At 39.9% G+C, this 49,286-nt stretch carries 45 protein-coding genes and 1 pseudogene (1 of these 46 cut by a window edge); 13 read left to right on the top strand and 33 right to left on the bottom strand.

Annotated elements, in window-relative coordinates; genetic code table 11:
- Positions 1-299: 299 nt before the first annotated feature.
- The 9 genes from AC6HVZ_RS07425 to AC6HVZ_RS07385 all read right to left on the bottom strand — a co-directional run bounded on the left by AC6HVZ_RS07425 (position 300) and on the right by AC6HVZ_RS07385 (position 10,396).
- Positions 300-1,631: a Na+/H+ antiporter NhaC family protein gene (locus tag AC6HVZ_RS07425; protein WP_497557514.1), complete on the bottom strand. Its 1,332-nt coding sequence runs from the start codon at positions 1,629-1,631 to the stop codon at positions 300-302.
- A 153-nt stretch (positions 1,632-1,784) separates the two neighbouring features.
- Complete coding sequence (locus tag AC6HVZ_RS07420) at positions 1,785-2,030, bottom strand: hypothetical protein (RefSeq protein WP_497557513.1); 246 nt, start codon at positions 2,028-2,030, stop codon at positions 1,785-1,787.
- A gap of 48 nt (positions 2,031-2,078) precedes the next feature.
- Entirely contained in the window at positions 2,079-3,206 is a 1,128-nt protein-coding gene (alr, locus tag AC6HVZ_RS07415) for an alanine racemase (RefSeq protein ID WP_497557519.1), read from the bottom strand.
- Positions 3,207-3,371: 165 nt separating this feature from the next.
- Positions 3,372-4,226: a D-amino-acid transaminase gene (gene dat, locus AC6HVZ_RS07410; protein ID WP_497557512.1), complete on the bottom strand. Its 855-nt coding sequence runs from the start codon at positions 4,224-4,226 to the stop codon at positions 3,372-3,374.
- 13 nt (positions 4,227-4,239) lie between these two features.
- The gene (eutB, locus tag AC6HVZ_RS07405) at positions 4,240-5,235 is read right to left on the bottom strand and encodes a hydroxyectoine utilization dehydratase EutB (RefSeq protein ID WP_497557511.1); all 996 of its coding nucleotides are present in this window, start codon (positions 5,233-5,235) and stop codon (positions 4,240-4,242) included.
- A 189-nt stretch (positions 5,236-5,424) separates the two neighbouring features.
- The gene (locus AC6HVZ_RS07400; protein ID WP_497557510.1) at positions 5,425-6,624 is read right to left on the bottom strand and encodes a M20 metallopeptidase family protein; all 1,200 of its coding nucleotides are present in this window, start codon (positions 6,622-6,624) and stop codon (positions 5,425-5,427) included.
- Positions 6,625-6,862: 238 nt separating this feature from the next.
- Positions 6,863-8,308, bottom strand: coding sequence for an NAD-dependent succinate-semialdehyde dehydrogenase (locus tag AC6HVZ_RS07395; RefSeq protein ID WP_497557509.1), 1,446 nt, complete (start codon positions 8,306-8,308; stop codon positions 6,863-6,865).
- Between the two features lie 45 nt (positions 8,309-8,353).
- Positions 8,354-9,706 (bottom strand): 4-aminobutyrate--2-oxoglutarate transaminase, encoded by a 1,353-nt coding sequence (gabT, locus tag AC6HVZ_RS07390; RefSeq protein WP_497557508.1) that lies wholly within the window; start codon positions 9,704-9,706, stop codon positions 8,354-8,356.
- A gap of 3 nt (positions 9,707-9,709) precedes the next feature.
- Positions 9,710-10,396: a GntR family transcriptional regulator gene (locus AC6HVZ_RS07385; protein WP_497557507.1), complete on the bottom strand. Its 687-nt coding sequence runs from the start codon at positions 10,394-10,396 to the stop codon at positions 9,710-9,712.
- A gap of 228 nt (positions 10,397-10,624) precedes the next feature.
- Here AC6HVZ_RS07385 and AC6HVZ_RS07380 point away from each other — a divergent pair, with 228 nt between their 5' ends.
- Positions 10,625-11,602, top strand: a complete 978-nt coding sequence (locus AC6HVZ_RS07380) for a 2-hydroxyacid dehydrogenase (protein ID WP_497557506.1) — start codon at positions 10,625-10,627, stop codon at positions 11,600-11,602.
- Between the two features lie 399 nt (positions 11,603-12,001).
- On the opposite strand, the gene AC6HVZ_RS07375 is transcribed toward AC6HVZ_RS07380, so the two are convergent.
- The 5 genes from AC6HVZ_RS07375 to AC6HVZ_RS07355 form a co-directional block, all read right to left on the bottom strand.
- Positions 12,002-13,222 (bottom strand): M24 family metallopeptidase, encoded by a 1,221-nt coding sequence (locus AC6HVZ_RS07375; protein WP_497557505.1) that lies wholly within the window; start codon positions 13,220-13,222, stop codon positions 12,002-12,004.
- Positions 13,223-13,841: 619 nt separating this feature from the next.
- A complete protein-coding gene (locus tag AC6HVZ_RS07370; protein ID WP_497557504.1) occupies positions 13,842-14,651 on the bottom strand; it encodes a hypothetical protein in 810 nt (269 codons plus the stop codon).
- Between the two features lie 311 nt (positions 14,652-14,962).
- Positions 14,963-15,457: a coiled-coil domain-containing protein gene (locus tag AC6HVZ_RS07365; RefSeq protein ID WP_497557503.1), complete on the bottom strand. Its 495-nt coding sequence runs from the start codon at positions 15,455-15,457 to the stop codon at positions 14,963-14,965.
- A gap of 363 nt (positions 15,458-15,820) precedes the next feature.
- Positions 15,821-16,993: an N-acetylglucosamine-6-phosphate deacetylase gene (gene nagA, locus AC6HVZ_RS07360; protein WP_497557502.1), complete on the bottom strand. Its 1,173-nt coding sequence runs from the start codon at positions 16,991-16,993 to the stop codon at positions 15,821-15,823.
- Between the two features lie 195 nt (positions 16,994-17,188).
- Positions 17,189-17,380 (bottom strand): hypothetical protein, encoded by a 192-nt coding sequence (locus AC6HVZ_RS07355; protein WP_497557501.1) that lies wholly within the window; start codon positions 17,378-17,380, stop codon positions 17,189-17,191.
- A 160-nt stretch (positions 17,381-17,540) separates the two neighbouring features.
- Between AC6HVZ_RS07355 and AC6HVZ_RS07350 the strand changes: the two genes are divergently transcribed.
- The 3 genes from AC6HVZ_RS07350 (at position 17,541) to AC6HVZ_RS07340 (ending at position 19,506) form a co-directional block, all read left to right on the top strand.
- Positions 17,541-18,308, top strand: a complete 768-nt coding sequence (locus tag AC6HVZ_RS07350; RefSeq protein WP_497557500.1) for a YqjF family protein — start codon at positions 17,541-17,543, stop codon at positions 18,306-18,308.
- A 136-nt stretch (positions 18,309-18,444) separates the two neighbouring features.
- Positions 18,445-18,963 carry a YbaK/EbsC family protein gene (locus tag AC6HVZ_RS07345; RefSeq protein ID WP_497557499.1) on the top strand — a complete coding sequence of 173 codons (519 nt, stop codon included), beginning with the start codon at positions 18,445-18,447 and terminating at the stop codon, positions 18,961-18,963.
- A gap of 111 nt (positions 18,964-19,074) precedes the next feature.
- Positions 19,075-19,506, top strand: a complete 432-nt coding sequence (locus AC6HVZ_RS07340) for a YkvA family protein (RefSeq protein WP_497557498.1) — start codon at positions 19,075-19,077, stop codon at positions 19,504-19,506.
- Between the two features lie 147 nt (positions 19,507-19,653).
- Here the strand turns inward: AC6HVZ_RS07340 and AC6HVZ_RS07335 are convergent, their stop codons facing one another.
- Together AC6HVZ_RS07335 and AC6HVZ_RS07330 are read right to left on the bottom strand one after the other, a co-directional pair.
- A complete protein-coding gene (locus tag AC6HVZ_RS07335) occupies positions 19,654-20,673 on the bottom strand; it encodes a hypothetical protein (protein ID WP_497557497.1) in 1,020 nt (339 codons plus the stop codon).
- A 71-nt stretch (positions 20,674-20,744) separates the two neighbouring features.
- On the bottom strand, positions 20,745-21,047 hold the full coding sequence (locus AC6HVZ_RS07330) for a DUF3006 domain-containing protein (protein ID WP_497557496.1): 303 nt from the start codon (positions 21,045-21,047) through the stop codon (positions 20,745-20,747).
- 274 nt (positions 21,048-21,321) lie between these two features.
- Here AC6HVZ_RS07330 and AC6HVZ_RS07325 point away from each other — a divergent pair, with 274 nt between their 5' ends.
- Together AC6HVZ_RS07325 and AC6HVZ_RS07320 are read left to right on the top strand one after the other, a co-directional pair.
- Positions 21,322-22,578: an MBL fold metallo-hydrolase gene (locus AC6HVZ_RS07325; RefSeq protein ID WP_497557495.1), complete on the top strand. Its 1,257-nt coding sequence runs from the start codon at positions 21,322-21,324 to the stop codon at positions 22,576-22,578.
- A 3-nt stretch (positions 22,579-22,581) separates the two neighbouring features.
- Positions 22,582-22,842, top strand: a complete 261-nt coding sequence (locus AC6HVZ_RS07320; RefSeq protein ID WP_497557494.1) for a DUF3006 domain-containing protein — start codon at positions 22,582-22,584, stop codon at positions 22,840-22,842.
- A gap of 65 nt (positions 22,843-22,907) precedes the next feature.
- Here AC6HVZ_RS07320 and AC6HVZ_RS07315 read toward each other — a convergent pair whose 3' ends face one another.
- The 5 genes from AC6HVZ_RS07315 to manA all read right to left on the bottom strand — a co-directional run bounded on the left by AC6HVZ_RS07315 (position 22,908) and on the right by manA (position 28,115).
- Positions 22,908-24,071 carry a toxic anion resistance protein gene (locus AC6HVZ_RS07315; protein WP_497557493.1) on the bottom strand — a complete coding sequence of 388 codons (1,164 nt, stop codon included), beginning with the start codon at positions 24,069-24,071 and terminating at the stop codon, positions 22,908-22,910.
- Positions 24,068-24,712: a 5-bromo-4-chloroindolyl phosphate hydrolysis family protein gene (locus AC6HVZ_RS07310; RefSeq protein ID WP_497557492.1), complete on the bottom strand. Its 645-nt coding sequence runs from the start codon at positions 24,710-24,712 to the stop codon at positions 24,068-24,070. Before AC6HVZ_RS07310 ends, AC6HVZ_RS07315 begins: the two co-directional genes overlap by 4 nt.
- 780 nt (positions 24,713-25,492) lie before the next feature.
- Positions 25,493-26,077 (bottom strand): Uma2 family endonuclease, encoded by a 585-nt coding sequence (locus AC6HVZ_RS07305; RefSeq protein WP_497557491.1) that lies wholly within the window; start codon positions 26,075-26,077, stop codon positions 25,493-25,495.
- A 202-nt stretch (positions 26,078-26,279) separates the two neighbouring features.
- Complete coding sequence (locus tag AC6HVZ_RS07300) at positions 26,280-27,143, bottom strand: ROK family protein (protein ID WP_497557490.1); 864 nt, start codon at positions 27,141-27,143, stop codon at positions 26,280-26,282.
- Between the two features lie 15 nt (positions 27,144-27,158).
- Entirely contained in the window at positions 27,159-28,115 is a 957-nt protein-coding gene (manA, locus tag AC6HVZ_RS07295) for a mannose-6-phosphate isomerase, class I (RefSeq protein WP_497557489.1), read from the bottom strand.
- Between the two features lie 647 nt (positions 28,116-28,762).
- Here manA and AC6HVZ_RS07290 point away from each other — a divergent pair.
- Positions 28,763-29,239 carry a hypothetical protein gene (locus AC6HVZ_RS07290; RefSeq protein ID WP_497557488.1) on the top strand — a complete coding sequence of 159 codons (477 nt, stop codon included), beginning with the start codon at positions 28,763-28,765 and terminating at the stop codon, positions 29,237-29,239.
- Positions 29,240-29,394: 155 nt separating this feature from the next.
- Positions 29,395-30,114, top strand: coding sequence for a Crp/Fnr family transcriptional regulator (locus tag AC6HVZ_RS07285; protein WP_497557487.1), 720 nt, complete (start codon positions 29,395-29,397; stop codon positions 30,112-30,114).
- A 176-nt stretch (positions 30,115-30,290) separates the two neighbouring features.
- On the opposite strand, the gene AC6HVZ_RS07280 is transcribed toward AC6HVZ_RS07285, so the two are convergent.
- From AC6HVZ_RS07280 to AC6HVZ_RS07260, 5 genes are all read right to left on the bottom strand, one after another.
- Positions 30,291-31,793, bottom strand: a complete 1,503-nt coding sequence (locus AC6HVZ_RS07280; protein WP_497557486.1) for a tetratricopeptide repeat protein — start codon at positions 31,791-31,793, stop codon at positions 30,291-30,293.
- A gap of 112 nt (positions 31,794-31,905) precedes the next feature.
- A complete protein-coding gene (narI, locus tag AC6HVZ_RS07275; RefSeq protein WP_497557485.1) occupies positions 31,906-32,595 on the bottom strand; it encodes a respiratory nitrate reductase subunit gamma in 690 nt (229 codons plus the stop codon).
- Positions 32,592-33,242 carry a nitrate reductase molybdenum cofactor assembly chaperone gene (gene narJ, locus AC6HVZ_RS07270; RefSeq protein WP_497557484.1) on the bottom strand — a complete coding sequence of 217 codons (651 nt, stop codon included), beginning with the start codon at positions 33,240-33,242 and terminating at the stop codon, positions 32,592-32,594. Before narJ ends, narI begins: the two co-directional genes overlap by 4 nt.
- Positions 33,243-33,542: 300 nt before the next feature.
- Positions 33,543-35,015 carry a nitrate reductase subunit beta gene (gene narH, locus AC6HVZ_RS07265; RefSeq protein WP_497557483.1) on the bottom strand — a complete coding sequence of 491 codons (1,473 nt, stop codon included), beginning with the start codon at positions 35,013-35,015 and terminating at the stop codon, positions 33,543-33,545.
- Complete coding sequence (locus AC6HVZ_RS07260) at positions 35,005-38,685, bottom strand: nitrate reductase subunit alpha (RefSeq protein WP_497557482.1); 3,681 nt, start codon at positions 38,683-38,685, stop codon at positions 35,005-35,007. Before AC6HVZ_RS07260 ends, narH begins: the two co-directional genes overlap by 11 nt.
- A 222-nt stretch (positions 38,686-38,907) precedes the next feature.
- On the opposite strand from AC6HVZ_RS07260, the gene AC6HVZ_RS07255 reads away from it, so the two are divergent.
- Positions 38,908-40,416: a nitrate/nitrite transporter gene (locus tag AC6HVZ_RS07255; RefSeq protein WP_497557481.1), complete on the top strand. Its 1,509-nt coding sequence runs from the start codon at positions 38,908-38,910 to the stop codon at positions 40,414-40,416.
- 72 nt (positions 40,417-40,488) lie between these two features.
- On the opposite strand, the gene AC6HVZ_RS07250 is transcribed toward AC6HVZ_RS07255, so the two are convergent.
- The 3 genes from AC6HVZ_RS07250 to AC6HVZ_RS07240 all read right to left on the bottom strand — a co-directional run bounded on the left by AC6HVZ_RS07250 (position 40,489) and on the right by AC6HVZ_RS07240 (position 41,668).
- Positions 40,489-40,821 (bottom strand): HAD family hydrolase, encoded by a 333-nt coding sequence (locus tag AC6HVZ_RS07250; protein ID WP_497557480.1) that lies wholly within the window; start codon positions 40,819-40,821, stop codon positions 40,489-40,491.
- Positions 40,818-41,156 carry an ASCH domain-containing protein gene (locus tag AC6HVZ_RS07245; RefSeq protein WP_497557479.1) on the bottom strand — a complete coding sequence of 113 codons (339 nt, stop codon included), beginning with the start codon at positions 41,154-41,156 and terminating at the stop codon, positions 40,818-40,820. The genes AC6HVZ_RS07250 and AC6HVZ_RS07245 overlap by 4 nt, the downstream gene beginning before the upstream one ends.
- A 344-nt stretch (positions 41,157-41,500) precedes the next feature.
- On the bottom strand, positions 41,501-41,668 hold the full coding sequence (locus AC6HVZ_RS07240) for a hypothetical protein (protein ID WP_497557478.1): 168 nt from the start codon (positions 41,666-41,668) through the stop codon (positions 41,501-41,503).
- 593 nt (positions 41,669-42,261) lie between these two features.
- On the opposite strand from AC6HVZ_RS07240, the gene AC6HVZ_RS07235 reads away from it, so the two are divergent.
- The 3 genes from AC6HVZ_RS07235 to AC6HVZ_RS07225 all read left to right on the top strand — a co-directional run bounded on the left by AC6HVZ_RS07235 (position 42,262) and on the right by AC6HVZ_RS07225 (position 44,980).
- On the top strand, positions 42,262-42,657 hold the full coding sequence (locus tag AC6HVZ_RS07235; protein WP_497557477.1) for a helix-turn-helix domain-containing protein: 396 nt from the start codon (positions 42,262-42,264) through the stop codon (positions 42,655-42,657).
- A 561-nt stretch (positions 42,658-43,218) separates the two neighbouring features.
- Positions 43,219-43,347, top strand: coding sequence for a hypothetical protein (locus tag AC6HVZ_RS07230; RefSeq protein ID WP_497557520.1), 129 nt, complete (start codon positions 43,219-43,221; stop codon positions 43,345-43,347).
- Positions 43,348-43,849: 502 nt separating this feature from the next.
- Positions 43,850-44,980 (top strand): CAP domain-containing protein, encoded by a 1,131-nt coding sequence (locus AC6HVZ_RS07225; protein ID WP_497557476.1) that lies wholly within the window; start codon positions 43,850-43,852, stop codon positions 44,978-44,980.
- 570 nt (positions 44,981-45,550) lie between these two features.
- Here AC6HVZ_RS07225 and ftsW read toward each other — a convergent pair.
- From ftsW to AC6HVZ_RS07210, 3 genes are read right to left on the bottom strand one after another with little or no spacing between them, the layout of a single operon-like run.
- Positions 45,551-46,684 (bottom strand): putative lipid II flippase FtsW, encoded by a 1,134-nt coding sequence (gene ftsW, locus AC6HVZ_RS07220; protein ID WP_497557475.1) that lies wholly within the window; start codon positions 46,682-46,684, stop codon positions 45,551-45,553.
- A 13-nt stretch (positions 46,685-46,697) separates the two neighbouring features.
- On the bottom strand, positions 46,698-47,855 hold the full coding sequence (gene rodA, locus AC6HVZ_RS07215) for a rod shape-determining protein RodA (RefSeq protein WP_497557474.1): 1,158 nt from the start codon (positions 47,853-47,855) through the stop codon (positions 46,698-46,700).
- A 25-nt stretch (positions 47,856-47,880) separates the two neighbouring features.
- Positions 47,881-48,525, bottom strand: coding sequence for a DUF1232 domain-containing protein (locus AC6HVZ_RS07210; RefSeq protein ID WP_497557473.1), 645 nt, complete (start codon positions 48,523-48,525; stop codon positions 47,881-47,883).
- 159 nt (positions 48,526-48,684) lie between these two features.
- Between AC6HVZ_RS07210 and AC6HVZ_RS07205 the strand changes: the two are divergent.
- A pseudogene (locus tag AC6HVZ_RS07205) lies at positions 48,685-48,904 on the top strand (YdeI/OmpD-associated family protein); the annotation flags it as partial.
- A gap of 74 nt (positions 48,905-48,978) precedes the next feature.
- On the opposite strand, the gene AC6HVZ_RS07200 reads toward AC6HVZ_RS07205, so the two are convergent.
- Positions 48,979-49,286 carry the 3' portion of a helix-turn-helix transcriptional regulator gene (locus AC6HVZ_RS07200; RefSeq protein ID WP_497557472.1) on the bottom strand. It continues 601 nt past the right edge of the window, so 308 of the gene's 909 nt are visible here — the last part of the coding sequence; its start codon lies off the right edge, out of view — the gene reads right to left on this strand; its stop codon occupies positions 48,979-48,981.

Below are 49,286 nucleotides of genomic sequence, written 5' to 3'. Positions count from 1 at the left end.
CCAGCAAAAACCGGCTTTTGTAGGCTTTTTTTTGAATTATATGGGGGAGAACTTTGGACTGTCAAGTAACCTAAATTAACTTATAAATTAATTGCCTGTCCCATCAGTTTATAGCATCTCTTCGTTAAATATTGTATAAAATGATGTAATTTTGAATGAGGTTCAAGCATATTCATATGCTGCTATAGATAGAAAACCATTCGCTCGAAAACAAAGCCTCCTCTCTAGAGCAAATGGTTTTGAATAATATCTAAACTTAAATGATCGTGAATTTCTGAGGTAACACAACACCCCAAACCCTAAGCTCCAATCCTCTTCTCTGTCTTCATATATTTTTTCTCATGTCTGTTGCCCAGGTAACGAAGCAAGAAAAACTGTGCGACAATACCGATAATCAATAGCACGATACTGCTACCTAAAAACGAAGAAGTTAGATACAGTGCTCCGGCTATGCCAGCTGGTACCATTGCGTATGGAATTTGTGTATTAACATGGGCAATGTGATCCGATTCAGCAAAGATGGATGCCATAACGGTTGTGTCCGAAATGGGGGAGACGTGATCTCCAAAAATCGCACCTGCGAAAATAGCACCGATTACAATCGGGATAAGATCTTCTCCTCCCATCGTGTAGGCCAATGGAATGGCAATTGGTGTAAGGATTGACATCGTTCCCCATGATGTACCGGTGGCAAACGCAATAAACATGCCAATCACAAAAATCAGGAAGGGCAATAGTGCTGCCGTCATCCATCCTTCGGTTGCGGCAACTACATAATCTGCAGTTCCCAGTACGGAGGTAACGGTTCCAATTGACCAAGCAAGTACGATAATGATTAGCGCTGGCAGCATGGTTCTGATGCCGCCCAGCAGTGTATCTTCACATTTTTTCAGTCCCATACCTTGAAGAAGTGCAATAATGATACCAACCAATGTCATTGCAGCAGCACCCCATGTTAAAGCAATGGAAACATCCGTAGCTGCAAGCGCATCCATGATGGATATCCCTGTAGCTCCGCCTCCTGTATACCACAATCCCCAAATACTAACTGTAATAAGCGTTACAAGTGGCAGGATAAAGTTCCAGATACTTCCTTCCTTCTGATGTGGCTCACCTAAGTCCTGATCAACAGAAGATAATGGCGTCGAACCGTCTGGTATTAATTTTCCAGTTGTTCTTGCTCGGTGTTCGGCTTTTGCCATTGGTCCAAAATCTTTGCCAAAAATAATCATCGGGACGGCCAATAGACAAAGAATTGCATAAAAATTCCACGGGATTGACTGTAAAAACGCAAAATATGGTTCCAAGCCTATCATGCCAATACTAACAAAGGCTGCTGCTATCAAGGATACTTGAAAGCCGATCCAATCTGATACCGGACCTATTGTTGCTATCGGGGCGGCTGTTGAGTCGATTATGTAGGATAACTTCTCCCTCGATACCTTGTGTTTTGCGGTGATATCTTTTGTGGCATTTCCAACAATCACAGAGTTGACATAATCATTGAAAAAAATAATAATTCCTAAGAAGTATGGTAAGATTTGTACTCTTTTACTCGTCGTTAATTTCTTTTGCAATAGTTTGATCAGCCCATCAGAGCCGCCTGTTTTAAACATAAAGTGAAACTTCATTCAGTGGGGGTTTCCCTTCCTCCCCCACTGAATGTTAGTTGAACAGAATCAGGAAATTTACGGGCTGTTTATACCTCATGGTATGACACAAGGCCCTCCCCCACCTTCACGTTTGGAATTTCTCACGCTTGGAGGTGGGGGTATTACAGCCCGTTAATGCGTGATAAATGCAGCCCCTGTTCCAAGCAATGCGGTCATGACGAGAAAACGCGCATTCCAAGGGTCGATCATCACATCCTTCATCCATGTGAATGTTAAACCTACTGCTTCAAACGGATTACCTCCAGCTGCAATTAGACCACCTACCCAAATACTAATAAAAAGTGAAAAAAGAACACGCTTTGTAAAAATTGCTAGAACAACCGCAACGAGCGGCGGAACAATTGATAGAAAGTCCATACTTAGCCTCCTATTTTACTTTTTCATAACTTCCTGAATAGCCGCTATCTACACATACACCCTCCTGATCCTTTCCATTAAACTAGCCAGCACTTCGTCAACAATACTATCCATCCAATCGGCTAAGTTTCGTGCAGTAATTTCTTCATCTTTCTGTTTACCCAGCACAACAACCTCATCCCCTACTGTTACATCTGGAATGTGGGTGACATCAATTAATGTTTGATCAAGTGAGATGGTACCTACTATTTTAGCCCGCTTTCCTCTGACAAGCATTTCGCCCTTATTCGATAGGCTCCTTTGGTACCCATCGCCATGGCCAATTGGAACAACCGCTATTTTTTCAGTGGAATCGGTTACGTAACTGCCGCCATATCCAATCGCCGTTTTCGGGGGGATCTCTCTTACGTGAAGCAGCTTTGATTTCAGTTTCATCACAGGCTTAAGTGCAATCAAGTCTTGCTGGCGGGATGCAGGATGATAACCAAATAACGCAATCCCAGGCCTTACCATATCCAGATGCATATCACTTCTTTCCATCGTAATCGTTGAACCCCCAACATGTTTGATTGGAAAAGTAAAGTATTGCTTTTCTAATTTTGATACGATTTCCATAAATAATGCATACTGTAATTCGGTTGTCACCCAGTCCCCTTCATCTGCACTGGAAAAATGCGTGTAGATTCCTTCCCAAATTAGATGAGGAAGGTGGTAGCAGGATTTACAAAAATCAACTACTTTTTCAGGCTCTATTCCAAATCTATGAAGACCTGTATCTATTTTTAAATGTACTGAAACGTTTTTCCCCTGATATATGGCTTCCTTACTGATTGCATTTGCCAGCTGGGGATTGGAAACAGAAGCTGTTAGACCATATGTGACTATATCTCCTGCTCGTTCTGGGAAAGTGGAACTTAAAATATGAATGGGTCCATTGATACCATTTTCCCGAAGCAAAGCGCCCTCTTCTACAGTGGTTACACCAAGGCGCTCAGCTCCTGATTGAATAGCTTCGTGGGCAATTGGAACGATACCGTGTCCATATGCATTTGTTTTTATGACAGGTAATACCATGCTATTTTTTGCCACTTTTTTTAATGCATGAAAATTTTCTTTAAAAGCAGAAAGATGAACCTCTGCTATGGTTGAACTTTGAGATGTTGTTAAGGAATGCATCAAGACAGGATCCCTCCGATTTCCAAACTAATTGTCATTCAGGTGATGGATCTTACACAAAAAAAGAGGTAGGTCTAATGTGTCTGTTATTTTGTTTAACGATAATAATCCTTGGAAAATGATGCAAAAGGTACAGATCATAAAACGTGCAATAGCCTGGGGTGATCATGCTCTGTTCTTTACACCATGCTGATACAGTGAGCGAAATTCCCGCAGAACTCTTTTCGTAATATCTCCTGGGCTTCCAGTACCTATCGTCTGGTCATCAATTTTTAAAATTGGAATAATATCTGATTTTGTTGCTGTGACAAATACTTCATCTGCAGACAGCAATTCATTAACTGTATACGTTTCTTCATTCACCTTAATATTTAGTTCATCACATTGTTGAATTATTTTACGTCTTGTAATGCCATTTAAAATAAAATTGTTTGCTGGATGCGTGTAAAGTTCTCCATCTTTTACGATAAATACATTGGACGCACTTGCCTCAGTGACTGTATTTCCACGGTGAAGGATGGCTTCGACTGCATTATTTTCAACTGCTTGTTGCTTTGCCATTACATTGGGCAGCAGGTTAAGCGTTTTAATGTCACAGCGCAGCCAACGGATATCTTCTGTGAGGACCGCCGTAGCTCCCTGATTTTCAACTTCCGTCATCCGCTCCTCTTCCCTTGTGTAGGCAACCGTTACCGGTGTCACATCAATATCTGGAAACTCATGCCATCTTTGGGATACCCCTCTAGATACCTGCATGTAAATAATGCCCTCATTTAATTTATTAGCAGCAACTAACGCTTCTAATTTTTGTTTCAGAACACTAATTGAATTTGGTAGCTTGAGCTGAACTTCACGGGCACTTCTTTCCAATCTTTCCAAATGCTCATCTATCATGAGTGGCCTTCCATCATAAACACCGATAACTTCATAGATCCCATCACCAAATTGATAGCCTCGATCCTCAATATCTATCAAATTTCCCCGTTCCATTATTTGGTCATTAAATAGCATCTTAGTCAACGTAAAACCTCCCTTAGTTTTCCGTCCACACCGGATCCGCATGCTGATTTGCAATATCCAGAATGACGGAAGTATCGACACTGCAGCCACTGATCACAACGACAACATGCGAACCAAGCTGAACTTTACCATTTAAAATGGCGCCAATTCCGGATGCAGCTGCTCCCTCTATGACCATTCGATGCTTATCCAGCATGAACACCATTCCTTTGGCAATATCCTCCTCTTCTAGTAACGTAATCTCATCAACGTATTGCTGAACCATATCAAAGGTGTACTGATTATGAACACCAATCCCGCCAAGCAAGCTGTCAGCAAGTGTATCCTGTTCTTCCACTATTACCGGTTTACCAGCTTGGATGCTTTCATACATGGCGGCACCATGGGTTGGTGATACACCGAGCACCCGGATCTTAGGATCGATTGATTTCAAAGTAACTCCAATCCCTGATAGCAAACCACCGCCGGATACCCCTCCGATTACCGTATCTACTTCAGGCAAATCTTCCATTATTTCTAAACCGATCGTTCCTTGACCTGCAATAATAGACGGATCGTCAAATGGATGAATCACAGTTAGACCCTGTTCTTTCTCCAGCAGATAGCTGTGCTGCTCGGCTTCATCCTGAGAATTACCGTAAATTTCAATTTGTACACCTGATTGCTGAAGCGCTTTCATTTTTGCTTTTGGAACTCGCTTTGAAATACAAATGGTTGCATTCATTCCAAGTTTCCTAGATATATATGCAACACTCATCCCAAAATTGCCTGTTGAAAAAGTCGTTACCCCACGCTGCTTTTCTTCTGCTGTCAGACTTAACATTTTATTTGTTGCTCCCCTGATCTTAAACGAACCGCTCACATTGAGGTTTTCCAGCTTTAGGTGAACCGACGAACCTGTAATTTCAGATAATACAGGTGAATAAATGAAAGGGGACTTTTGCACAACTGACGAGATGCGCTTTTTCGCTTTCCATATATCTCGTAGTGTTATTGGTTTTGCTGACATTTAATTCCCCCTTTTACTTTTTACCAGTAATGTTATTTATTTCAAGGTGTGCTTGGTTGTTGCACGAGTTCGGTCCTGTGGTGCACAACTTTGGGCCTGGGGTGCACGACTTTCAACTGAGGGTGCACAAGTCTAATCCAGTGTTGCACAACTACGCCTAGGACTGAGTGACTTCATAGCGCATTTAAATTATTTCCTTAAATACCGCCTCACCGCCTCTGTCAGGATTGCCACCCCTACAGGCAAAATTTTTTCAGCAATTTCAAAATGTGGTGTATGAAGGTCACGAACTTTCCCGTCTCCAACTGCACAGCCAAGAAAGAACATTGCACCAGGAACAAGCTTTGTCATATGGGCGAAGTCTTCCCCTCCTAAGCCAAAAGGAACTTCTTTTATGGTAAATTCAGGATAGACGGCATGGATTGTTTCCTTGATCATTTGATTTACAACTGGGTTATTTTTTAATGATGGATCTTCTGGTGTTATCGTTAAATTGTAATCCCCATCCAGTGCATCAACAATTGAGAATGCTTTATGCAGTTCAGCATGCAGCAGCTCTCGAACTTCTGGATCGTAGCTGCGGATCGTACCTTTAATACTTACTTCAGCTGGGATCACATTACTGGCAGAACCAGCTTGAATACTGCCAATACTAATTACTGCTGCATCCAGCGGGGACACTCGCCTTGCTACAATTCCATGCAATGCCTGCAATAAGGGGCCAAGCATCCAGATTGGGTCTGTACCCAGATGAGGATACGCTCCATGCCCTCCTGAGGCTATCACTTTAGCGTCAAAAACATCTACGTTAGCCATGCTGTATCCATCATGAACTAGCACTTCCCCAAACTCATTTTCAGGACTCATATGAAGGGCCATCACATGATCAACGCCAGCTAATGCACCAGCTTTAATCATATATGGAGCACCGCTCAAGCCGTGTTCATCCGCCATTTCTTCTGCAGGCTGAAATAAAAATTGAACCGTGCCCTCTATCTCCCCATTTTGAAAACTTTCACCTAGTAAACTGGCAACTCCAAGTCCGATCGTCGTATGTGCATCATGTCCGCAAGCATGCATAATACCATCATGACGTGACCTGTATCCATGATCATTTTCCTCTTGAATTGGCAGTGCATCCATATCCGCACGAATCGCAATCGAAGGACCGACACCGGCAGAAAGTGTACCAACAACTGCTGTAGGATACCCGACACCTACTTCCACCTTCATACCAGGGATTTTTTCTAATACTTTAGCAACAAATTGCGCTGTCAACGCTTCCTGAAAACTTAATTCAGGATACATGTGAATGTGGCGACGCCAATCGATTAATTGCTGCGACATTGCTTCAGCCCTTATTCGCATTTCTTTATTCTTCGTAACCATATGAAATCCTCCCCCCCCGTTAAAAGAAGGGAGTCTATGCAAGCAACTCCCTTCTCATACAAGATCAACCAACAATTGCAATCGCACTTATCTCCACTTTTACTCCCAGCAATTGACTGCCAGCTGTAATCCGTGCCTGCGGAAAGCAACGGTCCGCAGCGGAAAACTACCAAGCACATACATCATCTTTTATCAACTGCGGTGATAATAGCAACAATCTATACGAAAAGAGCTTTTTTTAATTCATCCCAATCGCAACATACTGTGATTCCACGAAAGCTTCAATCCCCTCATGGCCGCCTTCTCTGCCAATTCCGCTTTCTTTCATTCCTCCAAAAGGTACCTGTGCAGCTGATGGGGCGCCATCATTCCAGCCGACAATTCCGAAATCCAGTTGTTCGATTACCTGTATCCCTTTTGAAACATTCTCTGTAAATACATAGGCAGCCAAACCATAAGGCGTATCATTTGCAACCGAGACCGCTTCATCAATCGTTTCAATTTTTTGGATCGGTGCAACTGGGCCAAATGTTTCTTCCTGCATGATCACCATGGATGGATCCACATCTCTAATCACAGTCGGTTGGAAGAATACCCCGCCATCGTCTGTAATCGCTTCACCACCGGTTACCACAGCCGCACCCTTTGTTACCGCATCCGCCACGTGACGATTTACTTTATCCAGCCCTGCCTGATTAATCAGTGGACCAATATCAACGGATTCATCCATCCCGTTTCCTACCTTCAACTTCTCCACTTCCGCTGAAAATTTTTCAACAAACGCATCATACACACCGGACTGAACATAAATTCGATTGGCGCAAATACAGGTTTGACCCGCATTCCTAAATTTCGAGGCCATTGCACCTTTTACAGCCGTATCCAGATTAGCATCATCCAATACAATCAGTGGTGCATGCCCTCCGAGTTCTAATGACAAACGCTTCACCTGGTCTGCGCTTTGCTTAATCAAAAGTTTTCCCACCTCTGTTGAGCCGGTAAATGTAATTTTACGTACCTTTTTATTCTCCATAATTGCCTTGGTAATGTTAACTGAAGAACCTGTCACCAGATTAACTACACCTGTTGGAAAGCCTGCTTTTTCACATAGCTGCATTAATTTAACAGCTGTTAATGGACTGTCACCGGATGGCTTCATCATAAAGGTACAGCCTGCCGCCAGTGCCGGTCCCATCTTCCTTGTCAGCATGGCAATAGGGAAATTCCATGGTGTAATTGCCGCAACTACACCAACAGGCTTTTTCCATACCTGCAGACGCTTGCCCTGGACATGTGCAGGAATCGTTTCACCATAAATTCGCTTTCCTTCCTCAGCAAACCATTCGATAAACGAAGCGGCATAATGAACCTCACCTCTTGATTCATTGATTGGTTTACCCATTTCAAGTGTCATCATCTGTGCCAATTCTTCCTGATGATCGAGCATCAACTGATGAAGTTTTTTTAAATAACCGGCTCGCTCATATGCAGTCAGCGCAGACCATGAACCAAAAGCTTCATGCGCTGCAGTAATCGCTTGTTCAGCCTCAGCTTCCCCGCCATTCGGAACCGTACCAACCGTTTTTCCAGTTGCCGGATTCACTACATCTTTCGTATCAAGCTCTCCCCCGACCCATTCTCCATTAATATTCATTAGATAATGATGCATTTTTACTTCATTCATTTCCACTTCACTCCTATCTACTCAAAAACTCATCTATTAAACGCTCTAACCCTGAGCTCCAACCAGAACAGCTTCCATCGATTCTTCTAAAATAGTAAGTCCCTCTTCCAGCTGCTCATCGGTAATTACGAGTGGCATCAAGAGACGAATAACGTTGTCATATACGCCAGCTTTTAATGCAATAACTCCCCGTTGATGTGCTTCCTGTAAAATCTGATTGCTCAACTCCTTCGCTGGTTCCTTACTTTCTCTATCTGTAACAAATTCCAGTGCGCACATTGCACCAAGCCCCCGGTAATCACCAATGACGTCAAATCGATCATACATTTCCTTGAATTTTTCCATCACACGCTGGCCAATCACTTCTCCGCACTTATTTATGTTTTCCCTTTCCATAATTTCTAAAACCGCAAGCCCTGCACGACATCCAAGTGGACTTCCGCAATACGTTCCGCCAAGCTCTCCTGACCGTGCATTATCCATAATTTCCTTCCTGCCAATGACACCACTGATCGGCAGCCCTGCAGCCATCGACTTTGAAATCGTAATCAGATCAGGCTCCACGCCATAATGCTCCATGGCAAAATAGTTCCCCGTCCGGCCAAAGCCTGTTTGGATTTCATCGGCAATAAACAGAATGCCATGCTGCTTACATAATTCATATACACCTTTAACAAATGCTTTATCCGGGACAATGAACCCACTTTCCCCTTGTACCGGCTCCATGACGAAGGCTGCAACAAGGCTTGGATCAACTTCACTGATGAAAAAATCTTCCACCTGTTTTAACAGAAAAGCTGTATATTCTTCTTGTGTCATTGATTTAGGACGGCGGTAATTATAAGGGAACGGCGCATGATAAACTTCCGGAGCAAATGGACCATATTCATATTTATACGGTTTTACTTTTCCGGTTAAACTCATTCCCAATAGCGTCCGACCATGAAAGCCACCCGAAAAAGAAACAATAGCCTGGCGCTTCGTATACTTACGGGCGATTTTAACTGCATTCTCCACAGCTTCAGCCCCGCTGTTTAAAAACATCACTTTCTTGTCAAAATTTCCAGGAGCAAGTGCTGCGATTTTTTCAGCAAGTTCAATATACGAATCATACATCATCACATTAAAGCCTGTATGAATATAGCGATCAATCTGATCATGCAGTACATCTACCACTGTCTCGTGACGATGCCCCACATTGATCGTTCCAATCGCACCAGCAAAATCGATAAATTGATTGCCATCGACATCACTGAGCAATGCACCTTTTGCCGATTCAACAAATGTTGGGATCCCGTAGCTGACACCATCTGGAACAATTTCATGCCTCCGATCAAGTAATTCCTTTGCCTTTGGACCAGGCAGTTCTGTTCGCACATTTGCAAATTGTTTGTTCATTTGTTAGACCTCCTCAGGTTTTAATGTATTTTTTGCTTGATTCACTCCCAATAATTTTTCCTCCACATATTCAATGTGATTTTTCACCTGTTTGCTCACTGTCTCTACATCTTTAGAAACTAATGCTTCCAGCAATTCCTTATGTTCATCATAAAATGACAGATGACTGGAATAATATTTATCCAAGTGCATGAGGAATGTTCTGATTTGTACCTGCAGGGAATCATAAATTTTAATAATTCGTGAATTACCACATAAATTGACAATATAGCTGTGGAATTTCATATCCAGATCAAACAATGCATTCCAATCCTTTGCTTCTGCACCCACCTTCATTTGCTCCAAAATCCTACCCAATTCCTGATAATGCTTCTCCTGAAGTCTCGGAATCGCTTTCCTAAAAGCACTCGCTTCCATCAATGTTCTAAGTTCTATAATTTCATTGACATCCTGATCCGTAAAATCAGCTACATACGTACCTTTTCGTGCCTGACTGACTACCAGCTCCTCCATTTCAAGGATTTTAAGCGCCTCCCGGATAGTGCTGCGACTTACATCATATTTTTCCGCAAGTTCTGTTTCAAGCAACCGATCCCCAAATTGAATTTCCTTATTCCAAATTCTTCTCTTTACCTGATCCGCAATAAGCTGACTGAGTGGTTTTTGCAAGATAATCTTATCTTCTTCCATCTGCAGAGCATCCTTTCTAAACTATGCTTGCTGTATTGTAGCAGATGCATAATTGTTCTATGTCGACTGTCGACATTAATCATTAATTTCATTATAATTCACACAAATACAGTTGTCAATGAATAGTTAAATAATTTAAAATCTTTTCATATTATATTGACTTCCCGTAAATTTCTAGCTATTTTGGAGGTAGTTGCCTAAGTCCATTTAAAGAAACGGGGGATATTGGTGAAGAAAAAAATAATTGCCTATAACCGTGTGGAAAAACCTGTGTTAGAAGACTTGCAAAAAAAATATGATGTTTATTTTCATAAAAACATTGATACAAAGACGAACTCAGCTTTTCTTAATCATTTAGCTATAGTAGAAGGGATTATTGGTTTGGAATTAGACGTTGATAAAGCATTGCTGGACCATGCACCACATTTGAAAATTGTCAGCAATGTGTCGGTTGGATACAATAACCTGGACATAGACCAATTGTCAAAACGTGGCATCATGGCAACAAACACTCCTGATGTACTTACAGATACAGTTGCAGACACGGTATTCGGGATTCTCATTTCTGCAGCAAGAAGAATTCCTGAACTAGATCAACTGGTTAAAAACGGTAATTGGACAACTGAAGCGATCGCGGCTGAATACTTTGGCACTGACGTTCATCACAAAACGTTAGGCATCATCGGGATGGGCAGGATCGGCCAAGCCATTGCTCAGCGAGCCCATTTCGGTTTTGATATGGACATTTTATATCATAGTCGAACAAGGAAACCGGAATTAGAAAAAAAATTCACTGCCAGTTATTGTACGCTTGATGAATTGCTTCAGGAGTCGGATTTTGTTTGCCTGATTACACCATTAACACCAGAAACAGAGGGGATGATCGGAAAAAGGGAATTTCAATTAATGAAAAAATCAGGCATCTTTATTAATGGATCACGGGGAAAAACCATTGTAGAGGAGGATTTAATTGATGCACTGAGAAATGGCGACATTGCTGGGGCGGGATTGGATGTTTATGAAAAAGAACCAGTTGATGCGGCTAATCCTTTGTTAAAAATGAAAAATGTTGTGACAACCCCACATATTGGTTCATCCACATATGAGACTGAATTAAAAATGTCCGAACTGGCTGCACATAATCTCGAAGCCGGTTTAAACGGGAGAAAACCACCAAATTTAATCGATAAACGTGTTTGGAAATAGCAAACATGCGAAGAGCGCCCGTTTAGCGACATACGGCCTGCGCCATTGTTCACCTAAAAGGAAACACAGCGGCCATAAGGAGTCGATGCTGGTTTAGATGATGGTGTTTGAGAGAAGCCTCACTTGGCTATAGCGCTGGTGCTAGATGTAGTTGATCCGATTGTTTAGTTTTACCTACTACTCACAAATGTGATAGTTTCAAAGCAGAAGGGAATAATCAGGTGGGGAATCTGTTTCCCGCCTGATTTTTTGTTTACATAAAACCAATGGTCTTGTAAATCGATGTAAAAAGCGCTGCAGACGCTGATTCTCTAAATTCCCATTCATTCAAACAGCAATTATTCGATTATATGTAAGAAGGAAGGAAGGGAAATTTTATCCCCTCCCCTGTTAGTAAAATTAAGCCAGCCGAATATTTGGTTTTATCATCAGCTCCCGTGGAAAATCAGCAAAAACTTCACAACCTGTTTCCGTTACCCGAAAGGATTCACTGATTTCAATCCCCATATCTTCCAGCCAAATCCCCGGGATCAAATGGAATGTCATATTTGGCTCCAGTACTGTACGATCTCCTGGTCTGAGACTTGCCGTGTGTTCCCCCCAATCTGGAGGATAATTTAAGCCCATGGAATACCCCATTCGCGATTCTTTTTTTATCCCGCTTTTCTCAATCACACGACGCCAGATCAACTCGAGTTCTTCACAAGTAATACCAGGCTTAACCGCATCCAATGTCGTATTGATCCCCTCAATAACAACGTCCGAAATATATTGCATCTGTTCTGTCGGCATCCCGATTACGGCAGTTCGAGCAAGTGGTGAATGATAGCGCTTGAAGCAACCAGCCAACTCGATAATTACCGGATCACCTTGGTTAAACCTGTCATCCGTCCAGGTCAAATGGGCTGCAGACGTCTTATCACCTGTTGGGAGTAATGGAACAATTGCTGGGTAATCCCCACCAAATTCCTCCGTACCACTAATTTGCGCATGCGCAATTCCGGCAACAACATCACATTGCCTGACCCCTTCTTCCAACGTATCAAAAGCAATCTGCATTGCATTTTCCGCAATTTTCGAAGCTTGTTTTATATAAGCAATTTCTTGATCTGACTTAATGATACGTACCCAGTTAACCATATTGGTACCATCTACAAACGTTGCATTTGGCAGGCTCTGTACTAATCGCATATAGCACATTGCTGTAAAATAATACGCATCAAGCTCTACCGCTATTGTCTGTTTATCTCGTTTTTTTGCTTTTAATAAATCACCTACAAAATCCATTGGATGTCGAATTGTTGATTGAACATAATGATCTGCATATGGAATAATATGATCTCTGTCCAGCCATGTCGTATGCATAGCCGCACTTGCATCCTGCCCACGACCAATCCAAACCGGCTGTTCCTCATCGATCATAACTGCAAGTACCTGATGCACGTAAAACGACCATGCATCATATCCGGTTAAATAATTCATATTTGCTGGATCTGTTACCAGCAAAACATCGATACCAGCATCAGCCATCCTCTGCTTTGTTTTTGTTACTCTCTCCTGAAATTCTGTAATCGGAAATGTTAACACCAATATCTCTCCTCTCCCATTAAGAATCCTCATATGATAGCGCTTACTTTATTATCGTAAAATTATTCAGCTTTCATCAACGGTATTCTCTGTCCTAAGCATGTGTGGAATCGTATGAATTACGTGGTTTACTGTGGTATAGAGTTATCTAATGCTTGCTGGTGTAGTGGTAACTGTTTTCTGTTAAAGCGCTACTAATTTATGATATGCATAAGCCATCGTAGACTGAATATGATTACAATTCTGTCGATTGTCGACATTATCTTAATTCCATTATAATTCAAAGCTTATTTGAATGTCAATAATTTGTGGAATTATTTTAAATTATTTATCTTCTTATGTACTTTCTTCATGCATTTACAACGTGAGATTCCTCGATGCAAGCCAGTACCTTTAAAATCATTCTGGCATTTGCGGTATTTTCTGTTATATCCTAATTGGTTCTAAGAGCAGGTTAAAAAGGAGAAGCACCCCAATAGTTTTTTATGAATAATGCTGGGGTTTATATGTGGAAACTGTAATGCTATCTGTTCACTTTATTACTGTAAAATAAAAGCTGTTATACTATTCTGCTTGATCTATAAGCATCAGGAGTTTAACAGCCTTTTTTAAAGTAAGATCTATCCCTTGGAATTTTTTAAAAAATACTATTTTATGAATGTTTAAGTTTAAATACTTCTTTTTCCAAGTACCCTATTTTTTCCGAATAAAAGTCTATGTCCACTCGATTCACAATATGTTTATCTAACTTTTCTTTAACGTTGTTGAATTTATCAAACAGTATATTTGTAGCATTAATGGTTTGTGAGATATGAGAATCTACTTTCTTGTCCACATCAATTAACATTTTATACATATTTGTAAAATAACCATCCATTACATTGAATCTTTCATCGATTCCAGCAAAATTTTCATCCATTACATTAAATCTTTCATCCATTCCGGCAAATCTTTTATCGATTTCCGCAAAATTTTCGTCTATTACATTAAATCTTCCATCGATTCCAGCAAACTTTTCATCGATTACATTAAATCTCTCATCCATTCCGGCAAATCTATTATCGATTTCCGCAAATTTTTCGTCCATTACATTAAATCTTCCATCGATTCCAGCAAACTTTTCATCGATTACATTAAATCTCTCATCCATTCCGGCAAATCTTTTATCGATTTCCGCAAATTTTTCGTCTATTACATTAAATCTTCCATCGATTCCAGCAAACTTTTCATTGATTACATTAAATCTCTCATCCATTCCGGCAAATCTATTATCGATTTCCGCAAATTTTTCGTCCATTACATTAAATCTTCCATCGATACTATTAAAACGTTGATCATGCTTTTTTAATTCACTATTCACCGTTTTTAATTCATTTTTCACCGTGCTAATTTCACTTCTAAATTCTTCTTGAAATTCTTTCTGTTGATTCAGGATCGCATTTAAAATTTCATTATTTTCCATACGCTTCACTCCCTGTTTTTATTATAAATCATTCCTTGGATTCTTACTAGATGGGATTATTTGGGTCAGTCCCCTGATGCGCTGAAGTGATAAAGCAGTAAAGGGCAATCCCCTTTTGAGAATACTGAAAAACACAGCATTTGATATCAAATGAATAAATACAGAATTCTTTCTGTTCAAGAATAAAATTACTATTTATGAAAAATAAAAGCTGTTCGACTATATGGCATGAACAATAAGCATGATGGTTTTAACAGCTTTTATTATTATTATAATTTCAATCCTATCGAATGTGAAAGAAGGTGCTATCTTTATTGTTGTTTAAGCTTAAAAACCTCTTTTTCCAAATTACGAATTTTCTCAGATTGAAAATCTAATTCAAATCTGGTCACAATATTTTTATCCAGCTTTTCATTCATGTTGTTTAATTTATCAAACAGTGTATTTGTAGCATTAATTGTTTGCGATATATGGGGATCTACCTTTTGGTCCAATTCATTAAATCTTTCATCTATTCCTCCAAATTTTTCGTCCATTACGTTAAATCTTTCATCAATACTATCAAAGCGCTGATCATGCTTTTTAAATTCACTCTTCACAGTATTGATTTCATTTTTCACAGTGCTAATTTCACTCTTCATAGTTTTTAATTCATTTTTCACAGTATTAATTTCACTCTTCATAGTTTTTAATTCATTTTTCACAGTATTAATTTCACTCTTCACCGTGCTAATTTCACTTCTAAATTCTTCTTGAAATTCTTTCTGTTGATTCAGGATCGCATTTAAAATTTCATTATTTTCCATACGCTTCACTCCCTGTTTTTATTATAAATCATTCCTTGGATTCTTACTAGATGAAAATTGATACGCTATATATTGCAAAGTTCTCTCCTTTCTCTGTGATGTCTATAAGATAAGGTAGTTTAATAGAAAAATCAAAAGGCTAAAAAGTGTGTTTGATGGGGATCCAGGGTATTAAAATTTAATTTTCTTCTAGGACAAAATACTGAAATGAGTGGTTGTTAGAGAGATAAAAATGAAATTCTTGTTTTTTTTTGAAAAATAAAAAACTGCTAGTCTCAACAGCATTACATCATGCGCTATCAGACTAACAGCTTTTTATCCAAAAATAATAGAGATCAGGGCATAGAATCACACTTTTCCTACCTACTCTCCAACAAATCCCACTACACCGCCACAAATAGTATATTTAACTTGCAGCTCCTCATCCACCACCAAAACATCTGCAGCTTTACCAGGTGCAATGCTTCCTTTTGCCTCAAAAACTCCAAGCTGCTTTGCCGGATTCACGGAGGCCATTTCAATGATATTTTCCAATGATACTCCATCTAACTGGAGCATCTGTTTTGCACCCTCATGCATTTTTAAGATGCTTCCAGCCAATGAGCCATTTTCCAGTAAGGCTCGTGTATCCGAAACCTTCACAGGCTGTCCACCAAGTTCATAGTCTCCGGCTGACAATCCTTTGGCACGCATCGCATCCGTTATTAAAATAATTCGCTCGCTTCCCATCGCATTATAAATTATTTGCAGCATCTCTGGTGCAACATGAATTCCATCAGCAATTAGTTCTGCCCGCAATTCCTGCAATTGAAAAGCCGCCCCAACAACACCAACATCTCGATGATGAATCCCTGCCATTGCATTGCAAAGATGTGTCAATTGACGAACACCACGGGATACTGCCACTTTCATTCCGGCAAAATTTGTACCCGTATGTCCAGCAGACACATTTACACCTGTTTCATGTAAAGCATGAATAAATGACCCATCTGCATCATGCTCTGGTGCCATGGTGATCGTTTTTATTTTTCCACCTGACAAAAGCTGCCATTTATTAAATTGCTCCAGACTAGGTTCCTCAATATATTCAAGTGGTTGCGCTCCAGCTTTACTTTTTTCAATAAACGGTCCTTCCAAATGGACACCGATCATTTCCGCTTGACCTGGCTTGTTTTTATAATTCGCCGTATTCACTAATGCATTTTCAATGTTTTCTGGTGATTGGGTAATAGTTGTTGCCAGAAAACTCGTCGTTCCCTCACCAGGCAGGAAGCTAGCCATTGTATCCAACGCTTCTTCCGTCGCATCCATCACATCTGCACCAGCTGCCCCGTGGATGTGTCCATCGATAAACCCGGGGATGACACTTAAATCGGTTCCATCAATTACCTTCATATTTCCCGGCATGTCCACTGGTTTCACAACAGAAATAGACTCTATTTTTCCATTTTCAAGCAGTATGTAGCCATTTTCAATCATGGCATCTTCAGTATATATTTTTGCATTTTTAATTAAGATTGGTGCTATTGCTTCCATTTGTCCCCATCCTTTCAGCTAGCTTAACTATATCGCTGTGACTTTTTAATGTCAATTTGAAAATCAAGGGTGACATCTGCCGCAAAGAGGTGGACGAAGAAAAGGGTCATTGTTAGCAGGCAATGTAAAGCGTAGTCAACAATCATGGGATAAAAAAACCTATATCCAAAGCCTCAGATACAGGTTTTCTTTCCGTTATCTACGATTGTTATTATTGTTTTTTCTGTTGTTGTTTCTGTTGTTTTCGTTGTTATTATTGTTATCATTGTTATCAAAATCGATATCGTTAAATTCATTTTCATTGGCGAATTCAACGTTATTTACATTCTGATTTTGATTATTATTGTTGTTCCTACGGTTGTTACGCTTATTGTTGTTATCATTCATGACTGACCCTCCTTTTTCATGGTAAAGTAACACAAAACTATTTTGTCCCGATTCCAATATATAATTCATCCTTTTTTCACCCTGAAAAGTTCTTCGGATAAAACATCTACTGCTGATCATACTAAACAGTAGATTATAAAAGCTCTATGGGAGGCAGACCATGTATAATAAGATCTTAAAACGCACTGGACACCGGGAATATCAGCTTCCCAAAGGGCCTTGGATGATGATGCAGCAATGGGATCATCTATTATTTATGCATTGGCCTATCTCAGCTGACATAATGGTGACCCAACTGCCGCCTGGACTGGAACTCGATACATATGATGGACATGCCTGGATTTCCATCATTCCATTTAAAGTAAGTGCACTGCGCCTTCGCAAAATGCCACAGCTTCCATACCTCCATTCTTTTTTGGAATTAAATGTACGTACCTATGTAAAACATAGCGGGATTTCAGGAATCTATTTTTTCAGTCTGGATGCCAGTAAATTGCATGCGGTTATAGGTGCAAGGATGGCGACATTACCTTATTTTTATGCACGAATGGAAATGAAAAAAGAAGCAAGTAGTTTTTCCTTTTCATCTAGAAGAGTAGGGAAGAAATCTGCTGCTTTTAAAGGAAGCTATCAACCAATTGGAGCTCCCTTTTATCCTGAAAAAGAGAGTCTTAATCATTGGTTAATGGAACGTTATTTTCTTTATACCTATCGGAATGGTTCTTTATTTAGCGGAGGGATTCATCATCGAAAATGGGAAATCCAGGAAGCGAGAGCAGATGTAGAAACACAGACGATGACCTCGTATTTCCCCGAAAATATTCTCGATACAAAACCAGTATTACATTATGTGAGATCTAAAAGGGCATTGTTTTGGATGATCAAGAAGGTAAGGGATGGGAATAAAAAAGCTTCCCGCAGACAATAATAATCTCACTTTCACTTTTAACTTTATATTTATATAAAAAATAAATATGTACGCTTTACCGATCACGTCTTTTGCCTTGGTACGATAATGCATGATATTATACTTCATAACATCAGACGTGAGAGGATGCATATAAATGTCAATAGAAATAGTGAAGGAACATTTCAAACAGTGGAACCGGGATCAAGATGTTATGGAATTCGATTCTTCAAGTGCAACGGTTCAGCAGGCAGCAGATACAATTGGAGTTATACCTGCACGTATTGCAAAAACATTATCATTCAGAGGAGAAGCAGCTAAAGCGATCCTAGTTGTTACAGCAGGTGACGCTAAAATTGACAACAAAAAATTTCGACAACAGTTTAACTTCAAGGCACGTATGCTTTCACCCGACGAAGTTTTAGAACAAACAGGACATACAATCGGCGGCGTCTGTCCTTTTGGATTGGCAAATGTTCTAGATGTCTATCTGGATATTTCCATGAAGCGCTTTGCAAGTTTATTTCCGGCATGTGGCAGCACCAACTCAGCAATTGAATTAACCTGTGATGAATTATTTGCTTTTTCATTTGCAAAGGAATGGGTTGATGTTTGTAAAGGCTGGGAGGAAGAAGGGGTGGGGGAAACTGTTGGTGTTCGTGATGAAAAGATTTAGTAATCATACATGGTTAAGAACCAATCGTTCATTAACAGCGATTGGTTTTTAATTGTCCGGCTATCTTGATTCAACTAAAATTTAAACTATCAATCACAAGGTGGACAGAATATGAGAAAAGAAAAACAACATGAAATTAAATTGGACAATTTCAACCCCGATAAAGCCATAAAAAAAAGCAAAAAGCACTTTTCCGAGAAAAAATATATTGCAAAACTAGTAAAGTATGCAAAAAAGATGGGCATTAAAGTTTCCTATTACAGCCTGTTATTATTTAATGCCTTTAAAAGTCCGGACACTCCAACGTCAGCAAAATGGACAATTGCTGGTGCGCTTGGTTATTTGATACTGCCAATCGACCTAATACCAGATGCCCTGCCCGTAGTCGGTTTTGCAGATGATGCTGCAGTGATCATCCGGGCATTGTACAGTGTGATTTCAAGTATAGATGATACGATGAAATACCAGGCACATACTCGAATGAAAAAACTTTTCGGGGAAAATTATGATACGGATGAGATTGATAATGAATTGAAGATCTGATAATAGAGTTAGGAATGTTTTCTATTCAAATGGGGTAATAAGAATTTTAATAGGTATATCTAATAAACTCTCCAGTACAAAAGACTCTCCGAAAAATACAAGGAAAACCCAATCGTTACTTCCATGATTGGGTTTTTCTGTATTAACCTACTCATTTTTCTTAAAATGCACTCTCGCCTTTGCAGCTATATCTTCCGGCTTCTTATACGAAAGGGGTTCCAGGTGCAATGCTTGGAAAAAGCTCATATCACTTGTGTCAAGACCACCAAGTGTAAGCCTTGGGATCAACCGTGCATGAACTGGTGAACCCTCATTTGATGCGGTAAATACCAGATTAAAACTGGCAAATCCCTGTTCTGTCAATGCTGAAAATATAGCTTTTAATCCTTCAGCAAAATCAGACCAATCCTGTTCATCTATTTCATCAATAGAGGTGGCTTTCGGAAAAACAGCCAGAAAGTCATTATGGCTTTTCGGAGCAAATGCGTGCATCCATACTACATTGCCTTTTTCTCCAATCCAACGCTCCTCCTTCTCTTTCTCCATTTCCATAAGGTACGTCAAGTAATCCTTCCCGTGATTTTCTTTGAACGCCCTTGCTTTTCGTTCAAAATGGCTTTGATAATTCGTTGCAGATTCAGATACGAGCACATGCAGATGTGGATGGAGAATACTTCCACCTGAATATGGTAGATAATTCCAGTTGATTGATGCATACACATCCTTTTCCTCTATCGCTACTACACGCTTAATGTACGTTTGTGCTGCGCTAAATGCATCTTTTATCATCGTAGTTGTAAATTCCTGTAAGCGAACATAGTGATCCTTGGAAAAAACTACTACCCCATTATGCTTGCTGTATGGAAATAGATTGGGAAACCCAATCGATTCCCCTTGTGAAATACGCCCCTCAGGAGCAATTTCTTTGGGAAAAACAGGCGTTAATTGATGAATATTTTCTGGACAAAACGGACAATTCTTCCCACCAGACTGTTCTGCAGGTTCCGTGTAATCCGGTGGTGTGAGTGTCACTTCCGGATCAAAAACCAAGCGTGAGGATTCACCTGTGAGTGGATCAAAACGTACCTCGGTATTTCGTTCGATCTTATTTCCTTCTCCATCGTAAAATGTAAACGTCTCTACATGCTTCTGAAATAAAGATTCCATCATGTTTTCCCCCTTATAGCATACTACCTCCAGTATGAATAGATTTTTTAGAAATATCAATTATTTTAATGCTATTTTCTCATTTTCTCCATTAAATCCCTTGTCTTTTCAGCCTCTTCCAACGTTGTTTTACCATTAATAGAAACAATTTCAAAAGCGTTGCCATGTTTCTCCATTGTAAACCATGTATTTTCTATACTCCCGGATGGCAATTTATCTTTGGGTAAAATCAACTCCACGTTCAATTCTTCTATCAGAATAACAGCCTGCTGCTGTTCAAAGCGATCCAGCACACCATTGTATTGGATAGATTCTGACCCAAGTGGAAAAAGAAATACAATAACCTGTAAGTAAACAACCATATTTTTCAGCATGAACTTCCCTCCAGCATTTCCCCCATTATGCCAGTGCTGATGAATAAGTGCACATCTGTAAAATTCCAAAACCAGCAGCCAACTCTTACGAAAAATTGAATTTTCCTCTAGGGCAAATCCTTCCAATCACCCTTCATTACCATTGGAAAATACAATTTTACATGGTTCTAACTTTTTTTCCATCCCATCCTTCCGACAAAATTCATCTATCTTTGCCACGCAAATTCTGATACGCTATTAAATGATGAACAAAAGCATTTTTGGGGGAAATAACGTGTATAAGAAATTACTACTAACAATGATTCTAGCTATCGTCCTAGTAGCGTGTGGACAGGAATCTGGGGACAACACAACAGCAAAAACGAATGATGAAAACCCAACGGAATCAGCTGCAGTCGAGAATAATGAAGCAACAGCTAAAGCGAAAAAGAAAACAGAAGGAAAAACCACTACTGAGGAGAATGCGAATACATCAGACGCTACCTCCTTAGCCGAATTAAAGGTGCACTATATTGATGCAGGACAGGCTGATGCAACCCTTTTTCAATATGAGGACCAGAATAATTCCTATACTATTTTATATGATACAGGGGACTGGAAGCGCAATGATGTGGTCAATTACCTTGCCGAGCAAAACATTTCCTTGATTGATTTGATCATCGTTTCTCATCCAGATGCCGACCATATTGGCCAGCTGGCGGAAATCGTGAATACATATGAAACAGGCGAGGTCTGGTTATCTGGAAATGAAAGCTCCTCACAAACATTTCAGCGTGCAATGGAGGCTGTTATATCGAGTGGTGCTGACTTCCATGAACCAAGGATGAAAGAGGAATTTGAAATCGGTCCAATGCAGATAAATGTACTCTATCCGAGCAGTATTTCCGGCAAATCAAATGAAGAATCCATTTCATTAAAGTTCTCCTATGGGAATATCAAATTTGTATTCACAGGGGATGCTGGAAAAAGTGATGAATTACAAATGCTAAACAGTGGCGTTGATGTCCAGGCAGATATCCTGCAGCTGGGCCACCATGGTTCAACTACATCAAGCGACCCGTCATTCATAAAAGCAGTGCATCCAGCTGTTGCGATTTATAGCGCAGGTGCTGATAACAGCTATGGACATCCCCATTCAGAAGTAGTCTCCCTGATTCAAAATTTAGGGATAAACTTATACGGGACAGCTGTGCATGGCACGATTATTGTTACGACAGATGGTGTAGACTATGATATTCTGACAAACAAAGATGGAACCATTAGTCCAAAAAAAACGGGATCAGTAAGCAGTCCTGAGAGCAGTGAAGAAAGCGAGACTGATAAAGAGGTCTCCCAAACCAGTTGCGTAAATATCAATGAAGCATCGATTGAGGAAATACAGGAAATCATTCACATTGGAGCAGAAAGAGCACAGGATTTAATTGATTTGAGACCCTATCATACTGTTAATGGCTTAGTTAAAATAAAAGGAATAGGTCCGGCGAGAGTGGATGATATTATCAGTCAGGACTTAGCATGTGTAGGAGGCTAAAAAATGAAAGGCATACTTGATCGATTTGAAGATAATGATAAAGCTGTTATACTTATTGAAGAAATCAAAGAAGAGTTGATTGTCCCGAAGAGTACATTGCCAAAGGACAGCGATGTGGACACCCACTTCAACATCGAAATAAGAAATGGTGAGTTTGTCATCACCTCCATTAATGATGCAGCAACAAAAAAAGCAGCACAAAAATCATCTAATCTGATGAAACATTTAAGGGCAAAAAGCAATGGGAGTAAATTTAAAAAATAAATGGTACTATCACCAAAAAACTGCTGGAGTCTGCGTTCATTCCAGCAGTTTTATTATTATAATTTTTACCTCAGTTCCAGCATCTTCTGCTTCAATTCATCTTCCATGCCAACCAATTCCCGTTCGGCCTGATGCCGTTTTTCACGCCCCTCTGTCTGAATCTGTAATGTTTCCTCTATTGTAGTAACCAAATGCTCCTGTGTCTGCTTTAATGTTTCAATATCAACAAGACCCCGTTCATTTTCCTTTGCTGTTTCAATTGTATTCGCCTTTAGCATCTCCGCATTTTTGAGCAATAAATCATTGGTTGTCTTGGATACTTGTTTTTGTGCTTCAACTGCATTGCGCTGACGAAGCAGGGTTAAGGCAATTGCAATTTGATTTTTCCAAAGTGGGATAGCCGTCAGAATAGAGGCTTGGATCTTTTCAACCAGTGCCTGATTCGTATTTTGAATTAAACGAATTTGTGGTGCACTTTGCATGGTTATTTGTCGACTTAATTTTAAATCATGTGTCCGCTTATCAAGTCTCTCGGCAAATTGCAGCAAGTCATTTACTTCTTGAAAATCCATTTGATTTTGGCTAAGTTCCGCTTTTCGTTTTAGCTCTGGGATCGCCTTCGTTTCCAGCTCATGAAGCTTTACCTCACCAGCAGCAATATAAATATTTAAGGCATCATAATAATCCCGGTTTTTATCAAACATCTTATCAAGCATACCGTTATCGGTTTGTAATGCATTTTTACTATGTTCAAGCTTCACACTAATCCGATCAATTTGTGCACCGGTTTTTTGGTATTTTGAAAGAATCTCATTCACAGAGCTTGAAATTTTGCCAAACATACGTGAAAGCAAGCCTCGTTTTTCAGGCTTGAGTTCCTCTGGATTAACCTGCTCCAATTTTTTCATTAGATCTGTTAAAATTCCCCCAATTTCACCAGCGTCTTTATTTTGAACATGGTCAAGCATATGATGGGAAAAGTCCAACAGCTTTGATTGCGCCTCTGTTCCAAATGCGGAAATGGACAGGGCATCATTTGGATCAATTTGACTTGCCAGCTGGATTGCCTTCCTTTTGCTTGCTTCAGGCAATGTATCGATCACATTCGTAGGCTTGTCCTCAGCCTGTCGCATCTCATTTGCTTGCTCCGTAAAACCATTTTCCCCAAACGGATTGGCCAGTAGCTCATCGATGGTATTGGAACGTTTGCTTTCATTATGTTCATTCATTTTAAGACACTCCCATTATTCTGATTCGTTCTGTTCAATGATTGCTTGGCCACATCAAGCTCAAAATGCAATGTTTCCACATCATCCTTTAACATGATGTGTAAATCCTTCTTCACGGTTTCATTTAAACTTCTGATTGTCCTTTTTGTATCCAACAGAGATTCTGCCATTTCCCGTGATTTTGCAGGCTGTGACGATAGATATACGTATTTTTCCGTTATTTCAACAAGTGAATCCAGGTTTTTATAATAAAATCCCTCAGCCTGATAAAAACGTTTCGGTTCCTTTTTTGTATTTGAATAAATTTTACGTACCGTACGAATAATTTCGAAGTTCTGCTTTGCCTGATCAAGACTCTTCACTTGCAGTAACGCTTTCTGCAGGCGGGATAGTTTATATTTTGCTTCCTTCAGATTTTTTTTGATATATTTAAATTCTTTTCGACTTAGACCTTCTTTTTGTAGTAAGCGGAAGTTTCCAATTTGCTTTACAGATACATATAGAACCGCTCCACCAGCCAGGGCATACAGACTGGAAATGAGAAAGGTTTGACTAAAGGCAAAAAAGCTTAACAGCCCTATCACTACAGCACCACTTGAAGCTGCAGTGGACCGCAATATAAATTGAAAAAATCCTCTCATGTTTTCCAACTCCTATTTTAAAATTCCACTAATAAATAGTATAACTGAAATTGTAATTGTATAATCCAGTACTTAGTTCTACGATTCATTTAGACAAAAGTTTCACTTATCTACTATTCTAATGGAGAATGCTGTTTCTTGCCAAGCTTGAAGGGATTTATAGAATATTTATTGTCAATATAAACAATCATAGAGGTGATTTGGGCTTAGCGAGGTGGTCTATCGGACAATGCCGGATCAAGAATCCCATCCGTAAATTCATTGACATAAACCGTTTGCTTTGCCTTCATTTCAAGTTTATCCTCGTAGATTGGTATATTACTATTTTACTATAGAATGAATCCGCTTTCTAAGTATGTGTTTTAGAACTATTACTAAACATTAGCCTTCTATTAAATAATTCACTAAGCTAAAATAAAATTAACAGTTATAGGGCAATTTAGCGTAATTAGTTGTCCAATAATACTACTTCGGGAGCCTTGAACAAAATCAGGAAATATACGGACTGTATATACTGCAAGGGTATGACACAAGGGATTCCCCCACCTTCACGTTTGGGATTTCTCACGCTTGGAGGTGGGGGTATTACAACCCGTTAATGCGTGATAAATCAAAAAAATTATGACCACAGATTTCGTAAAAAGGGGGTGTCGGACTTTGTTGAACAACCCGGGAAAGTTTGACAGGTGATAACTGATCAATTGAAGATTTCTGTTCTTAATCCCCCGGGACAACCATTAAAAACTTTCAGAAATATTCGGGTGTGGCAAATAGCTATTATTAATCGATTTTCTTAAAAGAAAATATATCATCAAGAGATAAATTAATGTTCGGGAAGCATGTTGAAATGAAAGGCTGATTTTCGTTTGCATAGATTTCTTCCAGCTTAAGTGAATCCTCATGGAGAAGATATTTTTCAATGTGTTGATTTTGTTCATCAACGATTAAGTACTCTTTTACACCAGCCTTTTCATAGTAATTTCGTTTTAACAAGCGGTCGTTACGTCCGGTGCTAGGTGACAGCACTTCAACAACCAAATCCGGTGCACCGTTACAACGCTTATTACGAAGTTTGCTCGTGTCACATACAATGGAAATGTCAGGTAATACAACTACATCGTCTTTTCCTTTCTTTTCATCTTTAAAAGGGAAAACAACCTGTAGATTGCTGCCAAATATGAGACATTTACTACCTTTGAGTGCAATTCTGAACTCTCCCATTACATTTGCAATGACGTTTTCGTGTTGGAAAGAAGCGGGTGCCATAAAAACAGGGATACCTTCATATAATTCTACGCGCTCTTCTTTGACGTATAGTAAGAATTCATCTAGGGTGTAGGTTTTATTTTTATCCAAGGTTGTCATTTTCTAAACCTCCATTATCGATGATTTAACTGAATTTTAGCAAGTATTACTTAACAGAGCAAGCAAATTAAAGCGAATCAAGGTACACTTTGAATCCTGTTTTTGCTATTCTTTTGGGGGCGTTCAAAAAAGCTGTTAGCAGCATGGTACTGCTAACAGCTTTTTTTGCTTGAATTTCCCTTTATCAGTTGAATCCTGCACCCTACAACACAAGAGCCAAACTCCCTTTAAGTCCAGCTTCTGAACCAAGCCCTGGAAGCACAATATAGTTATCTACATCTTCACTTACTTCATCTTTTTTAATGTAGCCATTCAACAGTTTCGAAAATTGCTCCCTCACATTTTCAATTAAACCAGAGTGATTTAAAACGCCTCCCCCAAAGATAATTTTTTCCGGAGCGTATGTGAGCAGTGCATTTATCGCTGTCTGCGCCAAATAATACGCCTCGATATCCCAGGCGTCTTCATTATGTATATCCACACCTGCTTTGCCCCATCTTGCATACATTGCTGTACCTGAAGCAAGCCCCTCCAAGCAATCGCCATGATATGGGCAGCTTCCTTCAAATTCATCATCCGGATGGCGTTTTACAAACATATGTCCAGCTTCCGGATGCAGTAGCCCATGTACCAGCTTCCCACGGACAACAGCACCCGCGCCGATCCCGGTTCCTACTGTAAAATACACACAGGAATCAAGCCCTTTTGCCGCTCCCCACTTCATTTCTCCAAACGCTGCCGCATTCACATCTGTATCGACAACAATTGGCATATCTTTGGAAAAATTCTTTTTTACTTCTTCAAGCAACGGAAAATATTTCCAGGCTGTTTTCGGCGTTTCCAAAATCGTCCCATAATCTGACCTGTCACGATTAACCTGTATCGGACCAAAGGAGCCAATTCCCATTCGTTCCAGCTGTTTTCCAGCAAAAAACTGAAAAACATCCTTCATCGTTTCTTCCGGCTTCCTTGTCGGGATACTTATTTTTTCGAAAATCTCCCCATGCTCATTCCCAATTCCACAGACAAATTTTGTTCCACCAGCTTCGATTGCACCAATATTCATTTAACCTTCTCCCCCCTACGTATGTGACACGACAAACTGTGCATTTCCAGAAATTTCATATTCATTTACCCCATGTGGCAAAATAAAATGGCTGCCTTTTTTGGCTTGGAATGTTCTCTCTCCAACTGTTATTCGGGCGCTTCCTTCAATTACACTCACCTGCAGGAAATCATGCTCCAATTTACGACTGACACTCCCAGTCAACTCCCAATGATACACCGTAAAGTATTTTTCCTCTACTAGCTTTTTAATTGTTAGATCACCAGCTAACGCTTCACGCTGCTTACTTTCCGCTGGTCGGTGTGGTACTGCGATTACTTCTTTTGACCTTTCTAGATGCAACTCCCTTGTCTTGCCTGCTGTATCCTTACGATCATAATCATACACTCGATAGGTAATATCAGAGCTTTGCTGTGTTTCAAGGATGACAATGCCTTTTCCAATAGCATGAATTGTGCCACTTGGAACATAGACAAAATCTCCCGCCTGCACCTGTTTATATTGAAGCAGTTTTTCCCATTCGCCATGATCCATCATTCGCTCCAATTCTTCTCGGGTCGTTGCATGATGCCCCAACACAAGATGTGCATTCGGTTCTGCCTGTAGCACATACCAGCATTCTGTTTTCCCGTATGGTTCTCCCTCAACTTCTCGAGCAAATTGATCATCGGGATGCACTTGGACAGACAAATCGTCAGCTGCATCCAATATTTTTACAAGCAATGGATACTCCTCTTTATTATCGGGAGCTTTATTAAATAATTCACCATGCTGCTTCCAAGCTTCCATTAGTGTTTTGCCAGCAAGTGGTCCATTTTCTATAACACTAGGTCCATTCGGATGGGCGGAAATCACCCAGGCCTCCCCGGTCTTATCTGATGGAATAGCGTAGCCGTATTCCGTGTGCAGCTTTTCACCACCCCAGATACGTTCCTGCAATACGGGCTGTAAAAAAATTGGTTCATTATACATCTGCTCCAACCTCCATTATACTATTCATTTAATTGATACTTATGATTATATCAAAGACATACGTGACATGGTATAATATCACAAATAAACCCCGGTTTTACGGAGGGAGATAAGTGAGGTTTAACTATGAAAAGGAGAAGAATGCCTATAGTTGAGAGATAAGTACTGTTAGTTGAGAGATAATGCCTATAGTTGAGAGATAAGTACTGTTAGTTGAGAGATAATGCCTATAGTTGAGAGATAAGTACTGTTAGTTGAGAGTGAAAGCTATAAGTTGACTTATCTCTCAACTTTTTATCATGTTCTCTCAACTTCCTACCCTGTCCTCTCAACTTTCTACCCTTTTGTCTCAACTTCACATCCTTTTCTCTCAACTTCGCTCCAGTATCTATCAACCCAACATAAGAGTTAAGCAGGAAATAGCGATTGGAGGGTTTCAGCTATGAAAAAGTTAAATGAGCATGAAACAAAATGATAAACCACACCCCCCTCTCAAGTTTTCTCTATGCTCCCTTTAAATTCTCTGCATCGTGTTCTACCTCACATCCTAAAAGCAAACCTTTATGATATAATTTACCCACACAGTACAGAACTAGACAGTGAAAAGTTCTCACAGTACAGAACAACTTCGTCTAAGGGAGGCTCCTATGAACAAGTGGTTTTACTTCAACCTTTTTGTACTCCTTACAGCGTTATGGAAAGTCATGTTCAGTAATGGATTTCCGCATATTCAACTACCTATTTTATTCGGAATGATTGGCTTGATTTTTGTATTATTTAATTGGACAAGGCATGCCGTTTTTTCCACAATTCGCAATTCAGCGGATCGGAGCAAAAAAATCAGGTTTGCGAATTTTTCCAAGAAAGTAATGCCATTTCACAGATGGATTGGCACAATGGCGCTTGTCATCATTACAATTCACGCCATATTGGTTCTTGATACGTTTGGTTTTCACCTGCACCAGCCGAAAATCCTGAGTGGGCTTTTAACAGGGATCATACTTGCATGTGTTGTAATTAGTGGGTGGATGCGGCGAATAAAGCCATCCGCACCGAAACGATGGCTTCATTTAAGACTTGGGCTAACCATGTTTTTCCTAATTGTAGTGCATATTCTCTTATAAAATGTGGCTGTACCGATAGTTTTCTGGCTAAAATATGCCGTCAATTGCATCCTAATTAACGTGAAAAAGTTCACATTTTTGTAATTTCCCCAGCATTTATACCACATGATAAGTGTTAAACTAGATGTATAGATGAAAATAAGGGGATGATTGCTATGCACTTGAGTTCACTTGTTAACCATCAGAACAATGAGGTAATATCTGAGGAATTTCGCACCCTACTTTATGCTATCGGAAATCTCAAAAGAATCGAGAAGGATCGTTTTCTTTTCCATGAAGGAATGGATGCACATGAAATTTATTTAATAAAATCAGGTATCATCCATATTAGCAAGCTCACCTCGGACGGGAAAGAGTTATCACTTAGAATTTGCACAAACAATGATATCATCGGTGAATTAACGCTATTCACAGCTAATCCTAAATACTTCTTGAGCGCTAGAGTAATCGAGTCTGGTGAAGTATTAGCGATTGATAAGGAAACGTTGGAAACGGAATTAATGAAAAATGGTCCCTTAGCCATTGAAGCAATGAAATGGACCAGTAATCATATGAGGAAATTCCAATCCAAAATTAGAGACCTTTTATTAAATGGAAAAAAAGGTGCACTGTATTCAACACTGATCCGTTTTACCAACAGCTTTGGGGTAATGAAAAACAATGGGATTCTAATAGATATCCCTTTAACCAATCAGGAGCTGGCTAAGTTCTGTTCATGCACACGTGAGAGTGTAAATCGAATGCTCGGTGAACTTAGGAAGCTCGACATTATCGAAATGCAGCCCGCAAAAAAAATCCTTGTTAAAAACGTGGAATACTTAAAGGAAGAAAATGGCTGCGAAAACTGCCCCATTGAAATTTGCAATATATGCTAGCGTAAAAGGGACATTATCCGTGTCTCTTTTTTCTGCTATTTTCCTATTTAAAGGAAGAACGACATCGATTTGCGTTGGTTAAAAGCCTTGAGCTGTTACAGAAATACGGAGATACTAGAGGGCTCAGGCTCGTTTGTCTGCTATTCGTAACACTCGTTATTTCTTCTCACTGATGCTCAAGTTGTTGCTGTGAGCTGAACAACTTTCGCTGCATACTCTCTTTGCTTTTCCTCCCTGCCATGACGTGTAAAAAAGTCTATTGCAGCATGATAAGCTTCAGCCAGCATACGTTGATGCGGATACTTCTCAAGCATCCCAATTCCTTTTTCCAAATAGATCGATGCTTGATCTATATCCTTTTCTTGCTTATATTCATAGCAATTAGCCAATCGAATGTGGATCAAGCCTGTTTCTAATCCATTGTTTCCTGTTAGTTGCTCATAACTTGCCAATGCCTTTACATAATAAGCGTCAGCAGCTTTATATTTTCTTTGCTTCAGAAAACTACTTGCGATGGCCTGCAGCGTATCCGCATAGCCCTTTGCTTTTTGTCGTCCCTCTTTTTCAAGATACTGTAAAAATTCCTGATACATGGAAATTGCCTTTTCATGCATTCCCAGATTGGAATAAGCCTTTCCCAAGCCTATTAAAAATGATAATCTGATGTTGGGAAATTCCGTTGCAAGAGGGAACCCTTTCTCAAAATAATCCTTTGCTGTATCCAACTCATTTAGCTGGAGGGATAGGCCTCCCAGTTTTAAATAGGTGTAGACGATCAGGAAATGATTCGCTTGATAGATATCCACAAGCTGAAAAAGTGATTGCTGATAATACACAAGGCTTTCCGTTAATTCACCTACATTTTCTTCTAGTTCAGCCAGCATTAAATTTGCTTTTGCGATATCCAGATGTTTTCCTTCATATTCTGCTACAAATATGTTTAATGCTTCTGTAATCGCGACCTTCGCTTTTTTTAAATCAAGATAATAGTAGATTTCACCAAGCTTCATTCGTGTTTTTGCCACAGAAAGTTTATTCTCTTCTTTTTGATAGACTTCTAGCAAATCCTGATAAAGGGACAGTGCATGCTGATAATTTTCCATTTGAATGGAAGCTTCCGCTATGGCCTGGATGGTTTCAACTATAATTGGGTCCGTTTCAGCATAGCTTTTGCGAAAATAATGCAGCGCCTTTTCCAATTGAAAGATCCCGAGCTGACTATTTCCTTCATCGAGATACACTTTGCCTAAATTAATGTATGTTAGTCCAAAAGCACTTGGGTCCTGCCATTTTGTTGTTTCCAGCAGCTGCAGCAGCTTTGCCAGGAGTATCCGCGCATCCGCTAATTGGCCATAGTCACGCTCTAATCCTGCATAATCCAAATATGTATCAATCAGAACCTCTGTATAAGCGTTATCTAGTTTTTTGGCTAGATTGATCGCCTGCCTGCTATAGCTTGCAGATTTATCGTAATGATTTCTATTTCTAAAATACTTCGCCAGTGTCGTTAGAATCAGAAATCTGTCATTTGTCTTTCGTTCAGTTAAATCTGCCAGGTAGGTTTCTAATTCCTGTACGGGGGCTTTTGCTTTGTCAACGTCCCCGGCATTGCTATGATTCTTTATTTCTTCTCTTAATGATAATCGTTTTGCTGAACTTAGTTTGCTGTTGCTTAGCATGAGATTCACAACCTTATCACATTTTTTCCGGTTGGACGAGCAGTGGGAGTCCTTTTGTTTTCGGTGATCAAACCTATGGTACAGTCCTAGTCTTTATCAAAAAACTTATCCATTAACCTTGTTTTTCCGGAACGCTCCGTTTATAAATAACATAGCTTCGTTTCACATATCTGAGGGGAAAACTGAATACATGTACCAATCTGGTAAATGGCCAGACAGCATACAAAGCAAATGTTGATAGAATATGAATCTTGAAGCCAATTGGTACAGTTGCCATAAGCTCCGGCTGGATATTTAACACAAACAGACCTCTAAGCCATGGAGCAATGGTTGTCCGGTAGTCAAACCCATTGGCATCCACATTAAATCCAGTTGCGGCCAAACCTGTTAGAACAGCGAGCAATAGAAATAGTAAGGAAACCCAGTCACTCAATGATGTCGTTGTCTTTATTCTTGTTACACTTACCCTTCGATAGGTCAGCATCATAAGTCCTGCCAATGCCGCAATACCTGCTGGGACGCCAAATATAATTGCCATGTTATGGTAAAAATGCTCCGAAACCCCTAGAGCATGATAAAATCCGATGGGAATGATTATGCCCATGACATGTCCGCCAAACACAAAGATAATTCCCCAATGAAACAGCTGTGACCCAACCCGAAGTCGCTTCTTCTCCAGAAATTCACTGGATTTGGTCGTCCAGCCGAATTGATCCTGCTGGTACCGATACAGATGACCACCAATAAATAGTGTCAAAATGATATATGGCAATACGCCCCATAAAAAGTCATGTACATTCATTTTGGGCTTCCCCCTTTTGGCAGTCTGATATTCCAATTGATCGTATTTATTAATGATTCTCTATCTGAATGGAATGGCAGGGCTGGAACCCGCTCTTTCTTCTCTACTTCTGCTTCGCTGAACGTTATCCCGTTTTTCTCCATTTGCAAACCTAAAACATCAAACACATACGCATAATGACTTTTGCTTGCATGTAATTTCTCGCAAATTTCCTGTATTGCTCCAGCATGCATTTGTAAGAGCTGATTGCTTTTTTCATCCGGCACATTGGCACAAAACTCGAGAATGATGGGCAAATAATCCGGCAGTTCTTTATCTGTCACCGTAAATCCACAAGCCTCGTAGAATTTCTTCAGTTTAAGGAGTTCAAGACCTCTTTCCCGCTGTTCCCCAAGCTTTAAATACGTTACATAAAGATTCGTAGTTTTTCCAAAATCAAAATGGGTAATATAATGGTCTACCCAAACTTCCAGTGGCATGGCAGCACACTGATTCAAAAACATATCAAAATTTTTTTGAATTTGTTGATCATTTATCGTTTCCACCACAGCTTGCAATTCAGGTAAAATTTCCTTAAGCTTTCGATCCGGATATTGCAGTAGGAAGGAAATCAGTTGATAGATAAGGGAATTTTCTGGGTGATTCATTATTAAGCCCCCTTTAAAATTGGGAGGCTGGGACAAAAGTTTTTTAATCAAAAGTAACTGCATATCATCCGCTTCAGAAATATACTTCGCTTTATGCGGGCCTAGATGAGCCTCCCCGAACTATGTTCTGCAGGGTCTCATCTAGGCCTATCCTCCCGCAGAACAAGGGACAGCGCCTGCATCGCACACAGAAAATTGCTTTGTATTTTCAAGGAGTCTACGTATCTTTCCTCCGCTAAGATAGTTTATTGTTAGTATTTAGAATGATTATTTTACTCATGTCCCATCCTCATGATCTAATTAGGAAAGTACGCCACAGCTTCCCGGGCCACCAGCAAAGTCGAGGCCACATGCCCCTTGTTCCTCATATAAATCGGCAACTTCTTCCTTATGACTTTTTGGAATAACGAAGCGATCTTCATATTTTGCGATTGCGAGTAGACGGAACATTTTCTTGATATCCTCTTCCTCTAATCCAAGTTCGGTGATGAGGCTCGTATCATAGGCTTTACCAGAAGTTGCTGCACGCATGTAACTGCGCATGACAGCCATTTTTTTCAGGACAATGCGAATTTGCTCGGTATTCCCTGCTGTCAGGAGATTTGCTAAATATTCAATTGGAATTCGCATAGTATCAATTGCTGGGAAAATATCTTCCGTATCTGCAGTGCTGCCTTTTCCTTCAATCATATTCATGATCGGAGAAAGTGGCGGAATATACCATACCATTGGCATGGTGCGATATTCTGGATGAAGTGGTAAGGCAATCTTCCAATCGATAATCATTTTATAAATTGGTGATTTCTGTGCAGCTTCCACCCAGTCCATGGGAATTCCTGCTTTTTTCGCCTCTTTCATTACCTCTGGATCATTTGGGTCTAAAAAGATTCCTAGCTGTGCATTGTAAAGTTCTTTTTCATCTGTTATGGATGCCGCTTCCAATACTTTATCTGCGTCATACAGCATTATTCCGATATAGCGGATCCTTCCTACACAGGTTTCCGAACAAATTGTTGGCTGGCCATTTTCAATTCTTGGATAGCACATCGTACATTTTTCCGCTTTATTCGTCTGCCAATTAAAATACACTTTTTTGTAAGGGCAGGATGTTACACAGTGACGCCATGCCCGGCATGCATTCTGATCGACAAGCACAATCCCGTCCTCATCCCGCTTATACATCGCACCAGATGGACATGCAGACACACATGGTGCATTGATGCAGTGTTCACAAATTCGTGGAAGATACATCATAAATACATCTTCAAATTCTGTCTTAATTGTTTCTTCCATCTTCACAACGTTTGGATCACGAAGACCGGTTATGTGTGCCCCTGCCAGATCATCCTCCCAGTTTGGCCCCCATTCGAGATCCATAAATTCTCCTGTTATCGCTGATTTTGCACGTGCGACTGGCTGATGCTTTTTCTCCGGGCTGTTTGTCAATGTTTCATAATCATAGTTCCATGGTTCATAGTAATCATCGAGTTCTGGCTGATTTGGATTATAAAACAGATTCATCAGACGCTTTACCTTAGAGCCGGATTTCAGCTTTAATTCGCCATGTTCCAGCTCCCAGCCTCCTTTATATTTTTCCTGATCCTCCCATGCTTTCGGGTAACCAATTCCTGGCTTTGTTTCCACATTGTTAAAATACATATATTCCGCACCCGGACGATTAGTCCAGGTGTTTTTGCAGGTTACACTACATGTATGGCAACCAATACATTTATCCAGATTCATTACCATTCCGACCTGTGCTTTAATCTTCAAGCCAATCAACCTCCTCAAGTTTTCTGATGACAACATTTAAGTCACGCTGATTTCCTGTAGGACCATAATAGTTAAATCCATAGGAGAGTTGCGCATAGCCACCAATCATATGGGTTGGTTTCACATGAATGCGTGTTGGACTATTATGTGTTCCACCACGGTTCTTCGTTAATTTCGTTCCAGGAACATGGATATGTCGATCCTGTGCATGGTGCATAAATGCCATCGTTCTTGGGATCCGATGGGAAACAACAGCCCGGGCCACAACAACGCCATTCCGGTTAAAACATTCAATCCAGTCATTATCTTCAATATCTGCTTCTGCTGCGTCATCCTTGTTCAGCCAGACTGTTGGTCCACCTCTGAAAAGCGTCAGCATTGGCTGTGAGTCAAAGTACATACTGTGAATCGACCATTTATTATGTGGGGTTAAATAGTTCAGCGTAATCTCTTTTCCTTCCACTTCAGGTCGATTTGCTTTAAATGGCGAATCATTTAATATCGGCTTAAATACTGCCATCGATTCCCCGAATTCTTTTATCAGCTCATGATCCAGAAAATACGATTGTCTTCCTGTAATCGTCCGAAACGGAATCATTCGCTCTATATTTGTGGTAAACGGCGAATACCTTCTGCCCCCTTTTTCCGAACCGCTGAATGCAGGTGACGTGATGACTGTTTTAGGCTGTGCCGTGATTTGATCAAAGGTAAATAATTCTTCTTCCCTTTCACTAGCTAAATCCTTCAGCTCCAGATCCGTTTTCTTCTCTAATGCTTCCCAGGCCTTAACCGCTACTTTTCCATTGGTGGTGGATGAAAGCATCAGAATAGCTTCGCAAGCATCTCTGGCACTGGTGATATCCGGACAGCCGTCTGCCATACTGCCATCTTGAATGGTGCCGATCGTCCGCTTCACGAGGTCATATTCCTTCTCCATATCCCAATTAATGCCTTTTCCACCATAGGCCTTGGTTACAACACCTTTTCCGAGAGATGTCATTTTCCTATATATTTGTTTGTAATCGTACTTGGCAACAGTAATATGTGGCATCGTTTTACCAGGAATTGGCTCACATTCCCCTTTGGACCAGTCTTTAATTTCCCCATAGGCTTGAGCCATTTCGCCAGGAGTATCATGCAGGATTGGGGATGCAACTACTTCCTTAACCGGCTCCATATCCAGCTCCTCAGCTAAACTAGAAACACCTTTTGCCAATTCCTTAAAAATATCCCAATCTGATTTTGCCTCCCAAGGTGATGCGATGGCTGGATTAAATGGATGGACGAATGGGTGCATATCCGTGCTGGATAAATCATGTTTCTCATACCAGGTAGCAGCTGGTAAAATCACATCTGAATACAACGCTGTTCCCGCCATCCGGAAATCGAGATTAATCAATAAATCCAGCTTGCCTTCAGGTGCCTCCCTGCGCCACTTAATTTCTTCTGGACGAATGCTGTCTTCATCTGAATTCAGCAGCCCGTGCGATGTTCCAAGTAAATATTTTAAAAAGTATTCATGCCCTTTTCCGGAACTGGAAATTAAATTGGCACGCCAGACAAATAAGTTTCTTGGAAAATTTACTGCATCATCCGGATCCTCGATCGCAAACAGCAGCTTTTTACTTTTTAACTGGTTCGCAACATACTTTCCTATTTCATCAATTGTTTCATTGCCACTATTGACCGCTTCATTATAAAGATCAATTCCATTTTTATTAAAGGTCGGATAGGATGGCAGCCAGCCAAGACGTGCAGCAAGTACATTGTAATCCCCGTGATGATCATATCGTGCTTTATCCACATTTGCAGCGACAAGATTACTTACGGGTGATTCTTCAAACCGCCACTGCCCTGTCGCAAAGTAGAAAAATGACGTTCCATTTTGCAGTTTGGGTGAACCCCAGTCTTTTGCGGTTGCAATGGTATTCCAGCCTTCCGCAGGTCTAAGTTTTTCCTGACCAACATAATGAGCCCAGCCACCACCATTCACGCCCTGTGCTCCGACCAATAGGACAAGATTGACAACAGCACGGTAAATCGTATCCGAATTGAACCAATGATTAATCCCGGCACCCATAATAATCATCGAGCGACCCTGTGTATCAATCGCATTTTGTGCAAATTCACGGGCAATTTTAATAACCAGATTGCGATCCACACCGCTGATCTGCTCCTGCCAGGCTGGAGAAAACGGTGCAATCTCATCATAGGAGCTTGCCACTTCTCCACCAATTCCACGGTCAATTCCGTAGTTTGCCAGCATTAAATCATAAACCGTTGCAATATACGCCGTTTTTCCATTTAGCTCTACTTGTTTAACTGGAACCGCACGTGGGAGAACTTTTTTCGTTTCGGTATCAAAATATGGCATGTTCACTGTAACGATGTCATCTTCCATTCCTAAAAAGCTTAAACTAGGTTCGATTGCTTCATTTGTATTCTCATCCACTAAGCGTAAATTCCATTTTCCCCGCTCGTCCCAACGAGAACCCATTGTCCCCTGTGGAATAGAAAAGTCATCTGTTGCCAAATTAAACATCGCTGGCTTCCATTGATTGTTCACTGAATCGATTCCGAGATCCTTCGCATGCAGGAAGCGATCTGCTGTATATGCGCCATTCTCTTTTTTCAGACGTACCAAGAATGGAAAATCGGTATAGGTCTTTGCATATGCTGCAAAATAAGGTGTCATTTCCTTCTGATAAAATTCAGTTAAAATCACATGTCCCATTGCCATTGCCACAGCACCATCTGTCCCTTGTTTAACAGACATCCACTCATCGGCAAATTTTGTCGATTCCGCATAGTCCGGGCTGACGGAAATCACCTTCGTTCCCTTATAACGTGCTTCGACGAGGAAGTGCGCATCTGGTGTACGAGTTAGCGGCACATTCGAGCCCCATGTCATAATATAGCCGGAATTAAACCAGTCTGAGCTTTCCGGGACGTCGGTCTGATCTCCCCAAATTTGCGGGGAAGCAGGTGGTAGGTCTGCATACCAATCATAAAAGCTGAGCATCGGTCCCCCGATTAATGACATAAACCGGCTTCCAGCAGCATGACTGATCATGGACATCGCTGGAATTGGAGAAAATCCAACATTACGGTCAGGTCCATATTTTACTGTTGTATAAAGCACAGACGCAGCAACAAGTTTTGTCACTTCCTCCCACTCCGCACGAACTAATCCGCCTTTTCCTCTTGCTTGTTTATAGCTTGTTGCCTTTTCTTTATCCTCTACAATGCTTGCCCACGCCTCTAGTGGACTGGCATGTGCTTGAAGGGCTTCGCGCCACAGATTCAATAATTTTTTCCGAACATAGGGATACTTCACACGCAATGGGCTATAGATATACCACGAAAAGCTTGCCCCCCTTGGACAGCCGCGCGGTTCAAACTCCGGCATATCAGGACCTGTTGTTGGGTAATTTAAATGCTGCCCTTCCCATGTGACAATCCCATCCTTTACATAAATATTCCAGCTACATGAACCGGTACAGTTAACGCCATGTGTGGAACGAATAACCTTATCATGCTGCCATCTTCTGCGATACACATTTTCCCAATCACGATTTCCTTCCTGCAACTGACTATGATTATTCGAATACATTTCTTTAGGTTTCAGGTAATTCAATCGTTGCCAAAGCGGAGACGGTTTCTTCATCATTTTCCCTCCAAAAAAATACAATTTAACGATGTAATTGTATTTAATCATTGACGAAACCATATCGTTGTGAAATATGTCACAAAATCTAAGTCAGTCACGAATTAGTCATAATTAAATAGGCTAATACTATATTTGTGATTTTTTTCACATTATTATAGAATAAAGTTAACTAAACTAGGGTAAATACTAAAAAATATGTATATGGAAAGGAAGTAACTACTTATGAAAAAACCAATTGTTCAATTGACACTGCAAACCTCGAGTCTTTTTATTGGATTTATGGTCTGGGTTTTAATTTCTTCCTTAATGCCTTTTATTCAGGGGGATATCGCCTTAACGAGTGGACAGGCGTCATTTGTAACAGCAATTCCGGTTATTCTAGGGTCATTGCTCAGGATTCCCATCGGCATCTACACAGACCGATTAGGATCACGAATGCTTTTCTTCATCAGTACACTCATTCTTTTATTTCCGGTATTTTTTATCAGTATGGCTGATTCGTTTGCAGATTTGGTTATTGGTGGCCTAATCCTAGGTGTAGGGGGAGCGACTTTCTCCATTGGTGTTACCTCCCTGCCAAAGTATTTTCCAAAAGAAAAACATGGGTTTGTCAACGGGATTTATGGGGTTGGTAATATTGGTACGGCACTCACAACATTTACCGCTCCGATTATCGCACAACATATCGGCTGGGTAAGTACCGTTCGACTGTTTATCCTTTTACTGCTTGTCTTTGCTGCACTGATTTTTATTTTTGGGGACAGACAGGAAGCAAAAGTAAAAAAATCGATGGCCGAACAAATAAAAGGGGTTTACCAAAATACGACATTATGGTTTCTCAGCCTGTTTTATTTCATTACATTTGGTGCCTTTGTTGCGTTTACAATGTTCCTCCCCAGCTTTTTAGTCGAAAATTTCGGATTAGAACCTGTCGATGCGGGGATACGAACAGCTATTTTTATTGCGATTGCAACGTTACTGCGTCCAATTGGGGGCTTGCTGGCAGATAAATTTAATGCATTTATCATTTTAATGTTTGTTTTTGCTGGGGTTACCTTCTCCGGAGTGTTACTGTCATTTTCACCGAATATCGAATGGTACACTGTCGGAGCACTTGCCGTTGGTGTAACTGTCGGAATCGGTAATGGGACTATTTTTAAACTTGTTCCATTATACTTCTCCAATCAAGCCGGGATTGTAAACGGTATCGTCTCTGCCATGGGGGGATTGGGCGGTTTCTTCCCACCACTTCTTTTAACGACCGTCAACAATATTACCGGACACCATGCGATCGCATTTATGCTGCTTTCTGAATTCGCACTCGTCAGCTTTGTCATTGTAATTTTCATGTATTACAAGGATCGAATGAATATTGAAAGACAAATTATCGAGGGAACTGCGGAAGGAATTATGGTTACGAACAAGAATTTAGATATTCAACATGTAAATCCAGCCTTTACGCGAATCACTGGCTATACAAAAGAAGAAGCAGTTGGAGAAAAACCAAACTTCCTGCAATCCGGAAGACATGATATCCACTTTTACGAAAAAATGTGGTCAGGCATACAGGAACACGGCTTTTGGGAAGGCGAAATCTGGAATAAGCGAAAAAACGGGGCTGTCTACCCCGGATGGATTACCATAACTGCGATAAAAAATAATGTAGGTGACATAAAACAGTACGTCGGCATATTTAATGATATTTCCAAATCAAATATTCCGCCAAAATAACTCAGAAACAGGGTTCCTGCATGAGATGAGGACCCTGTTTCTGAGTTTACTTTGCGGTGGAACGAATGCTATCTATGCCGAAATAAACCAATGATTTTGCTCGGCAATTTTTTTCGTGCTGGTATTTGGATTTACTACAATTGGATGGTTTACGAACTGAAATAAAGGAATATCATTTTCGCTGTCTGCGTATGCCCATACCTCCTGATTTTTCCTAACACCACTATTTTTAATCCATTCGTGCACCTTTCTCACTTTTTCATGTCCACTGACCATCGTATTTATTTTTCCCGTACAAATTCCTTGTTGATCAACTAATAATTCAGTTCCAATCACATAAACCTCTTTTACGACAAAAAAATAACGCTTTTCGGTAGGGCGAACAGTGCTCAGATTCCAATTCATTTCACCGGTGCATACTCATGTACCCATACTTTCATTTCTGGCTGCCACTTCATACCCGGATGGATCGATAAAATTGACTGCTTATACTCCTCTACACTCGGATATCCTTCTCGCCTGGCATCTTCATCAGTAACCTCACCCAGCTTTTGTGTGTATATATTTGTGATTGCAAATTTTTGATTGTTAAGGATCATGATTTCGCCCCTATCAGCATAACGGCGATTGCGACGGGTGGCTGACTTCTGTCCACTGACTACTTTTTCTATATCTTGCGGCTTGGTAACAAGTTGATTTATGGAACCTGTTTTTGGTGGAAGTGAATTACTCTGCTTCATCGTCCATCATCTCCCCCTGTTTGTTTATCATCAGTATAAAGGAAATAGGCGAAAGTGTCATGTTTTGCAGTGCATCCCGACAGATGGATCCACCCGCTCTTGGCAAGCATCATCGTAAAACGACAGTAAAACGAGGAAAATGAGGATATGGTTGCAGTGTGAAATTAAATTTTACAAAGGGAACAGTCTTTCTCTTCGCTAACATAGTAAAGCAGTGGTAACTGGCCCCTTTGAATTTATTTATTTCATTCAACCTCTCTTTCCAACGATATGTACCTTTATACTTTTACAGTGATGATTCTAAAGTGGTATTTTTTCCTTCCGAGTTTTTTGTATGATATCGCTTAATCGGTAATGGAAATATATGTTAAAATAAGTGGAAAGGAGCCCTTTCTCCAGCTGATACCTTCTCCATATTTTCCACCAATCATAAAGACATACATGGAAATGATATTCTTGAAGTTGGTCGGTAATCCGTAATTTTTGAATATGGTAATGAAGCCTTTTTTCATTTTGATTTAAAATATCTTCAAACGTCACACATCTTCTCCTATTCATTTTACCTTCTTCCCCCAATAGTCGTATTCATTATTCTTTTCTGCATCAACACTTGTTTACTTCTTGATTCGTAACTATGCCAATCGCATACACTTTACTCATTAGAAAACTTGATATTCGCTAAAGGAATACGTGAAAGTGTATTTTAGTTACCTATAAACTCCTATACTTTGGAGTGCAAATTTTCCCTTTGTTCAGACAAAGGTATATTTCATCTACGACCTGAATTTACTTTCGAAGTATTACTTATGTATAGACGATCAAACAAAATCCGATATTCACTTCCGTTAAACTATACACTACACACACCTCCCTCCGCCCGAAGCCCTGGCAAATACGAATGATTACATCACGTTGATTATAACCCCTTTCATTATAGTTAATTAGTATTAGTTCAATATTACTATTATTCAGATAGATAACTCCTTTAAACACATTATATGAGTTCTAATTGAACGAAATATTACAAAACACACCTTTTTTGAGTGTTTTTTGTAATATTTTTCCTATTATATGGTAGGTTTTATCCGAACAAAGAGAGGTGTGAATGATGGAGGGCTTTGGCTGGCGTTTAGAAAATCTTCGTGAAAAAGCTGGATACTCAAAAAGAGAATTGAGTCGTTTACTCAATTTTTCCGATAATGTTTATGGAGACTATGAAAGAGAACAGAAAAAACCTTCTATTGATACATTGGCCGAACTAGCAGAACTATATAATGTATCTACAGATTATCTCCTCTATGGGAAAGAAACCAAAAGAAAAGTGGATTACATAGCAGGAAACAGTACGTTTAACCATCTAAAAAAAATTTTCACACAGCATGGAATAAAGGATCCGGCAATATTAAAAGCAGAAGAATGGGCTGTATTATCACAAGAAGATATCATTTATCTTTGTAAAAATTTTGAATGGATTGTACATCAAGCAAAAAATAGGAAATAATTACAGAAGGGTCTGTCTCCCATTGAAACGAAGAGATAGACCCTTTTTTATGCAAATAATCCTTCGACCGATATTAGTTGTACTTAGCGAAAGTGCAATTTTATTTTGGGAAATTTTTAAGGGCATTCATATAACCGAAGAATCAGAAAAAGTGAACCCTAAAAACATCTATTTAACGCCTCATTAGAGGGCATGGACGATTGCTTTGTTTTCATTGCCGCTTCGATACATCTTTTGGACAAAATAACACATACTGATGGAAAAGGAGGTTATTTTGTGGCAAAAGATAAGACAAAAACGAAAAACAAAAGCAAAAAAGAATTGAACGAAATGAAGAGCGAAAATAAATATCGAACGAATCGCCCTCCGGGTAATTAAGCATTTCTTTATTAAATCCGCATCTTGCTACAGCATATGCGGATTTTTTTAATGTAATTGGATGTTGTCCATGACAATGATTCATCCACTAAACCATAATGTAGCACTTAAACCTTCTCAACGAAGGATGGTAAATAGTTTCTCTGTTGACGCAAATAATAATTTAGGAGAGGGGGGAATCGATTGATAATGAAAGGTGCGGGAGAAAAGATCGAACAAACTGTAGAGAGCCTCATCAGAAAAGGCATCCCCGCAAGAACCGCTGCATATGCCGCTTCCATGGGCTATCTAAGACAACAGAAAAAGAAGTAAAAACAAGTAAAAGGAGCGAGTATTTTGCTCCTTTTACTTGTGAAAGAGATTTAACTTAAAAGTTGAGAGATAATGGCGTATTGTTGAGAGATAACTCTCGATAGTTGAGAGATAATGATGAGATTGTCCTGTTTCTCTCAACTTTGCCTGGATGTCTCTCAACTTTACTTGGGCGTCTCTCCACTTTGCCTGGCCATCTCTCCACTTTGCTTGGACGTCTCTCCACTTTGCCTGGATGTCTCTCAACTTTACTTGGATGTCTCTCCACTTTGCCTGGCCATCTCTCAACTTTACTTGGACGTCTCTCCACTTTGCCTGGCCATCTCTCAACTTTACTTGGATGTCTCTCTACTTTGCCTGGATGTCTCTACACTTTGCTTGGACGTCTCCCCCACTTTATAACATCGCCCCTCCACTTTGCAGCAGCATCCCTCCCATTTGTTCATACGACAAATTGTTGCTAAAATAGAGCATATAAACATACATGACTGGGTGTGAGAAAATGCGAAAGTTGAGGAACATCATTGTTTTAGTGCTTATTGCGTTTGCACTTTGGCATTTCTATGGAGATACATTCCAACGTTTTGGTGTTCAGGGTGTAGTTCAAGAGATGGGCTCCACTGTGAATGACATAAAAGAGAACCCTAAAGTAGCTGCTACAATAGATACAATCAATCAGGAAATCCAACTATTAATCGGCAAATGGAAAGACTCCCTATCCGATCGTGAGAAGTCAGATCAGCTTGACGCAGAGAAACCGCAATTAAACGCACCGACAAAGCAATCCTTTTCGATTCATAATGTGGAAATCGGCGACGTCCGTTCAGACGTGGAGGATCAAGTGGGCAAGCCTATGCGTTCCACGTTAAATGAATACGGGGTGGATTGGGTTACCTATCATGAAAATTATCAAAACTTCTTCATGGCTGCATATGATGAGCAAGATCAAGTCGTTGGCTTATATACCAATCAAGACCTGCTTACCTCTACAGAAGGACTTACCTTTGCAGATACAAGACAGTCTGTTTTGTCGCTGTTAAATGAGCCACTTAAAGCCATACGAAAAGGATTGGTAAATTACCAAATTGAAAGCAATCAGGAATATGATATGTTTCTGATCGATCATAATTATGTGACCATTTTCTATGATAAGCATGAAAGCAATACAGTCACAGCAATACAACTAATCAGTGGAGCATTGGAAAAGGGAAAAAAGGAATACTTTTCTGATCCAAGCAATGAATTAAAAGAGGGGTTTGAATATCAATTATTCGACCTAACGAATGCTGCCAGAGTTAACCACGGGCTTTTTGCATTATCCTGGGAGGAATCATTAAGAAACACCGTTCGCAGCCATAGTACCGACATGGCCGAAAACAACTATTTCAACCATACAAACTTAGAAGGGGAGTCCCCATTCGACCGGATGAAAGAAGATGATATTGTCTTTCGAATGGCAGGAGAGAATCTGGCAGCAGGCCAATCAAGCAGCATTTTTGCTCACGAAGGTCTTATGAATTCACTTGGTCATAGGGAAAATATCTTGAAAGAGGATTTTGAGGCGCTTGCTGTAGGAGTTGCTTTTAATGCTGATGCACAGCCGTTTTTTACTGCGAATTTTTTAACAAAATAAAATAACTTCTCCAACTCAAGCTCAACTACGGGTGCCACCAACATGTAGCGTTTTGCTGGAGTACCCAAGCGGTGGAAAAGCGTATCGCTACACCACTGGCAGGAGATAGATTTCAGGAATGATACAGCTGTTCGCACCTTGGTCGATTGGAGAGGAACAGCTTTTTTGTAGTTGTGAGATGGTGTGCGCTAAGCTAGTTTCAGCTACATGAGGTTACAAATAATCACGTCCAGTCACCGCATAAAGTGAACCTTCATTCAGTGGGGTTCCCCTCCCTCCCCCACGGCATGTTAGTACTTCATGGTATGACCTAAAGGACCTTGAACAGAATCAGGAAATTTACGGGCTGTTTATCCCGCAATGGTATGACACAAGGCCCTCCCCCAGCTTCTCGTTTGAGATTTCTCACGCTTGGAGGTGGAAGTATTACAGCCCGTTAATGCGTGACAAATTGCATGATAAGCCTTTAAGAAAAACGCTCAAGCGTCTTTCCAGAGGTCAGAAGTCAGATTTGAAGAAATCGGTGAAATAGCCGATTTCGTCTATGCTTTCTTCTCTCTTTTAAAAAATTCAATTCGCCAGTTGCGCTTTTTTATTATTACGGGAAATATTCAATAAGATTCCCAACGAGATCATCGTAAAAACAAGTGAAGATCCACCATAACTTAAGAGCGGAAGCGTGATTCCTGTTACCGGAAGAAGACCAGAAACGGCTCCTAAATTAATGATTACCTGTGTCATCATTTGAAACGTAATGCCAATAGCGAGTAATTTGGCGAACATATGATTACTTTCCCTGGCGATTTGCACCCCTCGAAGCAACATAAAGATATATGCACTAATCACAACCATTAATCCAATTATCCCAAGTTCCTCGATAATGACTGCCATGATAAAGTCTGTATGTGCTTCAGGTAGAAATCCTAATTTTTGAATACTATTACCTAATCCGTTCCCCCAAATCCCACCAGTTCCAATCGCAATATAACCGTTAATTAATTGATAGCCATCCCCAAAAGGATCTGCAAATGGATCGATGAAGGAAGTTATTCTTTCTACCCGGTATGGCGAAGAATAGGCAAAATAAATGAGTCCAGCAATACCAACACTTCCTAGCATCAGCAAATGTTTATATTTCACACCTGAACAAATGACGACAATTCCACACGCAAATAATATTAACGCCGCTGACCCTAGATCCGGTTGTTGTAAGATTAATAAGAAGACAACCATTAAAATCAGTAACGGGGGAAGTACTCCGTTTTTAAAATGATTTATGGTTCCCTGTTTTTTTGAATAAAATGATGCAAAATAAATAATCATAAACAGTTTTATTGCTTCAGTTGGCTGAAAAACGAATGAACCAAATTGAATCCATCTTTGCGAAAAATTTCTTGCTGCACCAATTCCCGGAATTAATACGAGCGTTAATAAAACAATGGATACGAGTACAAGAAAGGGGCTAACCTTCGCATAGATTCGATATGGAAAAAAAGCAGTAATCAATAAAAAGAATACACTGACCCCCAGCCACAATAATTGCCTATGGAAAAAATAATGAGGATTATCATAATTTACATAAGCCAGTGCATAACTACTGCTATAAATCATCATTAATCCAAAGGCAGAAAGCATTAATACAATGAATAGCAGCGTGATATCGAAATGTTTTACCTTGTTAGCAATTATGGATTTCATTATCATGGTACCCTTTCGATTACATAATGTTTTCACTAAACATATAGTGCTTAGACCTTCGTTGCACACTCAACACCAGCCCTAATGCAATAAAATTAGTGAGCAATGCACTTCCGCCGTAACTAATAAATGGCAGTGCTAAACCAGTAATAGGTGTCAAACCTATGGTCATTCCAATATTTTGAAATACTTGAAAACCGAATAACCCGATCGTTCCCACACAGATATACACGCCAAATAGATGATTGGCTTGGAAGGCAATTTTGATAATTCGATAGATTAACAGAAAATAGATATAGATTAAGCTGCTTGTCCCGATAAAACCGAATTCTTCTCCTATTACCGCAAAAATAAAATCCGTATGCGCCTCTGGGACCTTTCCACTTTGCACCTGAATCCCTTGAGCAAATCCATTACCATACAGTTGCCCAGATCCTATTCCTAGCACTGCCTGCTGTAATTGATAGCCAAAATCAGATGAATATTGACTCGGATTAAGCCAACCGTAAATTCGTGAAAGCTGATGCGTCTGAAGAATTTTTGCAAAAATGTCAGGTTGAAATTGAAATAAATAAATTAATAAACCAACCAGACCTGCTGCCCCGGAAGCTAGCAATAAAATCATTTTGGTTGAAATGCTGGACACAATCAGAAGTGATGCTGTTATCCCTACAATAACAAGCGCAGATCCCAAGTCAGGCTGCAGTAGTATGAAAAAGAAGGGGATGATGGAATAGATAATTACGTTAAGCGTGATGGAGATACTATTTATGAAGGATATTTTGGTAGCGCCTATCTTACTCAAAAGAAGAGCTAAATAAATAATGAGGAAAATCTTCATAAATTCAGATGGCTGTATCTCAATAACACCTAAATCAATCCAACGTTGGGAGCCATTCTTCACCGTTCCAAAAAAATGAACGGCCAGTAACAAGCCGATCCCAGTCAGATATAACGGAAGTGCCCACTTTTTCAATAATTCATAATCAAACAGCGCAATCGCTGACATTAGCCCAATCCCGATGGCATACCAAATTAATTGCCTAGTCACAAAATAAAAAGGCTGATCCTGAGCATATTGCCCTGACCCACTGTAAACAGCCAGTAAACTAAAAATAAATAAACAAAATAATGAAAATAGCAGTACATAATCAATCTGTTGCTCTTTATCTCTCATAATTCCATCCTATTACCTTTCTAATCTATCTTTTATTATCTACATGCTGCAAAACCGTTTGAACGACCAAAGCATCATCTAAAAAACCAATAGGAAAAAGATAATCCGGCAATAAATCTGTTGTTACAATAAAATAGAGGAGTGCACTTCCGATAAATGCAAGTTGATAGATGGTACCACTTTCCTTAGAAAACTGTGAATACATTGATTTTAACGATTTTATATAGGGGCCCATGCCGCCTACTTTATCGACCTTCTTTTGAAATTCACTCAAGATTTGCTGTTTTCCCTCATCTGTTTGACTATAGTCTTTATATTTAACAATCGCTTCATCCATCTTCTCCATGGTAAACGATCCATTATAGCCATCAGAAGACGCTATCACCCTTTGAATATCTTTTAGTGCAGCATGAATATCCGAATCCTTATCCTCTTTTACCTCTACACTATAACCAGCGGCTTTCATCAAGGTGGATAGTTCAACATTTAAGCACACCGCAAACTTCTGCAGGTGAGTAATAGTTGCCTTCCTCTTCCCATTTATAATTTTGGAAATGGTCGCATGATCAATCTGGCAAATTCTACTTAATCCTCTGATAGACAAAGACTTCTCATCAATTAAACGACGTAACAGCTTCCCGAACTCATCTTTTTCCTGATAATCTTTCATCCGCCTACTTAAAACCTCCTCTAATTCTATAAATCATTTATGTAAAACTTACAATAATGGTGACGATTTGTCAACACTCGTCACCGGATTGTCAACAATGATACGATGGGTGACTTTATGGCAAACAAAGATATAATACCACCATTAGAAAGACATAAAGATATCGAAACGCTTCTAAAAGAAGATGACCAATGATATCAGAATTTCATTTAATGTCCTGAACTATATAGCGGGATTAGAATTGATACAATACAAAGTTATCGAGATGAGCCTGATATTTTGATATTTTAACAATAGACTGAAGAAGTTGATTGAAAATATTAGAGAAAATAAAATGTATGGTCAGTGGATTGATAATGGTCGCTTCATCAATTATTAACGTCAGGAAACAGGAATTGAATTAAGAGCTTTTGATATCTATCATATACTCTCCAAAGCTGACCTATACACATTTTATTTGTAGAGCTTCACTGCTTCCTCTAAAAAATTTACATACTTAGAAATAAAACCTTTTGGCTTCATAACTTTTACTTTATTACCGAAACCAGCTAAAAATTGGTAGGCAAATGGATTTTCAGGCAATTCAATTGTCGCAAGGTAACTACTTGTAGTCACTTTTGTAACGGCATTTTTTCCGTATCTCTCGATAAATTGATCTCTTACAGCAACGTCTATCAATAGCTGTACACTAACCAAATTTAGTTGTTCATGATGGTGATTTTTTTCTTCCAATACCGTATTGGATCTTGGGACAAAAAAGC

Source organism: Oceanobacillus sp. NCCP-135 (assembly GCF_059698015.1).
Note: the sequence above shows the minus strand (reverse complement) of the source record. Positions and strands in the feature narration are given on the sequence as shown.

Coding starts and splice junctions, on each gene's coding strand:
- AC6HVZ_RS07370 (WP_497557504.1), bottom strand. CDS start 14,651: ATGGAAAATAATGAAATTTTAAATGCGATCCTGAATCAACAGAAAGAA.
- AC6HVZ_RS07250 (WP_497557480.1), bottom strand. CDS start 40,821: ATGAATTGGAATCTGAGCACTGTTCGCCCTACCGAAAAGCGTTATTTT.
- AC6HVZ_RS07260 (WP_497557482.1), bottom strand. CDS start 38,685: ATGATGAAGAAACCGTCTCCGCTTTGGCAACGATTGAATTACCTGAAA.
- AC6HVZ_RS07350 (WP_497557500.1), top strand. CDS start 17,541: ATGTATAATAAGATCTTAAAACGCACTGGACACCGGGAATATCAGCTT.
- narI (WP_497557485.1), bottom strand. CDS start 32,595: ATGAATGTACATGACTTTTTATGGGGCGTATTGCCATATATCATTTTG.
- AC6HVZ_RS07305 (WP_497557491.1), bottom strand. CDS start 26,077: ATGACAACCTTGGATAAAAATAAAACCTACACCCTAGATGAATTCTTA.
- AC6HVZ_RS07310 (WP_497557492.1), bottom strand. CDS start 24,712: ATGAGAGGATTTTTTCAATTTATATTGCGGTCCACTGCAGCTTCAAGT.
- AC6HVZ_RS07320 (WP_497557494.1), top strand. CDS start 22,582: ATGAAAGGCATACTTGATCGATTTGAAGATAATGATAAAGCTGTTATA.
- manA (WP_497557489.1), bottom strand. CDS start 28,115: ATGTATAATGAACCAATTTTTTTACAGCCCGTATTGCAGGAACGTATC.
- AC6HVZ_RS07285 (WP_497557487.1), top strand. CDS start 29,395: ATGCACTTGAGTTCACTTGTTAACCATCAGAACAATGAGGTAATATCT.
- AC6HVZ_RS07375 (WP_497557505.1), bottom strand. CDS start 13,222: ATGAGGATTCTTAATGGGAGAGGAGAGATATTGGTGTTAACATTTCCG.
- AC6HVZ_RS07245 (WP_497557479.1), bottom strand. CDS start 41,156: ATGAAGCAGAGTAATTCACTTCCACCAAAAACAGGTTCCATAAATCAA.
- AC6HVZ_RS07300 (WP_497557490.1), bottom strand. CDS start 27,143: ATGAATATTGGTGCAATCGAAGCTGGTGGAACAAAATTTGTCTGTGGA.
- AC6HVZ_RS07425 (WP_497557514.1), bottom strand. CDS start 1,631: ATGAAGTTTCACTTTATGTTTAAAACAGGCGGCTCTGATGGGCTGATC.
- AC6HVZ_RS07365 (WP_497557503.1), bottom strand. CDS start 15,457: ATGGAAAATAATGAAATTTTAAATGCGATCCTGAATCAACAGAAAGAA.
- AC6HVZ_RS07255 (WP_497557481.1), top strand. CDS start 38,908: ATGAAAAAACCAATTGTTCAATTGACACTGCAAACCTCGAGTCTTTTT.
- alr (WP_497557519.1), bottom strand. CDS start 3,206: ATGCATTCCTTAACAACATCTCAAAGTTCAACCATAGCAGAGGTTCAT.
- ftsW (WP_497557475.1), bottom strand. CDS start 46,684: ATGATAATGAAATCCATAATTGCTAACAAGGTAAAACATTTCGATATC.
- AC6HVZ_RS07400 (WP_497557510.1), bottom strand. CDS start 6,624: ATGGTTACGAAGAATAAAGAAATGCGAATAAGGGCTGAAGCAATGTCG.
- eutB (WP_497557511.1), bottom strand. CDS start 5,235: ATGTCAGCAAAACCAATAACACTACGAGATATATGGAAAGCGAAAAAG.
- AC6HVZ_RS07340 (WP_497557498.1), top strand. CDS start 19,075: ATGAGAAAAGAAAAACAACATGAAATTAAATTGGACAATTTCAACCCC.
- AC6HVZ_RS07385 (WP_497557507.1), bottom strand. CDS start 10,396: ATGGAAGAAGATAAGATTATCTTGCAAAAACCACTCAGTCAGCTTATT.
- AC6HVZ_RS07345 (WP_497557499.1), top strand. CDS start 18,445: ATGTCAATAGAAATAGTGAAGGAACATTTCAAACAGTGGAACCGGGAT.
- nagA (WP_497557502.1), bottom strand. CDS start 16,993: ATGGAAGCAATAGCACCAATCTTAATTAAAAATGCAAAAATATATACT.
- AC6HVZ_RS07355 (WP_497557501.1), bottom strand. CDS start 17,380: ATGAATGATAACAACAATAAGCGTAACAACCGTAGGAACAACAATAAT.
- AC6HVZ_RS07315 (WP_497557493.1), bottom strand. CDS start 24,071: ATGAATGAACATAATGAAAGCAAACGTTCCAATACCATCGATGAGCTA.
- rodA (WP_497557474.1), bottom strand. CDS start 47,855: ATGAGAGATAAAGAGCAACAGATTGATTATGTACTGCTATTTTCATTA.
- AC6HVZ_RS07335 (WP_497557497.1), bottom strand. CDS start 20,673: ATGGAATCTTTATTTCAGAAGCATGTAGAGACGTTTACATTTTACGAT.
- AC6HVZ_RS07235 (WP_497557477.1), top strand. CDS start 42,262: ATGATGGAGGGCTTTGGCTGGCGTTTAGAAAATCTTCGTGAAAAAGCT.
- AC6HVZ_RS07330 (WP_497557496.1), bottom strand. CDS start 21,047: ATGCTGAAAAATATGGTTGTTTACTTACAGGTTATTGTATTTCTTTTT.
- narJ (WP_497557484.1), bottom strand. CDS start 33,242: ATGAATCACCCAGAAAATTCCCTTATCTATCAACTGATTTCCTTCCTA.
- AC6HVZ_RS07280 (WP_497557486.1), bottom strand. CDS start 31,793: ATGCTAAGCAACAGCAAACTAAGTTCAGCAAAACGATTATCATTAAGA.
- AC6HVZ_RS07210 (WP_497557473.1), bottom strand. CDS start 48,525: ATGAAAGATTATCAGGAAAAAGATGAGTTCGGGAAGCTGTTACGTCGT.
- AC6HVZ_RS07290 (WP_497557488.1), top strand. CDS start 28,763: ATGAACAAGTGGTTTTACTTCAACCTTTTTGTACTCCTTACAGCGTTA.
- AC6HVZ_RS07395 (WP_497557509.1), bottom strand. CDS start 8,308: ATGAATGAAGTAAAAATGCATCATTATCTAATGAATATTAATGGAGAA.
- gabT (WP_497557508.1), bottom strand. CDS start 9,706: ATGAACAAACAATTTGCAAATGTGCGAACAGAACTGCCTGGTCCAAAG.
- AC6HVZ_RS07225 (WP_497557476.1), top strand. CDS start 43,850: ATGCGAAAGTTGAGGAACATCATTGTTTTAGTGCTTATTGCGTTTGCA.
- AC6HVZ_RS07240 (WP_497557478.1), bottom strand. CDS start 41,668: ATGAAAAAAGGCTTCATTACCATATTCAAAAATTACGGATTACCGACC.
- AC6HVZ_RS07420 (WP_497557513.1), bottom strand. CDS start 2,030: ATGGACTTTCTATCAATTGTTCCGCCGCTCGTTGCGGTTGTTCTAGCA.